55 protein-coding genes and 2 tRNA genes (2 of these 57 only partly in view) are annotated in these 57,671 nt (G+C 36.4%); 51 read left to right on the plus strand and 6 right to left on the minus strand.

Annotation, left to right across the window (positions count from 1 at the left end; genetic code table 11):
- The 26 genes from ACVWM0_RS03745 to ACVWM0_RS03870 all read left to right on the plus strand — a co-directional run.
- Positions 1-91, plus strand: the final stretch of a protein-coding gene (locus ACVWM0_RS03745) for a DUF1146 family protein (RefSeq protein WP_476473293.1). It extends 149 nt beyond the left edge of the window; 91 of the gene's 240 nt are visible here — the last part of the coding sequence; its start codon lies beyond the left edge, outside the window; its stop codon occupies positions 89-91.
- A gap of 107 nt (positions 92-198) precedes the next feature.
- Complete coding sequence (gene murA / locus ACVWM0_RS03750; RefSeq protein WP_476473294.1) at positions 199-1,503, plus strand: UDP-N-acetylglucosamine 1-carboxyvinyltransferase; 1,305 nt, start codon at positions 199-201, stop codon at positions 1,501-1,503.
- An 18-nt stretch (positions 1,504-1,521) separates the two neighbouring features.
- On the plus strand, positions 1,522-1,701 hold the full coding sequence (locus ACVWM0_RS03755) for a DNA-directed RNA polymerase subunit beta (RefSeq protein ID WP_476473295.1): 180 nt from the start codon (positions 1,522-1,524) through the stop codon (positions 1,699-1,701).
- 51 nt (positions 1,702-1,752) lie between these two features.
- Complete coding sequence (yidD, locus tag ACVWM0_RS03760) at positions 1,753-2,043, plus strand: membrane protein insertion efficiency factor YidD (RefSeq protein WP_476473296.1); 291 nt, start codon at positions 1,753-1,755, stop codon at positions 2,041-2,043.
- Positions 2,044-2,160: 117 nt separating this feature from the next.
- Positions 2,161-3,342 carry an ABC transporter substrate-binding protein gene (locus tag ACVWM0_RS03765; RefSeq protein ID WP_476473297.1) on the plus strand — a complete coding sequence of 394 codons (1,182 nt, stop codon included), beginning with the start codon at positions 2,161-2,163 and terminating at the stop codon, positions 3,340-3,342.
- Between the two features lie 27 nt (positions 3,343-3,369).
- The gene (locus tag ACVWM0_RS03770; RefSeq protein WP_476473298.1) at positions 3,370-4,248 is read left to right on the plus strand and encodes a branched-chain amino acid ABC transporter permease; all 879 of its coding nucleotides are present in this window, start codon (positions 3,370-3,372) and stop codon (positions 4,246-4,248) included.
- 8 nt (positions 4,249-4,256) lie between these two features.
- Complete coding sequence (locus ACVWM0_RS03775; protein ID WP_476473299.1) at positions 4,257-5,225, plus strand: branched-chain amino acid ABC transporter permease; 969 nt, start codon at positions 4,257-4,259, stop codon at positions 5,223-5,225.
- Positions 5,203-5,979: an ABC transporter ATP-binding protein gene (locus ACVWM0_RS03780; RefSeq protein WP_476473300.1), complete on the plus strand. Its 777-nt coding sequence runs from the start codon at positions 5,203-5,205 to the stop codon at positions 5,977-5,979. Before ACVWM0_RS03775 ends, ACVWM0_RS03780 begins: the two co-directional genes overlap by 23 nt.
- Positions 5,979-6,683 (plus strand): ABC transporter ATP-binding protein, encoded by a 705-nt coding sequence (locus ACVWM0_RS03785; protein ID WP_476473301.1) that lies wholly within the window; start codon positions 5,979-5,981, stop codon positions 6,681-6,683. Before ACVWM0_RS03780 ends, ACVWM0_RS03785 begins: the two co-directional genes overlap by 1 nt.
- A gap of 2 nt (positions 6,684-6,685) precedes the next feature.
- Positions 6,686-7,336, plus strand: a complete 651-nt coding sequence (locus ACVWM0_RS03790) for a CBS and ACT domain-containing protein (RefSeq protein ID WP_476473302.1) — start codon at positions 6,686-6,688, stop codon at positions 7,334-7,336.
- Between the two features lie 83 nt (positions 7,337-7,419).
- A complete protein-coding gene (locus ACVWM0_RS03795; protein WP_476473303.1) occupies positions 7,420-7,650 on the plus strand; it encodes a DUF2969 family protein in 231 nt (76 codons plus the stop codon).
- Between the two features lie 95 nt (positions 7,651-7,745).
- Positions 7,746-7,826, plus strand: a tRNA-Tyr gene (locus ACVWM0_RS03800).
- Between the two features lie 5 nt (positions 7,827-7,831).
- Positions 7,832-7,903 (plus strand) — tRNA-Gln (locus ACVWM0_RS03805).
- An 81-nt stretch (positions 7,904-7,984) separates the two neighbouring features.
- Positions 7,985-8,164 (plus strand): hypothetical protein, encoded by a 180-nt coding sequence (locus ACVWM0_RS03810; RefSeq protein WP_476473304.1) that lies wholly within the window; start codon positions 7,985-7,987, stop codon positions 8,162-8,164.
- A gap of 121 nt (positions 8,165-8,285) precedes the next feature.
- Positions 8,286-8,993, plus strand: a complete 708-nt coding sequence (locus tag ACVWM0_RS03815; protein WP_476473305.1) for a GntR family transcriptional regulator — start codon at positions 8,286-8,288, stop codon at positions 8,991-8,993.
- 143 nt (positions 8,994-9,136) lie between these two features.
- Positions 9,137-10,450: a peptidoglycan DD-metalloendopeptidase family protein gene (locus ACVWM0_RS03820; RefSeq protein ID WP_476473306.1), complete on the plus strand. Its 1,314-nt coding sequence runs from the start codon at positions 9,137-9,139 to the stop codon at positions 10,448-10,450.
- A gap of 98 nt (positions 10,451-10,548) precedes the next feature.
- A complete protein-coding gene (locus ACVWM0_RS03825) occupies positions 10,549-11,862 on the plus strand; it encodes a hemolysin family protein (protein WP_476473307.1) in 1,314 nt (437 codons plus the stop codon).
- Positions 11,863-11,936: 74 nt separating this feature from the next.
- Positions 11,937-12,653 (plus strand): tRNA (adenosine(37)-N6)-threonylcarbamoyltransferase complex dimerization subunit type 1 TsaB, encoded by a 717-nt coding sequence (gene tsaB / locus ACVWM0_RS03830; RefSeq protein WP_476473308.1) that lies wholly within the window; start codon positions 11,937-11,939, stop codon positions 12,651-12,653.
- Positions 12,616-13,167 (plus strand): ribosomal protein S18-alanine N-acetyltransferase, encoded by a 552-nt coding sequence (gene rimI / locus ACVWM0_RS03835; protein ID WP_476473309.1) that lies wholly within the window; start codon positions 12,616-12,618, stop codon positions 13,165-13,167. The genes tsaB and rimI (ACVWM0_RS03835) overlap by 38 nt, the downstream gene beginning before the upstream one ends.
- A 1-nt stretch (position 13,168) precedes the next feature.
- Positions 13,169-13,618: a ribosomal protein S18-alanine N-acetyltransferase gene (gene rimI / locus ACVWM0_RS03840; protein ID WP_476473310.1), complete on the plus strand. Its 450-nt coding sequence runs from the start codon at positions 13,169-13,171 to the stop codon at positions 13,616-13,618.
- Positions 13,611-14,645: a tRNA (adenosine(37)-N6)-threonylcarbamoyltransferase complex transferase subunit TsaD gene (gene tsaD, locus ACVWM0_RS03845; protein WP_476473311.1), complete on the plus strand. Its 1,035-nt coding sequence runs from the start codon at positions 13,611-13,613 to the stop codon at positions 14,643-14,645. Before rimI (ACVWM0_RS03840) ends, tsaD begins: the two co-directional genes overlap by 8 nt.
- A gap of 164 nt (positions 14,646-14,809) precedes the next feature.
- Complete coding sequence (gene racE, locus ACVWM0_RS03850) at positions 14,810-15,628, plus strand: glutamate racemase (protein WP_476473312.1); 819 nt, start codon at positions 14,810-14,812, stop codon at positions 15,626-15,628.
- Positions 15,625-16,986: a ribonuclease PH gene (gene rph / locus ACVWM0_RS03855; RefSeq protein WP_476473313.1), complete on the plus strand. Its 1,362-nt coding sequence runs from the start codon at positions 15,625-15,627 to the stop codon at positions 16,984-16,986. Before racE ends, rph begins: the two co-directional genes overlap by 4 nt.
- The gene (locus ACVWM0_RS03860) at positions 16,987-17,502 is read left to right on the plus strand and encodes a YfcE family phosphodiesterase (protein WP_476473314.1); all 516 of its coding nucleotides are present in this window, start codon (positions 16,987-16,989) and stop codon (positions 17,500-17,502) included. It abuts the gene before it with no gap.
- Positions 17,503-17,520: 18 nt separating this feature from the next.
- The gene (gene cbpB / locus ACVWM0_RS03865) at positions 17,521-18,009 is read left to right on the plus strand and encodes a cyclic-di-AMP-binding protein CbpB (protein ID WP_476473315.1); all 489 of its coding nucleotides are present in this window, start codon (positions 17,521-17,523) and stop codon (positions 18,007-18,009) included.
- Between the two features lie 35 nt (positions 18,010-18,044).
- Positions 18,045-19,172, plus strand: a complete 1,128-nt coding sequence (locus ACVWM0_RS03870; protein WP_476473652.1) for an N-acetyldiaminopimelate deacetylase — start codon at positions 18,045-18,047, stop codon at positions 19,170-19,172.
- A gap of 34 nt (positions 19,173-19,206) precedes the next feature.
- Here the strand turns inward: ACVWM0_RS03870 and ACVWM0_RS03875 are convergent, their stop codons facing one another.
- The gene (locus tag ACVWM0_RS03875) at positions 19,207-19,986 is read right to left on the minus strand and encodes a mechanosensitive ion channel family protein (RefSeq protein ID WP_476473316.1); all 780 of its coding nucleotides are present in this window, start codon (positions 19,984-19,986) and stop codon (positions 19,207-19,209) included.
- A gap of 234 nt (positions 19,987-20,220) precedes the next feature.
- On the opposite strand from ACVWM0_RS03875, the gene ACVWM0_RS03880 reads away from it, so the two are divergent.
- From ACVWM0_RS03880 to ccpA, 3 genes are all read left to right on the plus strand, one after another.
- The gene (locus ACVWM0_RS03880; RefSeq protein WP_476473317.1) at positions 20,221-20,649 is read left to right on the plus strand and encodes a DUF948 domain-containing protein; all 429 of its coding nucleotides are present in this window, start codon (positions 20,221-20,223) and stop codon (positions 20,647-20,649) included.
- Positions 20,650-20,673: 24 nt separating this feature from the next.
- Positions 20,674-21,123 carry a YtxH domain-containing protein gene (locus ACVWM0_RS03885; protein ID WP_476473318.1) on the plus strand — a complete coding sequence of 150 codons (450 nt, stop codon included), beginning with the start codon at positions 20,674-20,676 and terminating at the stop codon, positions 21,121-21,123.
- A gap of 126 nt (positions 21,124-21,249) precedes the next feature.
- Entirely contained in the window at positions 21,250-22,251 is a 1,002-nt protein-coding gene (gene ccpA, locus ACVWM0_RS03890) for a catabolite control protein A (protein WP_476473319.1), read from the plus strand.
- Between the two features lie 36 nt (positions 22,252-22,287).
- Here ccpA and ACVWM0_RS03895 read toward each other — a convergent pair whose 3' ends face one another.
- A complete protein-coding gene (locus ACVWM0_RS03895) occupies positions 22,288-24,702 on the minus strand; it encodes a transglycosylase domain-containing protein (protein ID WP_476473320.1) in 2,415 nt (804 codons plus the stop codon).
- 161 nt (positions 24,703-24,863) lie between these two features.
- On the opposite strand from ACVWM0_RS03895, the gene tyrS reads away from it, so the two are divergent.
- The 12 genes from tyrS to arcC all read left to right on the plus strand — a co-directional run bounded on the left by tyrS (position 24,864) and on the right by arcC (position 39,257).
- Complete coding sequence (tyrS, locus tag ACVWM0_RS03900; RefSeq protein ID WP_476473321.1) at positions 24,864-26,126, plus strand: tyrosine--tRNA ligase; 1,263 nt, start codon at positions 24,864-24,866, stop codon at positions 26,124-26,126.
- 137 nt (positions 26,127-26,263) lie between these two features.
- Complete coding sequence (locus ACVWM0_RS03905; protein WP_476473322.1) at positions 26,264-26,431, plus strand: nucleoside-diphosphate kinase; 168 nt, start codon at positions 26,264-26,266, stop codon at positions 26,429-26,431.
- A gap of 395 nt (positions 26,432-26,826) precedes the next feature.
- Positions 26,827-28,329 (plus strand): allantoin permease, encoded by a 1,503-nt coding sequence (gene allW, locus ACVWM0_RS03910; protein WP_476473323.1) that lies wholly within the window; start codon positions 26,827-26,829, stop codon positions 28,327-28,329.
- Between the two features lies 1 nt (position 28,330).
- Positions 28,331-29,698 (plus strand): allantoinase AllB, encoded by a 1,368-nt coding sequence (gene allB, locus ACVWM0_RS03915; RefSeq protein ID WP_476473324.1) that lies wholly within the window; start codon positions 28,331-28,333, stop codon positions 29,696-29,698.
- 182 nt (positions 29,699-29,880) lie between these two features.
- Entirely contained in the window at positions 29,881-31,125 is a 1,245-nt protein-coding gene (locus ACVWM0_RS03920) for an MFS transporter (protein ID WP_476473653.1), read from the plus strand.
- Between the two features lie 171 nt (positions 31,126-31,296).
- Positions 31,297-32,526: an allantoate deiminase gene (gene allC / locus ACVWM0_RS03925; RefSeq protein ID WP_476473654.1), complete on the plus strand. Its 1,230-nt coding sequence runs from the start codon at positions 31,297-31,299 to the stop codon at positions 32,524-32,526.
- A 34-nt stretch (positions 32,527-32,560) separates the two neighbouring features.
- A complete protein-coding gene (gene allE / locus ACVWM0_RS03930; protein WP_476473325.1) occupies positions 32,561-33,346 on the plus strand; it encodes a (S)-ureidoglycine aminohydrolase in 786 nt (261 codons plus the stop codon).
- A 22-nt stretch (positions 33,347-33,368) separates the two neighbouring features.
- Positions 33,369-34,436, plus strand: a complete 1,068-nt coding sequence (gene allD, locus ACVWM0_RS03935) for an ureidoglycolate dehydrogenase (RefSeq protein ID WP_476473326.1) — start codon at positions 33,369-33,371, stop codon at positions 34,434-34,436.
- Between the two features lie 25 nt (positions 34,437-34,461).
- Entirely contained in the window at positions 34,462-36,210 is a 1,749-nt protein-coding gene (gene fdrA, locus ACVWM0_RS03940) for an acyl-CoA synthetase FdrA (RefSeq protein ID WP_476473327.1), read from the plus strand.
- Positions 36,211-37,476: a YlbE family protein gene (locus ACVWM0_RS03945; RefSeq protein WP_476473328.1), complete on the plus strand. Its 1,266-nt coding sequence runs from the start codon at positions 36,211-36,213 to the stop codon at positions 37,474-37,476.
- Between the two features lie 73 nt (positions 37,477-37,549).
- The gene (locus ACVWM0_RS03950; protein ID WP_476473329.1) at positions 37,550-38,314 is read left to right on the plus strand and encodes an oxamate carbamoyltransferase subunit AllH family protein; all 765 of its coding nucleotides are present in this window, start codon (positions 37,550-37,552) and stop codon (positions 38,312-38,314) included.
- A 16-nt stretch (positions 38,315-38,330) separates the two neighbouring features.
- The gene (arcC, locus tag ACVWM0_RS03955) at positions 38,331-39,257 is read left to right on the plus strand and encodes a carbamate kinase (RefSeq protein ID WP_476473330.1); all 927 of its coding nucleotides are present in this window, start codon (positions 38,331-38,333) and stop codon (positions 39,255-39,257) included.
- Positions 39,258-39,291: 34 nt separating this feature from the next.
- Here arcC and ACVWM0_RS03960 read toward each other — a convergent pair whose 3' ends face one another.
- Together ACVWM0_RS03960 and ACVWM0_RS03965 are read right to left on the minus strand one after the other, a co-directional pair.
- Positions 39,292-40,134 (minus strand): alpha/beta hydrolase, encoded by an 843-nt coding sequence (locus ACVWM0_RS03960; protein ID WP_476473331.1) that lies wholly within the window; start codon positions 40,132-40,134, stop codon positions 39,292-39,294.
- A 19-nt stretch (positions 40,135-40,153) separates the two neighbouring features.
- The gene (locus ACVWM0_RS03965) at positions 40,154-41,782 is read right to left on the minus strand and encodes a PucR family transcriptional regulator (protein WP_476473332.1); all 1,629 of its coding nucleotides are present in this window, start codon (positions 41,780-41,782) and stop codon (positions 40,154-40,156) included.
- Positions 41,783-41,957: 175 nt separating this feature from the next.
- On the opposite strand from ACVWM0_RS03965, the gene ACVWM0_RS03970 reads away from it, so the two are divergent.
- From ACVWM0_RS03970 to ACVWM0_RS04000, 7 genes are all read left to right on the plus strand, one after another.
- The gene (locus ACVWM0_RS03970; protein WP_476473333.1) at positions 41,958-43,172 is read left to right on the plus strand and encodes a pyridoxal-phosphate-dependent aminotransferase family protein; all 1,215 of its coding nucleotides are present in this window, start codon (positions 41,958-41,960) and stop codon (positions 43,170-43,172) included.
- 111 nt (positions 43,173-43,283) lie between these two features.
- Complete coding sequence (locus ACVWM0_RS03975) at positions 43,284-44,183, plus strand: deoxyribonuclease IV (RefSeq protein ID WP_476473334.1); 900 nt, start codon at positions 43,284-43,286, stop codon at positions 44,181-44,183.
- Positions 44,184-44,271: 88 nt separating this feature from the next.
- Positions 44,272-44,517 carry a YneF family protein gene (locus tag ACVWM0_RS03980; protein WP_476473335.1) on the plus strand — a complete coding sequence of 82 codons (246 nt, stop codon included), beginning with the start codon at positions 44,272-44,274 and terminating at the stop codon, positions 44,515-44,517.
- A 98-nt stretch (positions 44,518-44,615) separates the two neighbouring features.
- Positions 44,616-46,367, plus strand: coding sequence for an ABC transporter ATP-binding protein (locus tag ACVWM0_RS03985; protein WP_476473336.1), 1,752 nt, complete (start codon positions 44,616-44,618; stop codon positions 46,365-46,367).
- A complete protein-coding gene (locus tag ACVWM0_RS03990) occupies positions 46,367-48,148 on the plus strand; it encodes an ABC transporter ATP-binding protein (protein WP_476473337.1) in 1,782 nt (593 codons plus the stop codon). The genes ACVWM0_RS03985 and ACVWM0_RS03990 overlap by 1 nt, the downstream gene beginning before the upstream one ends.
- 143 nt (positions 48,149-48,291) lie before the next feature.
- Entirely contained in the window at positions 48,292-50,628 is a 2,337-nt protein-coding gene (locus ACVWM0_RS03995) for a DNA translocase FtsK (protein WP_476473338.1), read from the plus strand.
- An 83-nt stretch (positions 50,629-50,711) separates the two neighbouring features.
- A complete protein-coding gene (locus tag ACVWM0_RS04000) occupies positions 50,712-51,272 on the plus strand; it encodes a GNAT family N-acetyltransferase (RefSeq protein WP_476473339.1) in 561 nt (186 codons plus the stop codon).
- Positions 51,273-51,293: 21 nt separating this feature from the next.
- On the opposite strand, the gene ACVWM0_RS04005 is transcribed toward ACVWM0_RS04000, so the two are convergent.
- Entirely contained in the window at positions 51,294-53,399 is a 2,106-nt protein-coding gene (locus tag ACVWM0_RS04005) for a Na+/H+ antiporter (protein WP_476473340.1), read from the minus strand.
- A gap of 194 nt (positions 53,400-53,593) precedes the next feature.
- Here ACVWM0_RS04005 and ACVWM0_RS04010 point away from each other — a divergent pair, with 194 nt between their 5' ends.
- Both ACVWM0_RS04010 and ACVWM0_RS04015 read left to right on the plus strand, forming a co-directional pair.
- Positions 53,594-54,334 (plus strand): ABC transporter ATP-binding protein, encoded by a 741-nt coding sequence (locus ACVWM0_RS04010; RefSeq protein WP_476473341.1) that lies wholly within the window; start codon positions 53,594-53,596, stop codon positions 54,332-54,334.
- The gene (locus tag ACVWM0_RS04015; protein WP_476473342.1) at positions 54,334-56,202 is read left to right on the plus strand and encodes an ABC transporter permease; all 1,869 of its coding nucleotides are present in this window, start codon (positions 54,334-54,336) and stop codon (positions 56,200-56,202) included. Before ACVWM0_RS04010 ends, ACVWM0_RS04015 begins: the two co-directional genes overlap by 1 nt.
- A 41-nt stretch (positions 56,203-56,243) precedes the next feature.
- Here the strand turns inward: ACVWM0_RS04015 and proC are convergent, their stop codons facing one another.
- Positions 56,244-57,029 (minus strand): pyrroline-5-carboxylate reductase, encoded by a 786-nt coding sequence (proC, locus tag ACVWM0_RS04020; protein ID WP_476473343.1) that lies wholly within the window; start codon positions 57,027-57,029, stop codon positions 56,244-56,246.
- Between the two features lie 148 nt (positions 57,030-57,177).
- Here proC and ACVWM0_RS04025 point away from each other — a divergent pair, with 148 nt between their 5' ends.
- Positions 57,178-57,671: the 5' portion of an ABC transporter ATP-binding protein gene (locus tag ACVWM0_RS04025; protein WP_476473344.1), read on the plus strand. The gene runs 229 nt beyond the window's last position; the window shows 494 of its 723 coding nt (coding positions 1-494); the start codon lies at positions 57,178-57,180; its stop codon lies off the right edge, out of view.

Genomic DNA, 57,671 nt, shown 5'->3' on the forward strand with positions numbered 1-57,671 from the left:
ATTATTGTCGATTAGTATTGGGTTTGCTGCTAGTAATTTTTTCATGGAAATCATTTTTTTAACGCGTAATTTATTTTTAGGTCTCTTTTAAATTGTATCTATTCTCTTCATAGTAATTTAAAATGTCATTTTAAGACGATACATGGTATAATAATTTAGATTTATCATTTTATACCTAAGTTTTGGAGGGAGAAACACATGGAGTACATGTTAGTTCGAAGTGGTCAACCACTAAGTGGACGTGTCAAAATTGAAGGTGCAAAGAATGCCATATTACCAATATTAGCAGGAACGTTATTAGCTGATAAAGGTGAGAGTGTGCTGAAAAATGTCCCTATTTTATCTGATGTTCTGACGATGAATAATGTAATTAAACATTTAAATACGACAATTGATTTTAAAGAAGAAACAAATGAATTAAAAGTAGATGCAACAAGAGATTTATTGTGTGAAGCACCATTTGAGTATGTGAGCCAAATGAGAGCTTCGATTGTAGTAATGGGTCCTTTATTAGCTAGAACAGGTCATGCAAAGGTAGCGATGCCAGGAGGATGTGCCATAGGTGCTCGTCCAATTGATCTACATTTAAAAGGTTTCCAAGCACTAGGAGCAGAAATTACGCAAACCAATGGTTATATAGAAGCCAAAGCCACAGAATTAAAAGGAGCCCGTATTTATTTGGATTTCCCAAGTGTGGGTGCGACTCAAAATATTATGATGGCCGCTGTTAAGGCTAAAGGCACAACGTATATCGAGAACGTAGCGAGAGAACCTGAGATTGTGGATTTAGCAGTATTCCTTAACAAGATGGGTGCTAAAGTCACAGGAGCAGGAACTGAAACAATTCGTATTGAAGGTGTCACAAGTTTGACTGGGACAACTCATAGCATTGTTCAAGATCGTATTGAAGCAGGAACCTTTATGGTGGCAGCTGCAGCAACAGGCGGTAACGTCTTAGTTGAGCATGCCATTGCAGAGCATAATACCCCTTTAATTTCTAAATTATTAGAAATGGGTGTTGAAGTGGTTGAAGAAAACGAAGGTATCCGAGTAATTGGCCCTAAAGTACTAAAACCAACAGATGTTAAAACATTACCACATCCAGGCTTTCCAACGGACATGCAAGCACAAATGAGTGTACTGATGACGTTAGCAAGTGGTTCAAGTACATTGAATGAATCTGTCTTTGAAAACAGATTCCAACATTTGGATGAAATGAAGCGTATGGGGATTCAGTTTACTGTTTCAGGTAATGTAGCTCATATTGAAGGTGTTCCAGATATTCAAGGGGCTGAAGTGAACGCAACAGACTTAAGAGCAGCAGCGGCTTTAATTATTGCAGGTCTTGTGGCTGAGGGTGAGACAAAAGTGTATCACTTAGAGTATTTGGATAGAGGTTACTACGATTTCCATCACAAATTAATTGCTTTAGGTGCTAACATCGAAAGAGTGAACCCTGATGTCGTTAATAGTGATCAAAGTGTCAAAAGTTTAGCTAACTAGAGTAGGAGTTGAAGTAGAATGAGCACAGCAACGAAAAGAGTAGTGATACAAGTAGTCTTGGTGTTATTGACGCTGATTCTCTTTGTCTCTTTATTCTTTATTGGATTGTATATGGGCTTTGTTTACTTTGGTAAAGGTCATTCGTCAGATGTCTTTGCCCCTGAAACATGGCACCATATCACTGATTTTATTAAGTAGCCATTAGCATGTTCCAATGTTAATGGTTTTTTTATAAGGAAGGAAGACAGGATGTTTAAAAAAATAGTTCTTTTTCCTGTAAGAGTCTATCAACGTTTTATCTCTCCAGCTTTACCAAAAAGTTGTCGATATCATCCCACCTGTTCACAGTATATGGTAGATGCGGTTAATTATCACGGCGTATTCAAAGGCGTTACGATGGGTACGGCTAGAATCTTTAGATGTCATCCGTTTGTTAAAGGTGGTATAGACTATGTGCCACAAACATTTAGAGTGACTAAAAATCCAGATGAAACATATCGAGGCCCTTACACAAAAGAAAATAAAGCTAAGAAACATTGATTTAATCATGTTTCTTTTTTATTTGTTAGAATTGTCAGAATATTCTGTTGACATAAGATTAAATTTAAATTATATTAGTAATCATATTATTAAAAAACGATTAAAGGATGGGTTTATATGAAAAAGGTAATGGGAATGGTTTTAGCGAGTGCTTTTGTATTAACAGCTTGTGGTACTCCAGGTGGGGGAGCCTCTGAAAATAACTCAAAAGAGAAGGAAGCATCGTCACAAGGGGATACGATAAAAATTGGTTTTAACTTAGAATTATCTGGTCCTGTTGCAGCGTATGGGAGTCAAGAAAAAGAAGGCGCTGAACTGGCAGTGAAAGAAATCAATGAGCAAGGCGGCATTGATGGGAAAAAAATTGAAATGGTCATTAAAGACAATAAATCAGATACAGCAGAAGCCGCAGCGATTGCGACGAGTCTGACAACGAAAGAAAATGTTGTTGGTATTATTGGACCAGCAACATCTGGTGCGAGTAAAGCTCAAATTCCAAGTGTCACTAAAGCAGAAGTACCAGCGATCACACCTTCAGGAACAGACGATGAAATTACTATTATGAATGGAACAGTACAAAAATATATCTTTAGAGCAAGTTTCCAAGACTCATTCCAAGGGGTTATCTTAGCTAATTATGCTATGGATAATTTATCAGCGAAGAAGGCCATTATTATTGGCGATGTGTCGAGTGATTATGCTAAAGGCTTAACGAAATCCTTCAAAGAAACTTTTACAGGTGATATCGTTTCTGAAGAGAAATTCAACCAAAAGGACAAAGATTTTAAAGCGATTTTAACGAAAATCAAAGACAAGGATTTTGATTTCATCTATTTACCAGGGTATTACGAAGAAGCAGGGTTAATTATTAAACAAGCTAGAGAGATGGGCATTGAGCAACCTATTTTAGGAGCCGATGGTTTTTCAGATGAAAAACTAGTAGATATTGCAGGACAAAGTAATATGCAAGATATCTTCTATACCGCTCATTTTTCTGAAAAAGCACCTGCATCACCTAAAGTCAAAGAATTTATCGATAGCTTTAAAGAAGAGTACAACAAAGCGCCAAGTTCATTCAGTGCATTGGCTTACGATTCGGTATATATGATGAAAGAAGCTTTAGACAATGCGGGTGAAGTCAGCAGTGCTACTTTGCAAGAAGAATTAGCTAACCTTAAAGATTTTGAAGGGGTAACAGGGACGATGACGATGGATAAAAACCATAATCCAGAAAAAGCAGCCGTAGTTATCGGTGTGAAAGATGGAAAAGAAGAAACAGCGGAAGTGGTTAACCCGTAATAATTTTTATGGAAAGAAAGGATGTTGATGATGTCATTTATTCAACAACTAATAAACGGGTTATCTTTAGGAAGTATTTATGCCTTGCTAGCACTTGGTTATACCATGGTTTATGGGATTATTAAGTTAATTAACTTTGCTCACGGTGAAGTATATATGTTAGGCGCTTTTATCGGTTATTATGTGATTAATACGTTCCATTTTGGATTGTTTGGTACCTTGATAGTCTCGATGGCATTAGGCTCTATTATCGGTATGCTGATTGAGTTTTTTGCTTACCGACCTTTGAGAAAATCAACGAGAATTGCAGCGTTAATCACAGCGATTGGGGTATCTTTTTTAATACAATCTGTGACGATTTATTTTATTGGAGCCGACACAAGACCTTTTCCGCAAATTGTGGATAATACCACCTACACTTTGGGAGGATTAAGCATTAGTAAAATAGAACTCTTAATTATTTTTATTTCGATTGTTTTAATGTTAGTGCTTCAGTTTATTGTAAAGAAAACAAAAATGGGACGTGCTATGCGGGCTGTTAGTGTGGATCCAGCGGCTGCTCAGTTAATGGGGATCAATGTTAACCATACAATATCCTTTACCTTTGCGATTGGTTCAGCACTAGCTGCAGCGGGGGGTGTCCTGATTGGTTTATATTACAACAGTATTGATCCGATGATGGGAGTGGCACCAGGTTTGAAGGCCTTTATTGCTGCTGTATTTGGCGGAATCGGCATTATTCCTGGGGCTGCTTTAGGTGGTTTCATGATAGGTATTATCGAAACTCTTGTGAGTGCTTTAGGTTTCACTGCTTATAGAGATGCTGTTGTTTACGGCATTCTTATCATCATTTTACTTGTAAAACCAACTGGCTTATTAGGTAAAAATACAAAGGAAAAGGTTTAGGTGGTTACATGAGACAAAATAAGAAAGTATCATTCTATTGGTTACTTCTCATGGTCTTGGGATTTGTAGGTATCGCCATTCCTTATAGCTTAGGATTGGTGACACCTGTTGTCGAGATGGCGCTGGTTATGATAGGCATCAATATAATATTAGCTGTAGGATTGAATTTAATTATCGGTTTCTCAGGGCAATTTTCTTTAGGGCATGCTGGATTCATGGCTATTGGAGCTTATGCAACAGCAATTAGCACGTTGAAAAACCCAACCTTCTTAGGTTTTTTGACAGGGTTAGTCATCGGGATTATGTTATCAGGCATTGTGGCACTCCTTGTAGGCATTCCTACGCTACGTTTAACAGGTGATTATCTAGCTATTGCGACATTAGGTGTCGCAGAAATTATTCGAACCATTATTATGAATGCAGACGATGTGACGAACGGACCAGCAGGATTATTTGGTATCCCTCCATTTGTGACTTGGTCAATGGTGTATGTTTTGGTATGTGTTAGTACATTGATCGTAACAAATTACATTCATAGCGCAGCAGGTAGAGCGACTATTGCTATTCGCGAAAATGAAATTGCAGCAGAATCAATGGGGGTCAACACGACAAAATTTAAAGTTATCGCGTTTGTGATAGGTGCCATGCTAGCAGCTTTAGCAGGAGGATTGTATGCGAGTTACATCCAAACGGTAGTACCACAAAACTTTAACTTTATGAAGTCTATTGATGTGTTAATTATTGTTGTCTTCGGTGGTGTAGGAAGTATGACAGGTACCTTTATTGCAGCAATCGTATTAGGCTTTTTGAATATGCTATTACAAGACTTTGGGACAATTCGTATGATCATCTATGCTTTAGCGCTGATTGTTATTATGATTTTCAAACCAACAGGCTTGTTGGGAACGAAAGAGCTCTCTATCAAAAAATTAGTTAAGAAAGGGGATAAAAAGCATGAAACTACTGGAAGTCACTAATCTTACGAAGCATTTCGGTGGCCTAGCAGCTGTGTCGAATGTGACTTTATCTCTGAATAAAAATGAACTTGTGGGACTTATAGGGCCTAATGGTGCTGGGAAAACAACGTTATTCAATTTATTGACAGGAGTGTATGAGCCAACAAGCGGTACAGTTGTATTAAATAAAGAGGAGAAACAGCAAGAATTAAACGGTCTTAAACCTTACAAAATTGCTAACTTAGGAATGAGTCGAACGTTTCAAAATATACGGTTATTCAAAGAGATGTCTGTTCTTGATAACGTGTTAGTAGGAATGAACAGCAAAGAAGAAGAGACTGTGTTACAAGGTATCTTTAGATTTCCTAAATTCAACAGACAAGAAGAAAAGATGAGAGAAAAAGCTTTAGAGTTATTAGAAATATTTGATTTAAAAGAAAAACAAGACATCTTAGCAAGACAATTGTCGTACGGGGAACAGCGTCGATTAGAAATTGTTCGAGCATTAGGGACAGAACCTTCTATTTTATTTCTAGATGAGCCAGCAGCAGGGATGAACCCACAAGAAACAGATGAGTTACGCCATTTAATAAAAAAAATTCAAAAGGAATTTGATCTAACAATCTTACTCATTGAACATGACATGTCCCTTGTTATGGAAATATGCGAACGCATTTATGTATTAGAGTATGGTCAAGTCATTGCTGAAGGGGTACCTGAAGATATTAGAAACCATCCTAAGGTAATTGAAGCATATCTTGGAGGTGAAGGATAATGTTAAAGGTAGAAAACTTAAGTATGAGTTATGGCATGATTCAAGCGGTTAAAAATGTCAGTTTTGAAGTAAAACAAGGTGAGATAGTGAGTTTAATTGGAGCGAACGGCGCCGGTAAAACGACCATCCTTCATGGTATTTCAGGATTGATTAAACCAGATCAAGGACGCATTGTTTTTGAAGGTCAAGAAATTACGAAGGAAACGTCACCCAATATAGTAAAAAGTGGCCTTGTACAAGTACCAGAAGGGCGTCATGTCTTTGCAGGAATGACAGTGTTGGAGAATTTAGAATTGGGAGCCTACTTGTTTAAGAATCGAAAAGAAAGTCAAGATATTCTCACTAGAGTTTTTGAAAGATTTCCTATTTTAGAACAACGTAAAAATCAAGATGCCGCAACGTTATCTGGTGGAGAGCAGCAGATGCTCGCGATGGGGAGAGCGTTGATGACGCGACCTAAGTTATTATTACTAGACGAACCCTCTATGGGATTAGCCCCCATTTTTATTAACGAAATTTTTTCTATTATTCAAGAAATTAATAGTCAAGGAACGACCGTATTACTCATCGAACAAAATGCTCGCATGGCGTTAAAAATAGCTGATAGAGGATATGTATTAGAAACAGGTAAGGTTGTGTTAGAAGGTTCTGGCGAACGTTTATTAACGAGTCCAGATGTTCAGAAAGCATATTTAGGAGGTTAGTGATGTTAGTAAAAGAATATATGTCTACGGATTTAAAAATCATTACACCAGAGACGAAAATTAATGATGCCATTGATATGATGAAGACGTTTGATATTCATCGTTTACCTGTCGTTGCTAATAATAAATTGGTGGGCTTAGTGACAGAGGGAACGATTCATGAAGCGTTACCATCCAAAGCAACCAGTTTAAGTGTCTACGAAGTGAACTATTTATTAAATAAAACCAAAGTAGCAGATATTATGATTAAAAATGTCTCAACTATTTCTGATACGGCGATATTGGAAGAGGCCATACATGTGATGCGTCAAGATAAAATTGGTGTGTTACCTGTTCTAGATAATAAAGGTGAGTTACAAGGTATCATTACAAATAATGATATCTTTGATGCTTTTTTAGAAATTACAGGGTATCAACAAGCAGGTACAAGGGTTGCTATCAGAATTGATAAGGATGAAAAAGGCGTTTTAGCAGAATTAACGCACTTATTTACCGAACATGATATGAACATTGTGCAAATTGTGGTGTATCGTTACGATGAACATCCAATGATTGTCACTCAGTTAACTACGACAAATGTAGGTAAATTAGAAAAGATTCTTTCTGAAAAGCCTTATAACATCATATCTATGACACCTACAGAGAAGAAGTGACGAAAGTTACTTCTTTTTTACTTAACAAATAGAATGAAGTGTGTTATTATCAAATAGTTGCATTATTAGAGGAGGCGATAAACATGAAAAAAAATCAACCAGTTGAAGTGACGATTAAAGAGTCAATGGAAACAATCGGAGACGCACAGGTAGAAGTTCATGAACTGATGATTGGCAAAAATGTTATTGGTAAAGTAGCAAAAGATGATCAATCAAAATTTAAAGTATCGTTATATGATAACTCTACAGCAATCGTTAAAACCTTTGAATCAGGTTATGAAGAGGTTTTAAGAGTATGGAATTTACATAATTAAAAAAACAAAAACTTTTTAAAAAAAGTTCTTGCATTTTGATTGAAAGTTATGTAATATATAGAAGTCGGGTTGAGGAAAACCTGATTGATTGTTTCGGAGGGGTAGCGAAGTGGCTAAACGCGGCGGACTGTAAATCCGCTCCTTTGGGTTCGGCAGTTCGAATCTGCCCCCCTCCATTTATTGGGCTATAGCCAAGCGGTAAGGCAACGGACTTTGACTCCGTCACTCGTTGGTTCGAATCCAGCTAGCCCAGTTTTGAAGCTAACAGTAAATGTTAGCTTTTTTTTTATAATATGTGCTATGCTAAACGTACAATAAACAAAGGAGAGATTGTATGACAAAAATAGGCGATAAAATAACAGAACAGATTATGAATTACAGAGATGTGTTGAAAGAAGTTGACGTGATGGATGGGGTAAAGAAATCCACACAACAAATGGTAGGCAAAACGCCAAAATCATCAGAAGTAGCGAACAAAGAAAATACACGTAAATGGCACGCTAAGTTATATTAAACAATTGGTCTACTTTTATTGCAGAAGTAGACCAATTTTTATATCTCTGAAATTAATGTTGTATCTTGTGTATAGACCAGTTATAATATGACGTAAATGAGCTAAAGGAAGTGACACACGAATGTCATCAAAATTACCTGTATATATTCAAATTCACGATCAAATAAAAAAAGACATCGAGAATGGTGTATGGCACGTAGGAGACCGACTACCTTCGGAACGAGAACTGTCAGAGTTATTTAATGTTAGCCGTATGACCTTAAGACAAGCGATTCAAACATTGGCTGATGAAGGTATTCTAGAAAGAAAAATTGGTTCGGGAACTTACGTAGCTAATAAAAAAGTACAAGAAACAATGCTTGGTACCACAAGTTTTTCTGAAATTATTGAGTCCCAAGGAAGAATTCCTTCTAGCAAAGTCATTTCTTATTTTATTACGAAACCAAGTTCAAGTGAAATGGAAAAATTAAAGATAGATGAGCATACGGATATTTTGAAGATGGAACGTATAAGATATGCTGATGATATTCCCATTTGTTTTGAAGTAGCTAGTATTCCGTATTATTTAATTGAAAACTATGCCAAAAATGAGGTATCTTGTTCTTTATACAAAGTATTGGAAAATAAAGGAAATAAAATAATTGGTAAGTCTGAACAAACCATATCTGCATTAATCGCATCAGAAAAAATCGCTCACTATTTATCTATAAAAAAAGGGGAGCCTGTGCTAAGATTACGCCAAGTATCTTATTTATCTGATAATGTTCCCTTTGAATACGTGAGAAGTCAGTACGCAGGGGAGCGATTTGAGTTTTATTTAGAGAAATAGTTAATGGAATTAGTTCTTTGTTACCTCTTTTTATACATCTAATATAACGAATATATAACAAAATGTAATATAGTTGTAATTAAAAATAGGGCTTAGGTATGATATAGTAGTGACAGAACATAAAAGAAGAGGTAATGACATTCATGAAGATAAATAAAAAGATAATTGTGACAGTAGCAGCAACGTGCTTTATTGGTCTGTCTTGTCCACAATTTTTTAATGCTGAAAGCATCGATAATAAAATAGAATCTCAAGATAAGAAGATTAACGATCTATCAAACCAAAAAAATCAAAGTGAGACGGCTTTGGCTGATTTAGATCACAAAATTAATGTTTTAGCGAGTGAATCTGAAGAATTATTAAATCAAAAAATCTCTTTAGAAAAAGAAATTAGTCAATTAAGTGATGAGATTAAAGAATTAGAAATCGCTATCGAAAAAAGAACAAAAAAAATCGAAGATCAAGCACGATCAACTCAAATTAATCAAGAGGATCAAGATTTATTGAATGTGTTACTTGATTCTGAATCAGTGTCTGATGCAATTGGTAGAACGGTTGCCTACACTAAATTAGTAGGTGCTAATAATGAGATTATGCAAGTACAAAAACACGACCAAGATGAATTAGCAGCTAAAAAAGTATCTGTCGAGAAAAAAGTTGAAGAAGTGATGACTAAGACAGAACAATTGAAAATAAAACAAACAGAAGTTGAAGCATCAAAAGCTGAACAAGTAAAATTAGCTCAAGCAATATTAAAGGAATTAGAAGGAGCTAAAAATAAAAAATCAGAATTTGTTGCTCAAAAGGCTGAAGCTGAGCGTATCGCAGCAGAACAAGCTCGTAAAGAAAAAGAAGCAGCAGAACAAGCTAAAAAAGCTGAAAAAGAAGCAAAAGCTATGGCAAAACAAGTAGCTGAAGCTCAAAAAGCAGATGAAAAGGGATTAGAAATGGAAGGTCCTGTTTCAACGGCTAAACCAACTGGAAAACCAGGACAAAGTGATAACAATAAGCCAGAATCAACACCTTCGACACCAACACCAGCACCAACTCCGTCAGCATCAGGTTTCCAAAACCCGTTAGCTGGAGGATATTCAATTAGTAGTGGGTTTGGTTCTCGTCAAGATCCAACAGGAACAGCAGGAGATTTCCATGAGGGAATTGATATGGCTGCACCAGCAGGAACACCAATTATGGCTTCTGCAAGTGGAACAGTGGTTGAAGCAGGCTTCCAAGGTAGTGCAGGCAATCACGTTATCATCCAACACTCTAATGGGTTGTATTCTTACTACATGCACATGAGCAGCATGGCAGCATCAGTAGGATCAGAAGTATCAGCAGGTGAAGTGATTGGTTATGTTGGAACAACAGGTAATTCAACAGGTAATCATTTACATTTTGGTATTAGTTCTAGCCTTTGGGGTGGATTTATGGATCCAAGTGGTTTTGTCAGTTTATAATTAGACAAGAAATAACATAAGAATAAAGAACAATATTCCTAGAGAGAAGGCATCTTTCTAGGATATTTTTTTAATTAAAGAATAATATGAGGTGTCACATGATAACGGTAAAATTGATATTAATTGCTGTAATGATTTGGATTACAGCATTATTTGTTGCAGCTGAGTTTGCATTAGTAAAAGTTAGGTCTTCTCGTTTAGAACAATTAGAAGCCGAAGGGGTTAAAGGAGCAACTTTAGCCAAACATTTGGTGCATCATCTGGATGATTATTTAAGTGCCTGTCAGCTAGGGATTACTTTAACGACATTAATCATTGGTGGAATTGGTGAAGAAACAGTAAGAGGCTTAATTATGGCAGGGTTCCATAATACATCGATTAGTAAAAGTGTTAGTTTGACCCTGTCTATTTTTCTTTCTTATTTTCTAGTTACCTTTGTAGAAGTAGTGGTTGGGGAGTTGTTACCAAAGTCTTATAGTATTGCCAACCCAGAAAAAGTTGTGCTTGCTATTGCTAAGCCGCTTCATGGTTTCTATAAATTAACGTATTTATTCATTAAATTACTTAATAAATCAGCAAATTTAATTGGTCGCTTATTTGGTATTCAAATGGTGGGAGAAGCTGATGACACGTTATCAGAAGAAGAATTGAAATTAGTAGCAGCTGAAAGCTTTGATAAAGGGGAAATCAACGAAGATGAATTCCAATATTTATCGAATGTGTTTGATTTTGATGAACGACAAGTAAAAGAGATTATGACCAATCGTTTGGACATGTTTGTATTAAAATATGATATGACGATTGAAGAAGCCATTCCAGATATTTTAGAAAAGGGATACAGCCGATTTCCTGTTATTAAGGAATCTAAGGATGAAATATTAGGCTATGTGACACTGGCTCAGTTAGTCAAACAATCCTACATTAATAACCAAGATTTATTGGCAGAGGTTGCAGCAAAGCCTATCTTTGTGATTGAAACAATGCCGATTAAGGGTCTGCTGAGTGTTATGCAAAAGGACCACAAACATATTGCTATGGTAGTAGATGAATATGGTGGAACGGTAGGAATTGTAACGATTGAAGACATCATTGAAGAAATCGTAGGTGATATCCAAGATGAATTAGACACAGAGAAGAAGCTAATTCAAAAAATTGGGGACAATGAATATATCGTTGATGGTAAAGTGGAGTTAGATGAAATAAAAGATTATTTCAAATTAAGAGATTTAGAAGATCCTAATGGAAATGTAACCTTGGGAGGTTACTTTACAAGTATGTACCCAAGTTCTGTGGAAAAAGGCTCATCTGTTGAAGTAGATGGCGTGGAATTTACAGCGTTATTGGTTAGACGAACGGTCATTAAGCGTATTAAAATTATAGACCATAGACAGGAAGATGTGGGAGCTGATTAGTCAGTAAGTGAGGTAAGAGTTTTCCTACAATTTGTGCTACAATAAAGCAGAATAATGAAAAAGGATGAAGAAAAATGACAACATTAGCAATCGATACATCAAATAGCGGCATGAGTCTTGCTTTATACAAAAATAATACGCTAATAGGCGACATGTATATCGGGAATCAAAAAAATCATAGCATAACATTAATGCCAGGGATTGATTTTTTAATGCAATCTAATAACCTTACGCCACAAGATTTGGAGCGAATTGTGGTAGCTGAAGGACCAGGTTCTTACACGGGTTTAAGAATAGGTGTGACGACAGCTAAAACCTTGGCATGGACTTTGGGGATTGAACTGATGTCGGTTTCTAGTTTAGCGGTCATTGCAGCAACCAATTATCAACAAGAGGGTTTGATTGTGCCTATTGTTAATGCACGACGTAATAATGTTTATACAGGAGCCTATGAGTGGAAAGATGGTGTGTTACATCAAGTAATACCTGACTGTCATATTGCTCTATCAGAATGGTTAATCCAATTAAAAGAGACTGATAAGTCGTGTTTTTTTGTCGGAGAAGATCTGTTTATGTTTCCAGAAATCACAGAGCATGATAACTTATTGTATGATTCCAAGTATTGTAATAATCAATTAAGAGGTAGTTCCTTTATTTTATTGGAAGAAGCACTAAAAAAAGTAGAAGATATCGATGCTTTTGTTCCTAAGTACTTAAAAAAAGTAGAAGCAGAAGAAAAATGGATGTTGGAGAATGGCTCGAAGGAGCAAGTTTATGTTGAACGAGTCTGAATTAAAACATACGTTTCAAAGTAATATACCTAGAGTATCTATTAAACAAGAGGAAATAAGATTAGCAACTGCTAAAATATGTGATCTTGTTGCTCTTCAGGGAGTGTTGAAAGCTGTATATGATGGCACATCACCTTGGAGTAACGGGGTTTTTCTGCTTGAATTGAGTGAAAAAAAACGAACGTTGTATGTAAAATGTCTTTTATCAACGAAAATGATTGGTTTTATCGGGATTAGAGTGGTTCAAACGGATGCCCATATTACAAATTTAGCTATTTTACCAGAGTATCAAGGGAATGGATTAGCGCGACTATTAATCAACGAGGCTAAGAAATATGCCCTCTCTAAATCTTGTATGACTGTTAGTTTAGAAGTTAAAACAAATAATGTAGAAGCTATTACCTTGTATTTAAGCGAAGGCTTTCAAGTTGAAGGAATAAAAAATGATTACTACAAAGATACTCATGAGGATGCTGTGGATATGATATTAGATTTAGATAAGGGAGAGCGTTAAGGTGAGAGACACAGAACAACAAGGGATAGAATATAAACAGTTATCTGATAAGAGTTTTCATTCAGGTTCACCTTGGAATGAGGAACAGTTTGTGTCTTTTATTGAAGAGCAAGGCCATGGTGCAATTGAAGTACGGGAACAAGGAGTGTTACAGGGCTTTCTATTGTATTCTTTTGTCTTAGATGAGAGCGAGTTAATACTTATTGGTATCGCACCTGATCAAAAACGTCAAGGCATAGGTACACAGTTGATAGACAAAATGAAAGAACAATTATTAGAGAGAAAAGTGGAGAGGGTTTTGTTGGAAGTCAGAGCCTCAAATCGTGGCGCCCAGTTTTTCTACGAAAATAGGGGTTTTCATTTAATAGGTACACGTAAAAATTATTACCACAGTCCAGTAGAAGATGGGTTGATAATGGAATTATATATAGGAAGTGACGAACATGAGTAATACAGAAAATGAACAAACAAGACATCTGATCTTAGCAATAGAGAGCAGTTGTGATGAGACAAGTGTCGCGGTAGTTGAAGAGGGTCATATCATCTTATCGAACATTGTTGCCTCTCAAGTTAAAAGTCATGAACGTTTTGGAGGCGTGGTGCCAGAAGTCGCAAGTAGACACCATGTCGAACAAATTATTGGTTGCATGGAGGAAGCGTTAGAAGAAGCCAAGGTAACACCAAGGGAGTTGACAGCTGTAGCGACTACTTTTGGCCCTGGTTTAGTTGGAGCGTTACTTATTGGTGTGACCGCAGCGAAAAGTTTTGCTTGGGCAAATGGATTGCCTTTAATTCCTGTGAATCACATGGCAGGTCATATTTATTCAGCTAGAATCGGTCAAGAGTTTCAGTTTCCTTTAATGGCACTTCTTGTGTCAGGTGGACATACAGAACTCGTTTATATGCAAGAACATGGTAGTTATGAAATTATTGGAGAAACAAGAGACGATGCGGCTGGAGAAGCTTATGATAAGGTAGGTCGCGTACTAGGTTTGACGTATCCAAGTGGTAAAGAAATAGATGACATGGCGCATTTAGGAGAAGACACGTATCATTTTCCAAGAGCGATGATAAAAGAAGATAACTATGATTTTAGTTTTAGTGGTCTAAAGAGTGCTTTTATCAATCTGGTTCATAATGCTGAACAAAGAGGAGAAGAGCTTGTCCCCAATGATTTAGCGGCAAGTTTCCAAGAAAGTGTAACGGATGTATTGGTCCATAAAACCCTTAAAGCTTGTGAAGAGTACAAGGTAAAACAGTTAGTAATTGCTGGAGGGGTTGCGGCCAATAAAGGACTTAAAGCTAAGATGACAGAAGCGTTATCAGAGCGTTTGCCAGAGGTAGAGTTATTGATTCCTCCTTTAAGATTATGCGGTGATAATGCTGGGATGATTGGGGCAGCAGGTTATATCGAATGGCAAAAAAATAATAGAGCGTCATGGGATTTGAATGCGAAACCAAGCTTAATATTACAATAAAAGACAAAACCAAGAGGTTATCTTCTTGGTTTTTTATTATAAACTTTATCTAAGATATACGAGATGCCTTTTTTTTATGGCTCAAATAATGGTAGAATGATAACTAGGTATATGGTATTAACTAATGAGACAAAATAAGTAAATAAAAGTAAAGAGGCGTTATAATGAGTAATAATCCGATAGGGTTTTTAGATTCAGGTGTTGGGGGCCTAACGGTTGTCAAAGAAGCATTAAAACAGCTTCCAAATGAAACGATATATTATGTAGGAGATACCGCTCGCTGTCCATATGGTTCAAGACCTGTGGAACAAATCCGAGAATTCACCTGGGATATGGTTAATTTTCTACTGACTAAACATGTAAAAATGATTGTGATTGCTTGTAATACAGCAACAGCAATAGTATTAGATGAAATTAAAGCAGCGTTAGATATTCCTGTAGTAGGTGTGATTAAACCGGGTGCTAGAGCCGCATTAAAGTTAACACAAAATAATAACATTGGCATTATTGGAACAAAAGGGACGGTCAATAGTGAAGAATATGTTCATGCGATTCACGGGAAATGTCCGAATGCTGAGGTAACATCTTTGCCTTGTCCTAAGTTTGTGCCAATTGTTGAAAGCATGCAGTATCAATCTGACATAGCTAGAAAAGTAGTGTCGGAAACCTTGTCTTCATTTAAAGAGACAAACATTGATACCTTAGTGCTAGGATGCACTCATTACCCACTGCTTAAACCAATCATCAGTGATGTTTTAGGCTCAGAGGTTCAATTGATTGATTCAGGTGCTGAGACGGTGAGTGAGGTTAGTATGTTATTAGATTATTATGATATTTCATCTGTACCTACAGGAAGTAAAAAGGATCATCGTTTTTATATGACAGGCTCTAAGTGCATGTTTGATGAGATTACTGACGATTGGTTAGGTGAGGTAGAACATATAAGTGAACGAATTTTATTACCAATGGAGGATGTAAAATGAGACATGATAAACGTAAAGTAAATGAATTAAGACAAGTAAGGTTTGAAACAGATTATTTACTCCATCCAGAAGGCTCTGTTTTAGTCTCGTTTGGTCAAACAAAGGTGATTGTAGCAGCAACGATTGAAGACCATGTGCCTCCTTTTTTAAGAGGAGAAGGAACGGGTTGGGTGACGGCTGAATACAGTATGTTACCAAGAGCAACAAATACAAGGAACCGACGTGAAAGTTCAAAAGGGAAGTTAACAGGACGTACGATGGAGATTCAACGTTTAATTGGTCGCTCTTTAAGGTCTATTGTGGACTTAGAGTTATTAGGAGAACGTTCAATCGTTGTGGACTGCGATGTCATTCAAGCAGATGGTGGTACACGTACGGCGAGTATTACAGGGGCTTATGTTGCCCTACAACTAGCGGTGAATCAGCTATTGCAAGAGGGAATTATTACAGAAAATCCAATGAAAGAGAGTTTAGCAGCGATTAGTGTTGGTGTTCTACCAACGGGTGAAGCTGTTTTGGATTTAGACTATGTTGAGGATGTATCAGCTGAGGTTGATATGAACGTAGTTATGACAGAATCTGGTCGTTTTATTGAAGTGCAAGGAACCGGTGAAGAGGCAACCTTCTCAAGAGATGATTTGAATGCGTTATTAGATTTAGCTGAAGGGGGCATTCAAGAATTGATATTAAAACAAAAAAATGCCCTAGCTTTCGCTAAAAGAGACAACATTGTGTTACCCGAAACAACAACTAAAGACTTACTTATCGCGACAAGAAACAAAGGGAAAGCGGCAGAATTTGAGATGATTTTTGGAGAGTTAGGCTATAATGTAAAAACATTATTGGATTTTCCAGAGGTACCTGATGTAGAAGAAACAGGGAAGACTTTTGAAGAAAATGCGAGATTAAAAGCTGAAACCATTGCCAATTATTTAAACTGTTTAGTTCTAGCAGATGATTCTGGTCTAAAAGTTGATGCTCTCAACGGACAACCTGGAGTTTATTCTGCAAGATATGCAGGGATTGCTAAGAGTGATGCGGCAAACAATGCTAAATTATTGCATGAGTTAACAGGAGTTCCTGAAGAAGAACGTGGTGCGCAATTTCATTGTACTTTAGTTCTAGCAGAACCTAATAAAGAAAGTTTAGTTGTAACAGGAGAAGTATCAGGGAGAATATTAACCATACCAAGGGGAGAGAACGGTTTTGGCTATGACCCGTTGTTTTATGTACCAGAGAAAGATAAAGGGATGGCTGAGTTGTCTTCAGAAGAAAAAAATAGTATTAGCCACAGAGCAGTTGCTATTGATAAGTTAAGAACCGTATTACCTAAATGGTTGAAAGGTGAGGACATCTAAATGAAATACTTAGTAGTCAGTGATAATCATGGGGACAGAGAGATATTAGTCGATATCGTTAAACAAAGAGCCGGAGAAATGGATGTCTTATTTCATTGTGGAGATTCTGAGTTAGAAGCAGATGATCAGTTGTGGGAAACATTTGATGTGGTGAAGGGGAACTGTGATTTTGTCAGGGGCTACGAAAGGGTAAAAGTAATAGATACAGGATGTGACCGTGTCTTTTTAACTCATGGGCATCTATATGATGTGAACATGGGATTAGAAAGGTTAGCTTATGCGGCTCAGGAAGCGGAAGCTACGATTGTCTTATTTGGCCATACGCATTGTTTGGGAGCAGAGTATGTGTCACATCAACTCTTTTTAAATCCAGGAAGTATTTCTCAACCAAGAGGTAAATACAGAGATTTACCGACATATGCTATAATAAATTCTGACGATACAAGATATGAAGTGACTTATTATAATCGTAGTCATTACAAACAAGATGACTTAACGGTGATAATCAATAAATAAGAATGGAGGCACTCCGATATGATAGGGAATGCTGTAAAAGACTTGTTATTAGAAAATGAGACACACTTTTTGATTGATGGAAACAACGTTGCGACATTAACAGATACAAATACGTTAGAACACGCTTTGTTAGTTTTGACTAACATTGGATACAGTCGAATCCCAGTATTGAATAAGGAGCAAGAGTTAGTTGGTTTAATTTCACTCTCTCAGGTAGTAAGCGCCATGTTTGATACAGAAAAGATTGACCCAGAACGACTAGGAGAATTAAAAGTGTCTGATGTGATGTCTAATGAGGTACCAACCATTCAAGAACCATTTAATATTGAGCGCATGTTAAATTTACTGGTAGATGATAACTTTATACCAGTAGTAGATGAGCAACAGTATTTTAAAGGGATTGTGACACGTAAAGAAATCTTGAAATCTGTGAACCATCTTGCTCATACTTTAGAATCTAAATATGATTTAACTAAAATAGAAGAAAGTATTCCCACATTGCCTTAAAGCGGGAGAGAATGAAGGTGTTATAAATGGTGTTGATGAAGGAAGAAAGACGGGTGCAAATCAGACGTGATTTGCATCAAATCCCAGAAATTGGTTTAAAGGAATTTTTAACACATAATTATTTACTAACTTGTATTAATAAATTGCCGCAAGACCGGTTGGAAATTGAAACGCTGGATACAGCTATCATTGTTTTGGTTAAAGGCACTAAGGGAGAAAGAACAATTGCTTGGCGAACTGATATTGATGGCTTACCGATTATAGAAAAGGTCCAAAGTGACTATAAAAGTCAACATCAAGGTCGGATGCATGCCTGTGGTCATGATTTTCATATGACGATTGCTTTAGGATTGATCGAAGAGATGATCTCTTATGAGTTAGAAGACAATCTATTATTTTTCTTTCAACCAGCAGAAGAAAATGAATCTGGGGCTAAAATCTATTATGATAATGGCTTTTTGAGTAAATATACCATTGATGAATTTTATGCGTTACATGTGCATCCTGGTTTGCCAACAGGAATGATAGCGACGAGTCCTAAGGCATTATGTGCAGGAGATTGCACGTTTAAAATAACCTTTACAGGAACGTCTGGTCATGCAGCATTACCACACCAAGGAAATGATATGATTATTGCAGCAACGCAATTCATCCAGCAAGCTCAAACGATTGTGAGTCGTAATATCAACCCTATGGAAGGATCCGTGATTACATTTGGAGAATTTCATGGTGGGACTGCTGATAATATTATTGCTGGCGAAGCGGTTTTAAAAGGGACATTACGTGCTTTATCTCATGAGGTAAATGAATTAGGGCAAAGAAGATTGTTGGACATTGCTACTGGCATTATGCACAGTTTTAATTGTGATGTAGCAGTTGAAATGGAGCAGAAAGGATATATACCAGTTGTAAATAATCCTGAATTAGCACAGTCTTTTATCCAGTATTTTAAAGAGGATAAGGTGGGTTCTTTTAAAGAAGTCCAAGCTGATATGACGGCAGAAGATTTTGGTTATCTTTTAGATAAATATGCTGGCGTGATGTTTTGGTTAGGGGTCGATAGCGAATTTCCTCTTCATCATGGTCAATTTAATCCTGATGAAGCAGCAATTTCGTTAGGTATTTCTCGTGTGACAGACTGGTTACTTAGTAGAGTCAACTAAAAAAACATCCCTTCAAAGGGATGTTTTTTTAGTTTTACATAGTTAAGTTAAGCGGTGTTGCTGGAATTTTAATACCCGCTTGTGTTAGAGCCTCTACATAGGCTGTTGTCATAGCTGTTTTAACTTTAAATTGTGCCCCAGCTTGGGCATAAGCAGAGCAACGAATAGCGAATGTTCCTTGTTGTAAATCCACTAATCCGATGATAACCGGTTCTGAATTCAATTCAACTAAGTCGCTGAATTGATTGGTGTTTACTTCACTTATAATATTCTTAACACGTTCAATGTCTTCATCAGGCTTAATCCTGACGTCAACTGTGACTAATTGGTCACCGCGCGAGAGATTACTTACAATGAGAATTTCTCTGTTTGGAATATAATTCATTGTTCCATTGAAGCTTTTAATTTGGGTTGTACGTAGCCCTACTTGATGAACGACACCTTCGATACTGTCGATAACCACATGATCGCCCACATCTAATTGACGCTCATAAATGATGAAAAAACCGGTTAGAACATCATTTATGAAACCTTGAGCGCCGAGTCCAATTGCAACACCGGCGATACCGGCACCAGCAACAAGGGAACCAACAGGGATACCACAAATCGTTAATATGGAATAGACTGCTACAAAAAATAAGAAATATTGGAAGAAATTGCGTGCCAGAGTATGCATTGTCTGAACGCGACCTTCACTATAGGCTTGTTTTTTACTATAGGATTCGAAGGTGTTAGATAGTAGTTTCAATACTATTTTTCGTATGATGCCTAGTAGAACTAAAACAATAACGATTAAGATGGTTTTAGTAATCATTGTAGAGAATATTTTTTCCCAATCCAGCCCAGTCCAGAATTTTTTGAAGAGACCGACGCCTTTTTCAGCTTGTAAAATGATTTCAGCTTGCGTTGACGTTGTTGTTTCGTTAATAATAAAGTCCTCCTTTTAAATAGTTAACTCCATTCTAACATGTATTTTCTGGTTGAGAAATACGTAGGTTAGTGGTATTCTAAAATTAGTATTTTATTTATAAAATGGGAGGTAGAAAGGATGTCAGGTGTAGAAATTGCAGCGATAATTGCAGCGATAGCTTTTGCTATATTAGTGGTTGTTATTGTCTTTTTCCTATTACAATTGAACAAGAATATGACACAATCTGTAGAAAAAGTGAACAAATTATTAGATAAGACAAATAAAACAGTCACTGTTTTAAGTAAAGATGTGGATGTGTTATTGAGACAAAGTGAAGAACTACTAGTTACAGGAAATGAGCTATTAGACGATGTGACACTAAAAGTAGAAACCATTGATCCTTTATTCCAAGCAGTTGCTGATTTAAGTTTGAGTGTTTCAGAGTTAAATGCATCAAGTAAAACCATGTTAGTCAAAGTTGGAGAAGCTGGTAAAAGTGCTGCTACAGCCACATTGGTTGGTAAAGCTGCTCAAACGGCCTCTGGCTTATTTCGAAAAAAAGGCTAAATAGCCTATAGGAGGAATTGGATTATGTCAAAAAATAACAAAGGGTTCCTATTAGGAGCTATTATTGGTGGGACTGCCGCCGCTGCAGCAGCATTACTGTTAGCACCTAAAAGTGGGAAAGAGATGCGCGAAGAGTTATTAGAACAGTTAGACGATGTGTCTGAAGGTAAGGCAAGCGATTATGTGGATTATGCACAATTCAAAGGATACGAATTATCAGATCTAGCAAAACAAAAAACAGAAGAATATGGTTGGATTAATGATAAAGTAGCGAGTCGCTTTAATACTGCGAAAGAAACATCAAGTGATTTATTACATGATTTTAAAGATAAAGCAGCTGAAGTAACAAGTGAATTCAAATCAGCTTCAGACGACTTAGAGTATGCGATTGAAGATTTAGAAGAAAACATGATTGTGTTAGATGAGAATGATTTAACTGATGATTTATACGAAACTATCGAAAAAAACTCATAATTTGAGTTTTTTTTATTTTATTTCTGTATGTTTTCATGAAAATAGGGGTAAAACGCTTGCATAACTCAAAGTTATTTGATAGTCTAGAGTCAAATATGTGTTTTTAAAATTAAAGGAGAAATTGAGATGGAAAAGCAAACAATTACTATTTACGACGTAGCACGTGAAGCGTCAGTTTCAATGGCAACTGTATCACGTGTTGTAAATGGCAACCCTAATGTAAAACCCGCTACACGAAAAAAAGTGTTAGAGGTCATTGAAAAATTAGATTATCGACCTAACGCTGTAGCGCGTGGTTTAGCGAGTAAAAGAACGACGACAGTTGGGGTAATTATTCCTGATGTTAGTAACGCGTATTTTGCTTCACTAGCTAGAGGTATTGATGATGTGGCGACAATGTATAAGTATAATATCATTTTAGCTAACTCTGATGGTGATGATAAAAAAGAAATCAGTGTATTGAATACATTATTAGCGAAACAAGTAGACGGTGTTATTTTTATGGGACACCATTTAACAGAAGAAATCCGTGGTGAATTTTCACGTTCTAAAACACCAGTTGTATTAGCTGGTTCGATTGATCCTGATGATCAAGTAGGCTCTGTAAACATCGACTATTCAGCAGCAACAAAAGATGCTGTACAAGAACTCATTGCAAGCGGTAATAAAAAAATCGCCTTTTTATCAGGTGCTTTGTTAGATCCCATTAATGGAACGTATCGATTAAGTGGTTATAAAGAAGCCTTAAAAGAAAATGGTCTGAGCTTCAATGAAGGCTTAGTTTTTGAGGCAGAATATAGTTATAAAGCTGGACTGAATATGTTTGACCGTGTTCAAAACAGTGGGGCGACAGCTGCTGTTGTAGCAGATGATGAATTAGCTGTAGGTTTATTAAATAGCCTGACAGATAAAGGGGTTCGTGTTCCTGAGGATTTTGAGATCATTACAAGTAACAACTCACTGTATACAGACATTGCACGTCCTAGTGTGACAAGTATTTCTCAACCGTTATATGATATCGGTGCAGTAGCAATGAGATTGTTAACAAAAATTATGAATAAAGAAGACATTGAAGAAAAAACAGTCGTTTTACCTTATGGCTTAATAAAAAAAGGCTCAACTAAATAAAAAAATAAGATTGCGAGAATCTCGCAATCTTATTTTTTATTCATCCTCAGTTTCTTCTATTTTAGAAGGAACTGATTTTTTTGTGCTTTTTTTAGAAGGTCGTTTTTGTTGTGGCTTTTTCTTTTCTACAGGTCTGTAGAAAGATTGCCAAGCAGATTGGTAATTGGCATCTGATCCGCCAATACCGAATCTAAATTCACTAAATTTAGGATCACCAGTTGCATATAGGCTAGTTGTTGTTTTAGCTCCTGTCATATCAACAGTAAAGTTATCAATTTTCACGCTACTACTTACTTTTTGTCCACTAAATTCAGAGACGGTTTCTTTTTTTACACTCGAATCAAGTTCAAATCGTTCATTCACCCCGAATACTTCAGGGCTACGTTGGAAGACGTAGTTGGTCATGTAAGCCCAATAAATCATATTTTGTTTGTTCCAAGTAGAATACATAGGATAAGGATCATCATATCCTATCCAACTACTCATGGTTACTCGAGGTGTAGAAGCAGTGAACCAGTAGTCTTTTTCAAGTTCTGATGTTCCTGTTTTACCTACCCAGTCTGCATTGGCTAAGGTAGGATTAACACCTTGCATAGCTTCTCTAGCAGCTTGACCTGTTCCTGAGATTAAGACATCTCTCATCATGTCGTTCATGATAGAGGCGGTTGCTGGTTTATAGACCTGAACAGGGTCTGCTTCATGTTCATAGATAACTTTACCTTCGTTATCCGTAATTTTATCAATGGAATAGCCTTCATTGAATTGCCCCTTGTTTGCCAAGGTAGCAAAGGAAGCTGTTTCTTCAAGAACCGTGAAGCCATAATCAGTTCCGCCTAAAGGAATCGACTCTCTGTAATACTCATCAGGATTAAGACCAATTTTCATTTTATCAAAATAAGTTTTAGGATCCGTGTAATTATGAAGTTCAGAGTATAAATTCACCACGGGAATATTGAGTGACCATTTTAAAGATTCTCTTACTGATTTGAACTGGTTACTACCAGAGTCAGCGTAATTAATAATTGGTTGACCACTACTGTAATTTCTAGGGTGATCAGAGAGTTTCGATTCTGAACCAATAAGGCCAACATCAATAGCTGGAGCATAAGCCAGTATTGGTTTAATGGTTGAACCAGGAGAACGTTTCGTCTGGAAGGCATGGTTATTTTGGTTCGTATTGTAATCGCGCCCACCAATAAAGCCATAAATTCGCCCAGTTTGGTTATCCATTAATATACTACCTGTTTCTACGGTTTGTTCCCGGTCATCATCTAAGACGTATCCGTATTGCTGTACGCCTTCTTGCATGGCGTTGTAAATGTCTTTATCAATGGTTGAATGAACCGTGTAGCCGTTTCGTCTAACGTCACGTCTAGCCATATCAAAGTATTTTTTGAACAGCTCATCTGACTCTAAAACTTGTTCCTCTGTTAAGCCATCTTTTTCATAATAAGAAGGCATCAGTACGCGACTGGCTTCATCGTATAAATAGTTATATAAGAAGCTATTGTCTGCATTGGTACGAGGAGAAGGAGCAATAAAGTCTTTCGATAAATCGTATTTTAGGGCTGCTTCATACTCTTTTTTTGATATTTGTTTGTCTCTGTATAAGTTGAACAACACATCGTCTTTTCTGCTTAGACCGGGTTCAAAAGACTCTTTAAATTCGCCAGTATTTGTATAGGGACTGTATTCTATCGGACTTTGCGGAAGACCTGCTAGAAATGCTGCTTGTGGTAAAGTAACGTCACTCGCATGAATACCAAAAATTCCCATAGCAGCTTCTTCAATCCCAGCGATGTTTTCTCCTTTATTGTTCCGACCAAAAGGAGAAACGTTGAGATAAGCATTTAAAACCTCTTTTTTTGAAAAGAACTTTTCTGCCCGTAAAGCTAAAAGAATTTCAGAAGCTTTTCTTTTATAAGACGTTTCATTGGTTAATATTTGTTGCTTAATGAGCTGTTGGGTAATCGTAGAGCCACCAGATGAAGCACCTAGACCTGTCACGTCAGAGACGGTCGCTCTAAAGATAGCTTTTGGTACAACTCCTTGATGCTCATAAAAATATTCATCTTCTGTTGAAACAAGGGCTTGTTTGATAAAGGGTGAAATTTTGTCATCCCCAACGGATGTTCTGACTAAATCGGATTTTATTACCGAGATAAGGTCATCATTAGCATATAATAAGCGAGATTGTTGCTCTACATCCCCTAATTTTTGTTGCATTTCTTCTTTCGAAGGGATGTCTAATTCAGAAACTAAAGCACCGAAAAAGCCGACACCTAATCCAAGTCCTAAGAAACCTAAAGCAGACATGGTAACAACAAGAAATAATCCAATAGCTTTAATTACTCGATAAGTAACGTTTAGACCGAAGAAAACATGTTGTTTATTTGGTGTGTTCTTATTTTTATTCCTTGGATCTTGGGGTAATAAGTTTTGTTGATTCAATGGATCACCTCTACTGCATTTAATGGTTACAATTATACCATCTTATCAAATGAGTGACTAGGATGAAAGAAAATGAAAATAAAGAATTTACTTTTTTAACTTTATTTTAATCTTTGAATACGTTAAGATAGTATTTATATATTAAAGAGGAGGAACATATTATGACGACGAATTTTTTAAGCGAATTAAAGGATCGTGGTCTGATTTATCAGATGACCGATGAAGCAGCACTAGAACAACTATTGAACGAAGAGTCAGTGAAGCTATATATTGGCTTTGACCCAACGGCAGATAGTTTACATATAGGTCATTTGTTACCTGTTTTAACACTAAGAAGATTTCAAGAGAGAGGCCATGTGCCTGTAGCTTTAGTTGGTGGTGGAACTGGAATGATCGGTGACCCATCGTTTAAAGATGCTGAAAGAAGCTTAAACTCAACAGAAACAGTCAAATCATGGGCTAACAGTTTAAAAAATCAATTATCACGTTTTATCGATTTTGAAGATGAAACAAATCCTGCCATTATTTCTAATAATGCAGACTGGTTAAGTGAATTATCGCTAATCGATTTCCTAAGAGATGTTGGTAAAAACTTTACAATCAATTACATGATGAGTAAAGAAAGTGTGAAACGACGTATCGAAACAGGTATTTCATACACTGAATTTGCTTATCAATTACTACAAGCTTATGATTTCCTAAAATTATATGAAACAGAAGGCGTAAAATTACAATTAGGTGGTAGCGATCAATGGGGGAATATTACGTCAGGTATTGAATTGTTACGTCGCGAGAAAAGCGTTCAAGGTTACGGTCTAACTATGCCTTTAATTAAAAAAGCGGATGGAACAAAATTTGGTAAAACAGAAGGAAATGCGATTTGGCTAGATGCTGAAAAAACAACCCCTTATGAATTTTATCAATTTTGGTTAAACACAGATGACCGTGATGCGGTTCAATTCTTAAAATACTTCACATTCTTATCATTAGAAGAAATTGCTACTATCGAAGCATCTTTTGTGGCTGAACCACATAAACGTGATGCTCAAAAAGCATTGGCTAAAGAAGTGACTATTTTGGTTCACGGACAAGAGGCATACGAACAAGCAGTGAAGATTTCTGCTGCTCTTTTCAGTGGTAATATTAAAGAGCTAACAGCTGAAGAAGTGAAACAAGGATTCAAAGACGTACCAAGTTACGAAGTGCAAGCAGAAGATAATCTAAACTTAGTAGAATTACTTGTTACTTCTGGACTGGTAACATCAAAACGTCAAGCACGTGAAGATGTAACAAATGGTGCTATCTACGTGAATGGTGAACGTGTCCAAGATTTAGACTACGTTTTATCAAGCATCGATAAAATTGAAGATCAATTTACGGTTGTGCGTCGCGGTAAGAAAAAATATTTCTTATTAAGTTATTAACTAGAATGACTCTCTATCATCATTGAATGATAGAGAGTTTTTTTATTATAATACAGTTGCTCCTTAAGATTGGTTGTTATATCATAAGAAATAGTTTGAAAAAAGGGTTGGAAATTCAATAAATAAAATCGAGAACAATGACAAGAGGATTAGGGGAAGTTCATTATTTTCACTTAACATCCTTACTGTTCTTTCGAGACATTATTGATGATATGATATCAGGCCCTGTGATTTATCTTATTTTGGAGGGGGAGCAGGTAGTTGAACTAATCAGAAAAATGATAGGAAGAATGAATCAGAGGTAGTACCTGGGACTATTAGAGGAGATTTTTTTATCCACGAGAGAAAAAGTGGTCCACGTGTCAGATTTGGAATAGACCGCAAAGATTGAAATTCACCGTCTTTTTAATAGATAAAAATAAGGACGAGGAGATATAACATGATTGAAGGCCTTTTTTTGGTGATTTTTTTCACAAAATACAAATGTGAACAGCTTATTATAAGGATAAAATTACCCTTCAGTTCATTTATACTTATTTAAATGAACTGATACTGTTGAAAAGTATACTATGTAAGGGCTTTGTTCATACTGCACAATTATTTAATTCTAATTGTATAAGAGTCATAATGTAAACGTTTTAAAGTTTGTGTAATATTAGTTTCAACAGCAGCTGGTAGTATAGTTTTAAAGGAGGACATTATGGGAACGAGTCGAGGAGATGTTGCACACCCTGACAAGGGGATTGCTGTAACAGAAGAAGATGTTAATAGAATTAGATCAAGAGGATACAATGAGGACATTCTTCCAAAGACAGAAGATAAAAGAAACATGGGAGCTAAAAATTATTTCACATTATGGATGGGGTCGGTACATAATATTCCGAACTATACAGCAGTGGGAGGATTCTTATTTTTAGGCTTATCTCCAATCAATATTATGTTAGCGCTTATTCTTAGTAGTTTGACGGTAGCAGGTTTGATGGTGTTAAATGGCAAAGCAGGTTCCAAGTATGGTATCCCATTTGCCATGCATTTGCGTGCAACCTACGGAGATGTAGGAGCCAAACTACCCGGATTCTTACGTGGTGGAGTAGCAGCAATTGCTTGGTTTGGTTTACAAAACTACACAGCGTCACTAGCTTTACTTATTTTAATTGGAAAAATATGGCCGGGATTTTTAACATTGGCTCCGGATTTTAATTTTTTTGGAATTGGTCTGCCGGGATTAATTGCGTTTACTGTTTTTTGGGCGATTAACTTATTAATTGGTTTAGGTGGTGGTGAAGCGCTCAATAAATTCACAGCAGTACTGAACCCGTTAATCTACATCGTGTTTATTGGTATGACAATCTGGGCAATTAATGTCGGAGGGGGGATTGGTAATATTTTATCCTTTGTACCAACAGGCAGTTCTGTTCAAAACAATCCAGGTATCTTAGTTTACTTAATGATTATTAACTCAGTTTTAGCTGTTTGGGCAGGTCCTGGTGCGAGTGTGTCAGATTTTACTCAGAATGCAAAGTCTACCAGAGCACAAGTTATAGGACAAACAGCTAGTTTATTAGTAGGATATATTATCTTTGCTTTTTCTAGTGTCTCTATTTTAATTGGTGGCTCTATTCATTACGGTGTCCAAGAGTGGAACGTATTAAACATCGTTGATAAATGGGATAATTTACCTGCTGCCTTATTGGCAATTGTTGTTTTACTTATGACAACTATTTCTACTAATGCTACAGGAAATATCGTTCCAGCAGCGTATCAGCTATCTGCTTTGTTCCCTAAAAAAATTAATTATAAAAAGGGAGTTCTTTTAGCGGGTATTATCAGTTACTTAATTATGCCTTGGAAACTTATGGAGAATGCAGACAGTATTTTTGCTTTCTTAAATATGATTGGAGCAGTATTAGGTCCGGTCGCGGGTGTGATGTTAGCACAATATTATTTTGTCCACAAGCAACAAATCAATTTAGATGAACTGTATATGGACCCAAATGAAGACAATTCAACTAATCAGTACAAAGGGGTTAATAAGGCGGCGTATATCGCAACGATTATTGCTTTAGTTGTATCAATGTCTGGACAATTTATTCCAAGTTTAAGCATTATATCGAGTTTATCATTTATTGTTGGTGCTGGTTTATCTTTTAGCCTGTATTTAACAATGAAAAAAATAAATAAAAACCATTCAGGGGGAAAATAAAATGAATTTTGACTTAATTATCAAAAATGGATTAGTTATTTTAGACAATGGTGAAGTACTAACAGACGTGGCAGTGAAAGATGGTAAGATTGCTGCGATTGGTTCGGATTTAGGTGACGCTAAAGAAGTAATCGATGCTAAAGGTTTGATAGTTAGTCCCGGTATGGTGGACGCTCATGTCCATATAACAGACCCAGGTGGAGGTTTTCGTGATTTTTGGGAAGGTTATATCACGGGAACAAAAGCATGCGCTAAAGGTGGCGTAACGTCATTTATGGAGATGCCTTTAAATCAAGTACCAGCAACAGTGAACAAGGAATCGTTAGATATTAAGTATGCAGCAGGTGAAAACAAATTAATGTCTGATGTGGGATCATTTGGCGGAGTTGTTCCTTTTAATCTAGATGGCGGTATTCAAGAGTTAGATGAAGGTGGCGCAGCGGCTTACAAATGCTTTATGGCAACGTGTGGAGATCGTACAATTGATGGAGACTTCATGAATGTTGATGACTATTCTTTATACGAAGGAATGAAACAAGTAGCCAAAACAGGAAAAGTATTAGCTATTCATGCTGAGAATGCTGAAATTACTGATAGATTGGGACAAATTGCCTACGAAAAAGGTGAAACAACATTAAAGGCCTATGTAGAAAGTCGTCCTGTCTTTACAGAGGTAGAACCTATCCGTCGCGCTATTTTATTTGCTAAAGAAACAGGATGTCGTATTCATATTTGTCATGTTGCTTGTACTGAAGGGGTAGATGAAGTAACAAAAGCCCGTAACGAAGGAGTAGACGTAACGTGTGAAACATGTACGCATTATCTGTATTTTGAAACCGATGAATTAGATAGTATTGGGCCAGTTGTTAAGTGCTCACCACCTATTCGTGATAAAGAAACACAAAATGGCTTGTGGGAAAAAGTAATGGCTGGTGAAATTGCATTTGTAACATCAGATCATTCACCTTGTACACCAGACTTAAAAGATAAAGAAAATGCTTTTGAAGCGTGGGGAGGTATCTCGGGAGTTCAAAATAACGTGGATGTGCTATTTGATGAAGGTGTGCAAAAACGAGGCATGTCATTAAAACAATTTGCAGATATTATTGCGACGAACCCAGCGGAACGCTTTAACTTAGATACAAAGGGACGTATTACGGTAGGTAAAGATGCTGACTTTGTATTTATCAAGCCAGATGCTCCGTATACGTTACAAGCAGAAGATTTAGAATATTTAAATAAAATCAGTCCATATATTGGTAGGGAAATCGGTGCTCAAGTAGTTAGAACTATTCTTCGTGGTCAAACCATCTATTCTAAAGAAAAGGGTGTTTCTGAAGAAGCTATTGGAATCTTCATCAAGAAATAAAGAGTACTTAAACAAAGAGCCTTTAATTTAAAGGCTCTTTTCCTATAAAAATAACTAAATTTTCGTTCAATGTAGACAAAGAATTCCGTAAATTAGGAAATATGCCTAATGAAATATCACAAATGATTGGCTATACTTTAGATAGTGTAAGTGATAGAACGAATCAGAAAGGTATGGTAAAAATGAGTGATGTTAATAAAAAAGTCGAAAGAGGGATGCAGGAGTACTGGAAACAGATTATCGTTGTATCGACTTTAGGTTGGGTTGTTGTTTGGTTAAATCGTACAGCACTGACCCCTATTTATCCACAATTGAGTGAATACTTTGGCGGAGCGACAGATGCTGAAATTGGCGCGATCTCTAGTTTTTATTTTTTAGGTTACGTGTTAATGCAAATACCTTCTGGATTATTGGTTGATAAGTTTGGTAAAAAAGCAGTATTAATTCCAGGATTCTTATTGTTTGGTGTTGGAACTTTGATTTTAGCGTTATCCACCTCGCTTAATGTAATGTATTTCGGTAATGTTTTAGCAGGTATCGGTAGTGGAACATTTTATGGTGTCGCTTTTTCATTAACAAACGAGTATGTTCCAACACAATATAGGAGTGTTGCCACAGCGGTTGTCAACTGTGGAACGGCCATTGGTAGCGGGATAGGAATGATTGCGTCAAGTTACTTCGTGTCACAAAGAAATATGCCTTGGCAATATATGGAGTATTTATCATTTGCTACAATCTTAATCATGATTGTTATTTTTATGCTTTTTATTAAGAAAGATAGTGGTAGTAAAGAGAATGAAAAGTTAGAGATAGTAACAACAGAAGACAAGCTGAGTATGAAAAAACTGTTCTCGGCTAAAATGATTGGTGCTTATGCGGTTTATTTTGCCACATGCTATGCTTATTACTTAGTAAATACATGGCTGCCTAACTTTTTAGAGACAGAACGAGGATTTGAAGGAGCGACCATTGGTTTGGCGTCATCCTTGATATTTGTGTCTTCTATACCAGGAGCGTTGTTATTTAGTAGGATTGCAGACAAGTTTCAACATAAAAAAATTGAACTTGTTGTGATGTTAGAATTATTAGCAGCAATTAGTTTGTACCTCGCTGTAATGGCTACCAACAAAAACGTTTTGTTACTAGGTTTATTATTGTACGGTTTTTTTGGGAAAGTAGTGGTAGAACCGATTATCATTTCTTGGTTGGGTGATAATATGCCTAAAAAAGGATTAGCAACAACTTTAGGAGTCTTTAACTTCTTAGGAATGAGTTCGTCTGTTATTGCTCCATCTCTAACTGGAAAAATATCAGATGCAACAGGATCTAAAATAAATGCCTTTTACATATCGATTGCGATTTTAATTATAGGTACGAGTATTTTCTACTTAGTAAACCGAAAAAAAACTAAGTTAATCAGTGAATAATAGGGTGATTTACAAAAGGACTATAAAGAGAAGCTATTTTGTAAGCTTTGTGAAATCAGTTGGATATAGTGCACAAAAGCGAAACTTTTTTTGGTGTCTATAGCCAGTGATAAATGGATATAAAAGGCTTACAATTATAAATGAATAGGACATAAGGATGTGAATGATGTGTTGGATTTGTATAAAACAGTAGAAGAACATGTAGAATGGCTATCAAGTATTGGACTGGATCCTAAAGGCGGAACAACTCGCTTACTTTATGATAAGAACTGGGTAGCAGCTCAATCAGGATTGAAACACAAATTTGAAGAAGCAGGACTTGTCGCTCGGTATGACGCTGTGGGTAATTTATTTGGTCGATTAGAAGGGAATAGTTATCCAAATGACACAATTATGACAGGATCTCATGTCGATACCGTAGTAAATGGTGGTGCTCTAGACGGACAATTTGGAATTTTGGCTTCTTACTTAGCTATTAAACATTTAAAAGAAACATACGGTCAGCCGCTTAGAAGTTTAGAAGTAGTCGCTATGGCTGAAGAAGAAGGTAGCCGGTTTCCATATGCCTTTTGGGGAAGTAAGAATATTTTTGGTCTCGCTGATAAACAAGATGTGTTATACGCTAAAGATGCAGATGGTGTTGAATTTGTTACAGCAATGACTGCAGCAGGCTTTGATTTTAGAGATGAAGCGACACCGTTAAGAGAGGACATAAAAGCCTTTGTGGAAATCCATATTGAGCAAGGGAATGTCCTTGAAAGAACAGGAAAGCAAGTGGCTGTTGTTAATAATATTGTTGGTCAAAAGCGTTATAATATCACACTAAAAGGTGAAGCAAATCATGCGGGAACAACACCTATGGGATTTAGACATGACACCGTTTACGCTATGAGTAAAATGATTAGTGAGAGTATTGACCGTGCCAAACTCGTAGGAGACCCTCTTGTTTTAACGTTTGGACATATTGATGTTCAACCCAATACTGTGAATGTTGTACCCGGTAAGACTTTCTTTACGATGGATTGTCGACACACTGATGGAGAGCTCCTAGAACAATTTACAAAAGAGGTTGAGTCATTATTTAGAACAATAGCAACAGAATTAGAGATAGAGATAGACATTGATAATTGGATGGATGAAGCACCGGTTCCAATGTCTAACCACATTGTATCTGTACTAGAAGAAGCATGCCAAGAAGCAGGATTGAACTATACTACGATGCATAGTGGTGCTGGGCATGATTCACAAATATTTGCTTTGCATGTACCGACTGCAATGCTTTTTGTACCAAGTATTAATGGTATCAGCCACAATCCTGCGGAAGCAACCAAAACAGAAGACTTAGTAGAGGGAGTTAAAGCATTAATAGCTTCTCTCTATAAACTAGCTTATGAAGAATAAACTAACAATAAAGATAAGAAAAGGGGAATAAATAATGGGATACAGAACAAATGAATTAGGATACCCAAAAGATATTTTAGAATCAAGAGCAATTGTGGAAAGAGGGAATTTTGCTGTTATACCACCACAAGGATTAGTTAAAAATGTGTTACCTAATTTTGATGGGTGTGAGATGACGATTATGTCAACGCCTAAACTAGGAGCTACTTTTGTTGACTACTTATGTCGTGTATTACCAAAGGGCGGAAATAAAATTGGCTTTGGTGGAAATGGAATCGAAACATTTATTTATGTATTAGAAGGAGAGCTGACAGTAAGTGATGGTGAGAAAAACGTCACTTTAACAGATGGTGGCTATATGTACTGTCCACCGACTAAACAACTAACATTTGAAAATAGTAGCAGTAATCCAACTGAGACCTTCCTTTACAAAAAACGTTACCAGCCAGCAGCAGGATATGAACCTTATACTTTTGTAGGGAATTCAAATGATGTTGAAGCAGAGAACTATGAAGACATGACGGATGTTGCATTTAAAAATTTATTACCAACAGATCTTAATTTTGATATGAATTTCCATATTTTGAGTTTTGCGACAGGTGGAGCGCATGGCTATATTGAAACACATTACCAAGAACATGGTGCATTATTATTGAGTGGGGAAGGTATGTACAATCTAGATAACAACTGGATGCCTGTTAAAAAAGGCGATTACATTTTTATGGGAGCGTATAATTTACAAGCCTGTTACTCAGTAGGACGTAAAGCGCCACTAAGTTATTTATACTCTAAAGATTGCAACCGTGATGTTGAACTATAAAGAATAAGAAGGGACACTCAATATGTCTGAAGAAATTATTTATTTAGAAACTGAAAAATTGCAAGAGTTGATGCAAACCAAGCTTGAAAAAGCTGGTTTGTCATCAGATCATGCTGAAGAAGTAGCAAGACATTTAGCTTATGCAGATTCACGGGGAGTCCATTCTCATGGGGCTGTTAGAGTAGAATATTACGCTGAACGTATCGCTAAAGGCGGAACAACATTAAAACCGGCGTTTAAGTTTGAAAAAACAGGTGCCAGTACAGGCGTCTTTCATGCTGATAATGCTATTGGTCATGTGGCTAGTAAAGAAGCGTTACATTATGCTATTGATATGGCAAAGAATACAGGTGTAGGGATTGTTGGAGTTTCTAGAATGGGACACAGTGGGATGTTATCTTATTATGTTGATTTAGCCGCGCAAGAAGATTTGGTAGCGCTTGCGGTATGTCAATCAGATCCAATGGCAGTACCATTTGGAGGGACAGAACCATTTTTTGGAACGAATCCCATTGCTTTTAGTGCTCCGACTAATAAAGAACGTCCCATTATCTTTGATATGGCAACAACTGTACAAGCCTGGGGTAAGATATTAGATGCACGTAGTAAAAATAAAGAGATACCTGATACATGGGCAGTCGATAGTAGCGGTGAAGCAACAACGGATCCTAACAAAGTTCATGGATTATTACCTATATCCGGACCAAAAGGATATGGTTTGATGATGATGGTTGATATTTTATCAGGTTCCTTATTAGGCTTACCATTTGGAAAACACGTGAGTTCTATGTATGCAGATTTGTCAGAAGGACGTAATCTTGGTCAACTCTTTGTTTTAATTAACCCTAGTTATTTTACTGATTTGTCTGAATTTAAAACAAATCTCTCTGTGATGATTGATGAATTACATGAGAGTCAACCAGCTACAGGAGTAGAACAGGTTTATTATCCAGGAGAGCTATCAGAAATTAGACATCAAGAGCATAAAAAAACAGGGATTCCAGTTGCAAAAAGTATTTATGATTATTTAGTCAGTGATGTGGTTCATCATAACCAATACGATCACGCTGATGCCTTTGCTGAAAAATAAATAAATGGAAATAGGGGAGAAAAATATGCTTCAAACGATTATTATGAAAAACAGTTACCAAGACTCAGTTGTCTTGATGCTTTTAACGAGTAAATTAAATCAGTTAGATGAAGTAACACGTGTGTCTATTATGATGGGAACACCTGCCAATATTGATATTTTTAAAGCAGGTGGTTTTGATACTAAAGAATTAGATGAAGCAACATCTAATGACATGGTTGTTATGCTTGAAGTGGCTTCTGAGGACGATAAAGAACGGGTCCTATCCATGATTAATGAAGAATTAAGCAGCACTAATGATGGTGAAGGTGAAGTAGAAGATAAAATAAATTCTTGGGAAAAAGCATTAAAAAAAGCACCAGATGCGAATGTTGCGTTGATTTCTATCCCAGGTGAATATGCGGCACTTGAAATAGAACAAGCCATTGATCACGGACTACATGCGTTTGTTTTTAGTGATAATATTCCTTTGAAAGAAGAAGCGAGATTGAAACAAAAAGCACACGATAAAGGATTACTTGTGATGGGGCCTGATTGTGGTACAGGAGTCATTCATGATTTGCCATTAGCTTTTACTAATAATAATCGGAAAGGTCGTATAGGTGTTATCGGTGCTTCTGGAACTGGAATTCAAGAAGTGACAACGTTAATCCACCGTTATGGTCAAGGAGTAACAAACGCGATTGGTACAGGAGGGCGAGACTTATCAACAGAAGTAGGTGCCATATCGATGATTGATAGTATTGTTGCATTAAATGAAGACGCAGAGACAGATGTCATTGTGGTCATCTCTAAACCACCAGCAAAAGAAATTGAAACAAAGGTATTAAATGTGTTAAGAAAAGTAGACAAACCAGTAGTAACATTATTCTTAGGGTCAAAACCAGAGGTACATGAAGAAGGATTGTATCATGCTTATACACTAGAAGAAACAGCCCAATTAGCGACAAAATTAATGAATAAGGAAGCAGTAGTTTACACGCCAGCACCAGTTAAAGAGATACCACTGTCAACTACAGCTAAGGGAATTAAAGGATATTATTCAGGTGGTACATTGGCTTATGAAGCAGCCTTTTTATTGCAAGATGCTTTATCATTAGAAGGAAATGACACACCGGAAGGTTATACATTAAAAGCTGGTAGTCATGAAGTCATAGATTTAGGTGATGACATGTATACTAAAGGGAAACCTCATCCTATGATTGATCCAGAAATAAGGATTGAAAAAATAAAATCTGTTATTGAAGATAAAGATACAGCGGTAGTCGTTTTCGATGTTGTATTGGGATATGGTGCTCATGACGATATGGCCACAGCTTTAAAACCTGCGATTGAAAAAGGATTAAAAGAATCTGATATTCGTTTTGTCGCTGTTGTTGTAGGGACAGATGAAGATCATCAAAACATGGCTAATCAAATAGCTATCTTAGAAGACATGGGTGTGACAGTGTGTGAAAACAATGTACAGGCATTACGTACAGCGCTCCAGGTAATCGGTGAAAGTTTAACATTTGATGACAAAAAAGTTGTAGCCAAAAAAGAGAGTACATTAACGAGTTTACCAAAAGTACAAGAAACGTTATCTACTCTAATTAGTGAAACGCCAAAGATTATTAACATTGGTTTAGAAAGCTTTACTCAATCCATTTTTGATAATGGTGGCGAAGTAACTCATTTTGAATGGCGTCCATCAGCAGGTGGGAATGTTCATCTACAAAAGATTCTTTATTTCTTAAATCATTTTGAATTTGATGCTAACCAGGAGGTAAAATAAATGACTTATACAACGATAGAAGATGCTAACCAAGCAGTGATTGACAAGATAGTACAATCAGCACCGTTTTTATTAGATGTTGTTCCAGCGAAAACGGTGATTACTGAATTAAATAATAAAATGTTATTACATGCAGGCCCTCCTATTGCATGGGAAGATATGACAGACCCAATGCAGGGTTCTTGTATTGGCGCCGTTCTTTTTGAAGAATGGGCGACAACAGAAGAAGAAGCGCGTCACATGTTATCATCGGGAGATATTGAATTTGCTCCTTGTCATCATTATGATGCTGTAGGTCCAATGGGTGGAATAACGTCAGGTAACATGCCAGTATTAGTCGTTGAAAATAAAACAGATGGAAATCGTGCGTATTGTACTATGAACGAAGGCATTGGGGCTGTGCTACGCTTTGGAGCTTATTCAGAAGAGGTTATCACGCGCTTGAGGTGGATGCGGGATACCTTAGGTCCGGTACTAAGTAAAGCATTACAGGAGATGAAAGATGGTCTAAATGTGAATGTATTAGTAGCAAAAGCGATTGCTATGGGAGATGAATTCCATCAACGTAATATAGCTGCTTCTTTAGCCTTTTATAAAGAAGTAGGACCTATCATTACAACATTAGATATTTCAGAAAAAGAAAAACAAGAAGTGTCTACCTTCCTAGCCGATACAGATCAATTCTTTTTAAATATTATGATGGCAGCGACGAAAGCAGTCATGGATGGAGCCCGTATGATTCAAGAAGGAACCATCGTTACAGCTATGTGTCGTAATGGTAAAGATTTTGGTATCCGTATTAGTGGCATGGGAGATCAATGGTTTACAGGTCCTGTCAACACACCACAAGGTTTATATTTTGCGGGATACAGTGGTGACGACGCTAACACAGATATTGGTGATTCAGCTATTACTGAAACATTTGGTGTTGGTGGTATGGCAATGATTGCAGCACCTGCAGTGACACGTTTTGTGGGTTCCGGTGGTTTTTATGATGCACTTAATACATCTAATGAAATGGCAGAAATTTGTATGAGCCAAAACCCTAACTTCCCTGTTCCAACATGGGATTTCAAAGGGATTTGTTTAGGTATTGATGCACGCTCTGTTGTTGAAAAAGGGATTACACCTGTTATTAATACAGGAATTGCACATAAAGAAGCTGGTATTGGACAAATTGGTGCCGGAACGGTAAGACCACCGTTGTCTTGTTTTGAAAAAGCGATTACTGCTTATGCAGAAAAACTAGGAATGGCAGCGGAATAAATTACAAGAAACTGAAGGGCGTATTATGTTCTTCAGTTTCTTAATACATAAACAGGCTAAAGGATGAAAGCATATGATACACCCTCTAAGTATAGGTCCTCTGGTACTAGATTATTTAGATACACCTGAAATCATCACAACACATAGTATGTTTCAACATGGTTTGAATATTCAAATCGCAGATTATTTAATTTATTTGGGAGATATGACAAAAGGGACGGTTCCTTTTGGTATTCATTTTAATGTTGCTGACTTTATTGAAATAAAAAGGGTAGTTGAAAGCGACGTACCTATTTATGATTTTGACAATAAAATCCTTTCCATTAACAACATTAAAATTGATTTAAGTCATATACCGATAAAACATAAGGAGCCATTTCCAAAATTTGTTTCTTTAAACAGAGCCTTGTTATCGTTATCTCAATATAGACAAGGTACAGGATATCCATTTGCTGAATTAGAGTGTTTAAAAACAATAAATATAGATACAATACCGAGTCTTGTGGATGAATTAATCGGTAGAGGGAAGGGCCTGACACCATCGGGAGATGATTTTTTAGTAGGGATCATGGCTATTCATCAATTACAGCCTTTTTTACCGCTTGCATTTTTTAGACGGTTAGAAGAATATATTGAAAAAAAAGCCACAACAGATGTTTCAATTAGTTATTTAAATGCAAGCAAATTAGGTTACTTTAGTTCGCCTATAGTAGAGGTACTAAAGAATATTGAATCGCCTGATTTACCAATTTATTTAGAAAAATTAGCTGCATCAGGGAGCACATCTGGTAAAGATACGATAGCAGGAATGATGTGGGCTATTTTAATGCAAAAATGAAGGAGTCGATAATACAATGAAAAAGAGAGTTGTTTTAGCTTTAGGTGGTAATGCCATCTTACAACCTGGTCAAGAAGGAACATACGCTATTCAAAAGAAAAACGTAGAAGATAGTGCGGTAAGTATTGCCAGTGTTATTAATCAAGGCTATGAATTAGTCATTGTCCACGGTAACGGGCCACAAGTGGGACAAATATTAAGACAAAATGAGTTAGCAGAAGGCGAAGTACCTGTTCAACCCTTACCGGCGTGTAGTGCGGAATCTCAAGGATTTATTGGTTATATGATGCAACAAGCTCTCAAAAATCAATTACCAGATAAATCAATCGCGACTGTATTAACAATGACTGAAGTGGACAAAGGAGATCCAGCGTTCAACAACCCAACTAAGCCAATTGGTTCTTTCTTTACAGAGGAAGAAAGTGCAGAACGAGAAACATCTAAGGGATGGGTAATGGGCGAAGATGCAGGTCGTGGTTATAGACGTTTAGTAGCATCCCCAGAACCAAAATCAATTGTTGAAGTAGATGTGATTCGTACCATGTTAGAACAAGGCATTGTTGTTGTTTCTACAGGTGGTGGAGGCATTCCTGTCATTCGTAATGAGAAGAACGAATTAGAAGGAGTAGCTGCTGTTATTGACAAGGATTCATCGGCTTTATGTTTGTCAAAAGATGTGGAAGCAGATGTATTGATGATATTAACCGATGTTCCGAATGTTTACATTAATTATGGTCAACCAAATCAGGAAAAATTGACCGATTTATCCATTGAGAAAGCATTAGAATATTATAATCAAGGACATTTTTCAGATGGTAGTATGGGGCCTAAGATGGCAGCATGCATCGAATTTGCTAAGATGGGTAAAACGGCTATTATCTGTTCTTTATCAGATGCTGCTAAAGCCCTTGAGGGTAAGGCAGGAACAAGAATAATAGGTTAATATTAATAGAGTAAAAAGAAGCTAAGTATCTCACTTAGCTTCTTTTTTGTAACCAATGAATGAGGAGGTTATAGGATTCTTTACCTTCAGGTAGATGGGTATTACTGTCAAAATCGTGGGGTAATCCTGTTAATTGATGAAAGTGATTCTCCGGTATAAAGCGCGCCAAATCTTGCGAACAATGGAAGGGAACATCTTGATCCCCATCGCTTGCCGCGATAAAAGTTGGAGGTAATTGGCGTAACTCTTTTTGACTCAGACTAAAGTCAGAAAGAGTAGCGTGGGGTCCAACTATTTCTTGTGTCCACTTTCCTGTTTGACGATAGGATAAATAAATAGGAAACCTTTGAGCAATAGAGGATGATGCTAAGGGCGATTTTTCAATCAATTGGTGGAGAACCATAAAAGGGATAGCTGGGTATTTTTTATAGTACAAACTGGGTTGCTGTAAAGCTTGATCAGCTAATGAATAGTAGCCATAAAATGAGATTAGTAGAGTCGGATTTGGTAAGGTTGGATCAGATGCTAATAATAGTGATAAATAAGACCCAGCAGACCTTCCAAATAAAATGTAATTATCTGTATCAATAATAGGATGGTCTAAAGCCCATTGTATACCTACTTTTAAAACGGATAAAATATCACGAAGTCTAACTTCTGGAATAAAGGGATAGTCCAAGGTTAGTACGGGATAACCCGCTTGGTTGAACTGTGACATATAAATACTGGGCAAGTCATCCCGATTTCCATATATTAAGCCTCCACCATGTAAATAAATAATCAGTGGTTGTTTCACTGATTTGGTGTCCTGAGGATAGTAGGTAGCTTTTAATTCTAATTGATTGAATAAGTGGTATGTTTCAATATGTGGTACCATCGTGCCGTCCTTTCTGAGGTTATTCTGATAATTCTAAAGCGATTCGAAGATTTAAACTGTTTTCTGACGTAGTAATCGGAAATCCAATAATGTCTTCGCAGTTGTCAATTCTATATTTGACTGTGTTTCGGTGAATAAACAGTTGATTCGCAGTTTTCGTAATTTCACATTGATTATCTAAATATGTTTTTAACGTTTTTCTAAGTTCGATGTGCATATTATCCACGGGATAGGCCAATTCTTTAAGACTATTTTTACAAAAATAAACCATTTCATCCTTATGAATGCTGTCAAATAAATTCATTATTCCTTTTGGTAAATAAAACAGAACTAATTTTGAATGATCTAAAGAAGCGCGTTCCTCCCAAGTCATTTTCGCTTCAATTAAGGACGTTGAGATTTGTTCAATACTTGTGCAAGGTTGCCCACATGAAAAAACAAGATCTACCGGCAAGACAAGTTGTAATAATTTACTTAATTTTGTCAGAATGCGTTCAATTTCTGAAGCCTCTGTTTTTTGTTGTAATAAAATCATAAAATTAGTCGAATTTTTTTCAGGGAAAACCACGGCATGATCGAGATAATCTGTTAATTTATCATCCAGCCAAAGGTAAGCCAATTTCATTTTTTCTTCATTGAGTTTCATAGGATGACTGTTCTTATCTTGATGATTCAAGGATACATATATAATTTGGTAAAATTGAGAGAATTGGATACCAAAATTAGTGTCATATGTCAGCCAATTATTTTGGTCTAGGGCTTTTGATCCCTGTCGTTCTATTAGATTTAAGAAGTAGTCGCTTTTTATTTGTTTTTTTGACTCTTCTAACTTTTCATTTTTTAATAAAACAAAACTTAGAACGAGCAAGGCTTGTTCTATGGCGAATTCGGAGACAGGATAAGGAATTTTATCTGGTGATAGAATAATTAAATAATAAGGAAAAAAATTATTACTCTTAATAGGATAAACCGCAGCTTCAATTTGATTTTTCGCATTGGTTCCGATAAATTTACTTGTGTTTTCGTTTACAGAAGAAAAAGCGTCTTGTTCCATTAATTGCTGGGTAAAATAAGTTAGTGGCTTAGGATACCCAACTAAGTTTTGAGAGAAGGCCACAATTTCTTTAAAGGAATTTAAAAGGATGATAGGACTTTCAACAATGTTGCCAAATTCTAAAATAATCTTAGAAATAGACGCATCATTGATGATAAGATGAGAAAATTGTTTTTGAATATCTAAAGCAAAGCTAATTTGTTCTGTTTTAGATTGGTTGATATAACCAGTTAACTTTTGAAGAAGGCCTCCTAATGGCTGTGTGCTCTGTACCTCAATTAAAGCAAAATTGTTAGTATCTGCGTAGGCAATCACTGCCGGATCTAATTCGGTTATGAACCGTCCAACTTTAATGGCTAAACCTGAAATTTTGATATGAATAAGAGAATCGATTAAAGAAATCAACTCATTTTGTTTTTCCTTATAGTACATAGCAGTTGTAAGTAATAAGGTCTGACTAGATGTATAGTTGGCAATATCAGGCGTTTCTGTAATTTCTACATTTGATACAGTGGTATTTAAATTAACATTGGGAGTTAGTAGTTTTAAATCTGAAAAGCGAGGAACCTGTAATATATTTTCTAGAGTTGTCAAAATCTTTCACCTCATTTACATTATAAACTTATTATAAAGAAAGGTCTGTTCATTTACTATAAATTGTGCGATATATACATAAGAAAAAAATCATTGTGCATGTTGCATAGTGATTTACAGTCTATTTTTATTAGATAATAGAAGAACAAATACAAAGACGTAAGGAGAAAATAATATGATTCAACCATTTAGTACACCGAATAGAACCATTATGACACCAGGACCTGTAGAAGTTCATCCGTCAGTTTTGAGAGTTATGGGAACTCCCGTTGTTGGCCAATTTGACCCTTCCTTTTTAGCTGTAATGAATGATGTTAAAGAGATGATAAAAATTCCTTTTCAAACAAAAAATAAGCAAGCATTTGCTATAGATGGTACAAGTCGCTCTGGTTTAGAAGCAGCATTAATTGCTTTGATAGAGCCAGGAGATAAAGTACTTATTCCAGCTTATGGAAGGTTTGCTTATTTACTTGGAGAAATTGCAGAAAGAGCGCAAGCGGAGATTGTTTACTTAGAAAAAGAGTGGGATAGTGTCTTTTGTCAAGAGGACATCATTGCATCTATTAAAGAACATCAACCTAAGATTGTTGCAATGGTTCATGGAGAAACAGCAAATGGACAGATGCAACCTTTAGATAAAATAGGGGCTTATTGCCAATCTACGAATACTTTTTTTGTAGTTGATACTGTTGCTACTTATGGTGGTGTAGAAATTAAGGTAGATGAATGGGGAATTGATATTGCTATTGCAGGAACACAAAAATGTGTCAGTGTTCCGTCGGGATTATCCTTGATTACTTACAATGATCGTGCCGGAGAGGCAATCAATGCACGCTACCAAAAAGAGCTAGGATTAAGTAAAACGGATCGTAATTCCCGTCACATTAATAATAATTATTTGGACTTAAGTCAGTTAGAGCGGTATTGGAGTGAGGAACGAATCAATCATCATACCGAAGCTACAAGTATGATTTTTGCCTTGCATGAAGGGTTAAGGTTATTATGTAACGAAGGTATCCAGTCTAGTTTTGCTCGTCATAGTCTTAATGATCAGGCTATTCAAGCAGGTGTGACAGCTATGGGATTAGAAATATATGGAGACAGTCAAACAAAAATGCCTACGGTAACTCCTATTTTAGTCCCTAAAGGAATAGAAGCAGAAGCCGTTCGAAGTATGTTATTAGATACATTTGGGGTAGAGATTGCTTCTTCTTTTGGTCCGTTACAAGGTAAAGTATGGCGTATTGGTAACATGGGATTCAGTAGTCGAAGAGAAAATGTATTACAAGTACTGGGAGCGTTAGAGGCTACGCTCTTATTTTATGGTGCTGACATTGTCCCTGGCGCAGGAGTTCAGGCCGCGCTTGCTATCTACGGTGCAAAAAAATAAGACATTTGATTATTATACTCTCATTTCTGTTTTTTTATTTAGGCAGTTAACTTGAGAAACTTCAAAGATAAGGCTACAATTTAAAAGATATGAAATGAAGGAGAGATGGTTATGTTAATAGGTTCTCATGTGAGTATGAGTGGTAAAGAAATGTTATTAGGTTCAGCAAAACTTGCTGCAGGTTATGGTGCTAATACCTTTATGATTTATACAGGAGCTCCTCAAAATACACGTCGTAAACCGATTGAAGAGATGAATTTAGACGCTGGTAAAGCGTTTATGGCAGAACATAATATTGATATGAATAATATTGTGGTCCATGCCCCATATATTATTAATTTAGGAAACACAACAAAACCTCAAAATTTCGGGTTTGCTACTGAATTTTTAAGACAAGAAATTCAACGAGTAGAAGCAATTGGCGCGAAACAAATCACCTTACACCCAGGAGCTCATGTGGGTGCAGGAGCAGATGTTGGTATCAAACAAATAATCAGAGGTTTGAATGAAGTCTTAACATCAGATCAATCACCTCAAATCGCTTTGGAAACAATGGCAGGAAAAGGAACAGAATGTGGTCGTAGTTTCGAAGAGTTAGCTCAAATTATTGAAGGTGTCACACATAATGATAAACTATCCGTTACATTAGATACGTGTCATATTAATGATGCGGGTTATAATGTCAGAGAAGATTTTGATGGTGTTTTAGAAGAATTTGACCGTATTATCGGATTGGATCGATTAAAAGTAATCCATGTCAATGATTCGAAAAACCCACAAGGCTCTCATAAGGACCGTCACGCTAACATTGGTTTTGGAACGATTGGTTTTGATGCGTTGAATTATATTGTTCACCATCCACAATTAGAAACATTGCCTAAAATTTTAGAGACCCCATTTGTTGGAGAAGACAAAAAGAAAGCAAAAGCACCGTACCAATACGAAATTGCTATGCTTAAGAGTCAAACCTTTAACCCTAATCTATTAGAATTAATTGAAAATCAAGGTTAAATGTAAAAAAAGGCTTTCTTTTCTCCAGTATTTTTAGTAAAATTGTATGTTGTAATGAGAATTAACTGGAGGAAGGAGTGTCAGAGTTATGAATACAGGATTAGTTATTTTATTCATCGTTATTGCACTATTATTAGGAGCAGTAGGTGGATTCTTTTTCGCGAAGAAAACGTTTGAAGATCAATTAGAAAAAAATCCTCCCGTTAATGAGGATATGTTACGTATGATGATGGCTCAAATGGGACAAAAACCATCTGAGAAAAAAATTCGTCAAATGATGCAAAACATGAAAAATCAAAACACAAGCGGTAAAGGCAACAAAAAGAAAAAATAGATTTTTCAGTAATTTGTATAAACTAAAAACATAAGCAAACGGGTGCGTTTTTTTCGCGCCCGTTTTTTATTTTTTTAGGACTAGAAGGAGTGGAAGGTTTGGACGTATTTAAAAAATTATCTTGGTTTTTCAAAGAAGAAAAGAAAAACTATATTATTGGGGTAGGAGCTTTAATCCTTGTTGCGATTATTCAGTTACTACCACCAAGGGTCATTGGGATTATCATAGATAATATTGCTGAGGGAACATTAACAAAAGACGTTTTGATCATGTGGATTTCAGTATTAGTTACTTCTGCCATTGTTGTGTATGTCCTACGTTATGTTTGGCGGACACACATTTGGGGAGGAGCAGCTAGATTAGAAAAAAGCATGAGAAAACGTTTGTTCCATCATTTAACTAAAATGGATCAAGTGTTTTACCAAAAATACCGTACGGGAGATTTAATGGCTCATGCAACGAACGATTTAAACGCCATTCAAAACGTTGCCGGTGCAGGGATTTTAACTTTTGCGGATGCCTTTATCACAGGGTTTATAACCATCATTGCTATGATGATATTTGTTGATTGGCGTTTGACATTAATTGCTCTTATTCCATTCCCTTTATTAGCTTTATTATCAAGTAAATTGGGAAACAAACTACATGAAGCATTCAAAGAATCTCAAGCTGCTTTTTCAACGTTAAATGATAAAACACAAGAAACTGTTACAGGAATCAAAGTGATTAAAACATTTGGCCAAGAACAAGAAGAAATACAAGATTTTCAAGACAAAGTAAACGAGTCAATCAAAAAAAGTAACCGTGTTAATTCATTAGATGCATTGTTTGACCCGCTTATTACACTGATTATTGGTATATCTTATGTCATTGCTATATCCCTAGGTGGGTATTTTGTAGTCAATGATGTCATTTCAATCGGTCAGTTGGTTTCTTTCTTCAACTATATAGGGATGTTGGTTTGGCCAATGTTTGCTATTGGACGTTTCTTCAATGTCTTACAACGTGGTAATGCTAGTTACGACAGGGTAGAGAAGTTATTAAATGAAACATCGAGCATTGTAGAGATGACTACAGGTGTATCGACTCCTGCAAAAGGAAATTTATCTTATAAAGTAGATGCTTTTACGTATCATGATGAAGAAGAACCTACCCTTAAAAATATCCATTTTGATATAAAAGAAGGGGATACTCTGGGAATTGTTGGAAAAACAGGAGCAGGGAAAACAAGTATTATCAAGTTACTATTACGGGAATACGACACGTATGACGGACGCATTGAGTACGGTGATTACACTCTTCAGGAGTATACCTTAGATGCTTTACTTCATTCTGTGGGTTATGTTCCTCAAGACCATTTCCTATTTTCTATGACGGTAAGAGACAATATTCGCTTTGGAGCACCCAAAGCAAGTCAAGAAGAAGTAGAGAATATCGCCAGAGAAGCAGCCCTCCATGAAGATATCCTAGGCTTTACTGAGGGATATGATACCATGGTTGGTGAAAGAGGAGTCTCTCTTTCAGGAGGACAAAAACAGCGGATGTCTATTGCAAGAGCCTTGTTGTTACAGCCAGAACTCTTAATATTAGATGATGCGTTATCTGCTGTTGATGCTAAGACAGAAGAAGTTATTCTTACTAATTTAAAAGAAACACGTCAAAATAAAACAACCATCATCAGTACCCATAGATTAAGTAGCGTGAAACATGCGGATGAGATTATTGTAATTGATGATGGAAGAATCATCGAACGCGGAACCCATCAAGAATTAATTGATACTAATGGATGGTACAAAAAAATGTTTGATTATCAACAATTGGAAAATAAAATTGAAGGAGGGACGAGATAATGGAAGAAACAAAGTCAGGCTGGTCTAAGTCCTTCACTGCAAAAGAGCAACGTTCAATTATAAAACGTATGTTAACTTTTGCAAAACCTTTCAAAAAAGAATTCATAGGCTCCTTAATGTTTGCAGTGATTCTTGCCGTAATTAATATTAGTTTACCTAAAATATTACAAACGTTTATGGATAATCATTTGGCAACAAAAGATGCGACAATGTCTGTTATTTTATATTTTGCCGGGTTATATGCCTTAGGTGTTTTGTTCAAGGCAGTGGTATGGTTTGGACAGTGGATTCTTTATTATAGTGGGTCATTAAAGACCTATCAATCCATCAGAGTTCAGTTATTTACTAAATTGCAAACCCTTGGTATGCGTTATTTCGATCAGACTCCAGCGGGATCCATTGTTTCTCGTGTAACGAACGACACAGAAACGCTGTTTGAATTCTGGTTGGTTTTCTTGATGGTTTTATCTGCCATATTTGGGATCATTGCTTCATTTTCAGCGATGTGGTTGATTAATCCACAATTGATGCTCATTTGTCTTATCTTTTTTCCTATTCTATTAGTGATTATTTGGTACTATCAAAAATTTAGTTCCAAAATTTATCGTGGCATGCGTGAAAAATTGAGTCATTTGAATACCAAATTGAATGAATCGATTTCTGGCATGGCAATTGTTCAATATTTTAGACAAGAAGAGCGTTTAGAAGAAGAATTTGAGGAGAACAATCATGACTATTTAGAGTCTAAGTACGCGATGATTAAAACAAACTCTCTGTTATTAGCACCAATTATTAACTTATTGTTTGCTTTAGCAACAGCGCTTATCTTAAGCTTCTTTGGATTTAAATCACTGACTACTCCTTTAGAAGTTGGGTTAATTTATGCGTTTATCTCTTATGTGCAACAATTTTTCAATCCAATGACAAGTATGATGGACTTATTGAGCGTATTTCAAGATGGGATGGTTGCTGGCAGTCGTATCATGACGGTCTTAGATCATGAAGAAGTGGCGCCCCAACAGAATCCTGGAGCAAATGCGACAATTACAGACGCTAAGATTGAATTCCGTGATGTCAGTTTTTCTTATGACGGTCAGCATAACGTCTTAAATCATATTAGTTTTGTGGCAAATCCTGGAGAAACAGTGGCTTTAGTAGGGCATACAGGAAGTGGTAAAAGTTCTATTATTAATGTTCTGATGCGTTTTTACGAATTTTATGAGGGACAAATATTGATTGATGATATAGATATTCGGGATTTTTCTATGGAAGAACTTCGTGAAAAAATGGGACTCGTTCTTCAAGATGCTTTCATGTTTTATGGAGATATCGCTCGAAATATCCGATTACTTAATCATGATATTACGGATCAACAAATTATTGATGCGGCTAAATTTGTTCAAGCTGATAAATTTATTGAGACCCTGCCAGGTCAATACAATGCGAAAGTTATTGAAGGTGGGACAAGTTTTTCAAGTGGACAACGTCAGCTCTTATCTTTTGCTAGAACCATTGTGACTGATCCAAAAATTTTAGTATTGGATGAAGCAACAGCTAACATTGATACTGAAACAGAAACCCTGATTCAAGAAGGACTAAAAAGCATGAGACAAGGTCGTACAACCATTGCGATTGCCCATCGCTTATCAACGATTAAAGATGCTAATCTTATTTTAGTGTTAGAACGGGGACACATCGTTGAGCGTGGTGATCATGAAGCGCTTATTCAACAAGAAGGATTATATTACGATATGTATCGTTTACAAAATAACCAAATTTAACACACAACCTCATCAAGGTATTTCTATTGATGAGGTTTTTTAGTGAGTAAGAGCTAACTATTCAGCTAAATAATGGTATAATCAAATGTATAGTAATTAAAAAATCAAGTATGATGTTGGTTAAATGAATAAGGAGATTGATTATGGCAAAAAAGAAGCAGACGAGAAAGCCGACCAAAAAGGAATTACAACAAAGAGAAAAAGCAACCTACTTTTTAATAGGTGTAACGTTTGTCGTCATCGGTATTGTTGGCGGACTTAAATTAGGATTTTTAGGCTTATTAATGGCCAATGTTTTTAGGATGATAGTAGGAAACACTTACGTCGTGATGGCGATTATGTTAGTACTATATGGCTTATTGCTTGTTTTTATGGGGAAAGACCCTAAATTCAAACGAAAAACCTTGTTAATTGGCATGCTAGTGTTTTATATTAGTTTGTTATTGTTTATTGAAATTGGTTTATTTAAACACATTAGTCGAGATACAAAGATTGTCTCAATGACGTGGTCTAAAATTTATTCTGACATTAAAATTAACCAGGTGACACAATCCGTTGGTGGAGGGATGATTGGTGCGGTTCTTTATAGCATCACTTATTTTTTACTGGCTAAATTCGGTTCTTATGTGATTGCTTTTATTGGTATGACAACAGGTATATTAATGATGGCCAATGTAAAGTTGGATCAAGTGGTCAACTTGGTTCGTCGTATGGGCGGAAAAATAGTTAGTCAATGGAGCACAAAAAAAGAAGATTTAAAAGAGCAACATGAGGAAAAAAAAAAGCAACGATTGATGAATAAAAACGAAAAACTTTCTGAAAATAACGTACGAGAACTCACTCCTGGTGAAAAATTAGCCAAACAACAAGAACCCAAAGAGCCTGAAGGTGAACCTGTACAAGCAACATTAGAGATTGATAGCTATCAAGATAGTTATCATAAGCAACAGCCAAAACCATCAGGGAAAAAGAAAGAGAAAGAAGTAACAGAACCAGAACCACATCTAGAGTTTGAGGTACTGGAAGAAACAGAAAATGTTGATTATTTGTTGCCACAAGTGGACTTACTGAATGAAATCCCCTTAGCGGATCAAAGTCACGAGTATGAACTAGTGGAAAAAAATGTCAAAGTTTTAGAAGAAACCTTTGCAAGTTTTAATGTTGATGCTAAAGTCATTCGTGCTAGCTTAGGCCCATCTGTTACAAAATTTGAAATTCAACCTGCTGTTGGAGTCAAAGTCAGTAAAATCGTCGGATTAACAGACGATTTAGCGTTAGCGTTAGCTGCAAAAGATATCAGGATGGAAGCACCCATTCCAGGAAAGTCTTTGATTGGGATTGAAGTACCTAATCAAACAACCAGTATGGTGTCATTTAGAGACGTTATGGAAGGTCAAGGACAACTGGAGACGGATATTTTAGAAGTACCACTAGGTCGAAGTATTTCAGGGGATATTGTGAGTGCTGATTTAACGAAAATGCCTCACCTACTTATTGCGGGATCAACAGGTAGTGGTAAATCTGTGTGTATTAATGGGATTATTTCAACGATTTTAATGAAAGCTAAACCTCATGAAGTGAAATTGATGATGATTGACCCCAAAATGGTTGAGTTGAATGTCTATAATGGTATTCCACATCTATTAACACCTGTCGTAACAAATCCAAGAAAAGCGGCTCAAGCATTGCAAAAAGTGGTGGAAGAGATGGAGAGACGTTACGAACTTTTCGCAGGTTTTGGTGTGCGTAACATGAATGGTTATAATGACATGGTTCGTAAGAACAATGCTGAAACAGGAGAAGCAAAATCAGTGTTACCTTATGTTGTTGTTATTGTAGATGAGTTAGCGGATTTAATGATGGTGGCAAGTAATGAAGTAGAAGATGCGATTATTCGGCTAGCGCAGATGGCACGTGCTGCTGGGATTCACATGATTCTTGCAACCCAACGACCAAGTGTGGATGTTATTACAGGCATTATTAAAGCCAACGTCCCTTCTAGAATTGCCTTTGCTGTATCTAGTGGGATTGATTCTAGAACAATTATTGATGGCAATGGGGCTGAAAAGCTACTAGGTCGAGGAGATATGTTATTTGTTCCGATGGGTGAAAATAAACCAATCCGTATTCAAGGCGCCTTTATTTCAGATCAAGAAGTTGAAAATCTTGTGGATTTTGTGATGTCCCAACAAGAAGCTGATTATCAAGAGCATATGATGCCAACAGACGAATCCTTAGATAAAAGTAGTGGCACTGAATCTCAAGACGAATATTATGAAGAGGCTAAAGCCTTGATTGTCGAGATGCAAACAGCTAGTATCTCCTTGTTACAGCGTCGATTTAGAGTAGGATATAACCGTGCGGCACGATTAATTGATGAATTAGAAGCGAACGGTGTGATTGGTGCCTCAGAAGGTAGTAAGCCGCGAAAAGTTCTAATAACATCACTAGAAACAGAAACATTTATGGATGAAGAATAATAAGGAAGCACTGCTAGAGCGTTAAAAAGTCTAGTAGTGTTTTTTTGATACAAATAGTTAAAATAAGGAAAGAAGGATGTCATATGTTAGAAAGTGTTTACTTGAAGTCGATTGCAGCGTCAGATGTGAAAGACTTATGGGAGGTTAGTTATGGACCTAAGGCAGACCTTAAATGGATGGCTTTAAATGGACCGTATTTTGAGGATCCGATTATACCTTGGGAAGATTTTTCTAATGGGTTGGGTAAAAATATAACAGACCATCCCATGATTAAAATGATTATGGTTGGGAAGAGAATTGCGGGGCTCGTGACAGGACATTTTGAAGATGGGGAACTGAAGCAGTGGTTAGATATGGGCGTGTTGATTTATGATGAACAGCTGTGGGGGAAAGGTATCGGTAGTATTGCTTTGACTCAATGGATGGATGAGTTATTTAACCTTTTCCCGTACTTACCTCATTTAGGGTTTACAACATGGTCTGGAAATCCAGGCATGCAGAAAGTGGGAGAAAAATGTGGAATGCAAAAAGAAGGGGTTATTAGACAAGTCAGGTATTGGCAAGGGGAATACTATGATTCTGTAAAATATGGTATCTTGAGGACAGAGTATGAAGAGAGAAAACATCAAAAAAAAGAAAGCTAGAGTCATCTCTAGCTTTCTTTTTTAATTAAACGTTCCCTGTAGGAAAGTTGTTTCATTGTAATTGACACTTTGGCGCAATTGATTCGCCATGTTTTGATTAATTTTTCCTTGTTCTAATAATGTTTGAACAACATTGCGTTCTTCATCTAATATTTTTAAGAAATAATCTTGGTATTGCAGTTGATACTCTTCTTGATGTTTTAGTTGGTATAGCTTGATTCGGTTAATTTTCCCTTGATACTCTAAGATGATTTGGCTTAAAATATTTTTCTTTAAAATTAAATGAGAATCATTTGGATCAAGTTCTCGTTGTACTTTTAGTAGGGCTTGAATAGCACAACTCGCACTAGCCGTTTCTAATTTAACCACTTCAATATCGTTCCTATTTTCAGGATGATGCTTTTGTTTGATAAAAGCTCTAACAAGTAATTGCTTGGTTTGTTTTTTAGCACGATAGAAGGACTGTTTTACAACGATAGTAATGTTGGAAGAATGAGCTTTCTTTTTGTATTTTAGCATTTGCAAATACCGTTTTGTCACGCTCTTAGAGAAAGGTTCTTTTGCAGTTAAGGCAATAATTCCTTCATACTCAGCATTAACAGCAATCGAGCGATATTCTACTTCTAAGTCGTGGTAATACTTATTTGAGGTAGTGTCATCATTTAGATAAAGGAAACGCAATTGTTTGTCTAAATCTTTCAATAAGGCATTAAGAATGAGTTTGTTATCTTCCGTCATCTCTGTCATTTCAGCTTTTAAATACTTGATGGCTTGTTTTGTCATCAATTTACGGGCTTCAATTTCAGTTAAATCTGAAATTAAACGTTGCTCTTCTAACTCACTACCAAAAAAGGCGTCGTCTCCAGTTAACACGAGGCGTTTTTTCTCTTTAGTAAGAATTGGTAAAGTAACCACAGCAACTAGAAGGCTCGTTAGAATGACCCCACTAGCTAAGAAGATGATTAAGTAACGTTCTCTAAATAGTTCCCCATTAGGTAGAAAGAAGGGAATAGATAGTACCATCGCCATAGTTACAGCACCACGAACCCCAGTTAACCCTGTTAATAGAGCTGTTGCGAAACGAGGTTTACTATTAGTGATATCGCTTGTTTTGAAATAATTCATCCACATATAACCATAAGACCAGAAAGTTCTAATGGTCAGTAAGACTAACCAAATACCAATAACATAAAGAATTAAAATCCAATTATTAATGGCTGGGTTAATGATTGCTGCTCTCATTGAGAAGGGTAAGGTAGCACCTAACATAACGAAAACTACCCCGTTAAGTAGGTAAATGATAATATCCCACATTTTGGTTGTCACAAGTTTGATTTCTGATAACGGTCCTCTATACAATGAATCTTGTTGCATTGAGATAACGCCACCGACCACAACGGCAATCACGCCAGATGCGTGGAACATTTCTGCCACGATAAAGATGACAAAGGGAGTAATAACTTGTAGTGATGTATGAAGAATAACATCCTGAATGCCTTGGTGTAATAATGTTCGTTGGCAGAAGTAAATGATTTTGGAAATTAAAATTCCAACAATAATTCCAACAACTGACATATAAAGAAAATCTAACGTTGCGTGTTGCAATGAAAATTGACCTGTCAAGAATGCTGCTAGAGCATATTTAAAAGCAATAAGCCCACTAGCGTCGTTAATGAGGCTTTCTCCGTTAATAAGGCTTAGGAGTCGTTTGGGTAACTTGACTTGCTCTGCAATCCCTTGAACGGCTACAGGGTCTGTTGGAGACAAGACCGCAGCTAAGGCAAAGGATAAAGGAAGAGAAATTTCTGCCACGAATTGATTGATTAGTAATCCTCCTGCAACGGTTGTTAGGAGAACCAACCATATCGCGTTAGCAAAGATAGGGGCTCTCAGTTCCCACAAATCTTTTTTTGGAAAGTGTTGCGCATCATTGTATAGAAGAGGAGCAACAAAAAGTAACATAAACCAATCCGTTTCAAGTTCCACGTTTAGTTTTAAAACGATTGCTGCAATAACGCCAATAGCAATTTCGATTAAGGCTGTTGGAATGGACACTAAATAATGACTTAAAACGTTTGAAAAAATAACGAGTATTACGAGTAAAATGATTGCTTCTAGTAACGCCATATATAACCTCCACAAATTTATTCTACTTAATTATAACAAAAATATAGCAAAAACCTACCCTATTTTATTATTTCTTACACAAATTTTTAGTATCTTACAAAAATGTTCGTTCCTTGTTAGGTGCATAAATGTTAAAAAAGACCGATTAGAGGTATGATGACTTCAATGATAAATAACCGAAAGAGGGAAAATAGATGTTAACAATAAATAACGTAACCAAAACATATGGAGAAAAAAATCAATTTCAAGCCTTGAAAGGTATTAGCTTTTCGGTTCAAGATGGCGAATTTGTAGGAATCATGGGGCCTTCAGGAAGTGGAAAATCAACGTTACTCAATCTAATCGGGACAATTGACCAACCAACATCAGGAAGTGTAACCATTGATGAGTATGAACCAGCGAAACTTAATCAAGAGGAGTTAGCAAAGTTTAGGCGAAATCAATTAGGATTTGTCTTTCAAAACTTTAATTTGATGCCAACCTTAACTGTAGAAGAAAACATTGTTTTACCTTTAACGTTAGATGGTGAAAAGGTCAGTGTGATGAAAAAGAAATTATTTGATGTTGCTATAAGGCTAGGGATAGAGAGCCTACTAAAAAAAAGAATCGCGACAATTTCTGGTGGGCAAGCGCAACGTGTTGCTATTGCCAGAGCCATGATTCATGAACCTAAATTATTATTAGCCGATGAGCCTACAGGAAATTTAGATACAAAATCATCTAAAGATGTGATGGGATTATTATCTAGCTTAAACCAAGAGCAAGAATCAAGTATCTTGATGGTAACCCACGATGCATTTGCAGCTAGTTACTGTGAACGTATTATTTTTATTAAAGATGGTGAATTGGTTCGAGAAATCAATAAAACAGGAGATCGACTTTCTTTTTATGATGTGATTCTGGAAAACTTGAGAGAGTTAGAAGGTGTGGAATAATGAGATTTAAAGAATTTGTATTTAAAAACACGTTAAGAAATAAAAACCTATATTTAGCTTACTTTCTAAGCACTCTATCAACCGTTATGTCATTTTTTGCATTTGCTGTGTTTGCTTTTCACCCTAATTTGAGTTCAGGTTTGCATTCGGCAGTTAGAACTGGACTTATGACAGCAGCTGTGATTATTTATTTGTTCTCTTTTTTCTATGTGTTATATTCTATGGATATTTTCTTACAATCTAGAAAAAAAGAATTTGGTTTGTTATTAATTCAAGGAATGTCACCCAAACAATTAAGAAAAATGGTATTCCAAGAGAATTCAATCATTGGTTTCTTAGCAACGATATCGGGTATTATTATTGGCTTTTTCTTTTCCCAAGGCTTGTTATGGGTTAGTAAAGTAACGATGAGGGTCGACTTACCTAGTTATTTACCAATAAAGGCGGCAGTTGTGACCGTTCTGTCATTCATGGTGTTATTTTTACTTATCTCAGTTTTTATTCAATTTAAAATTCCTAAAATGGATGTCCAAACATTATTAAAAAGCAATGATTTAGGAAAAGGAGACGTAAAAGTTTCTAAAATAAAAGCGATCTTGGCTGTTGTTCTTGTTGGCGGTGGTTATGCTGTTGCTTTAACAGTGACAGGGGTACAGGTTGTGATGGCTATGGTACCTGTCATCATTATGGTTATTTTAGGAACCAACTTTTTATTCAATCAGTTGAGTGTGCTAGTGGTTCACCGTTTACAAAAAAACGAAACCCTGTTTTGGAAAAAAACAAACATGCTTGTTTTCTCTGATTTAGGCTTTAGAATGAAAGACAATGCTCGGTCATTCTTCTTGGTAGCAGTTATTACTACCGTTGCTTTTTCAGCGATTGGCTCCTTGGTAGGCTTTAAAGAAATGAGTTTAAAAGGTGTAAATAGTAACCCCTATGATTTTTATGTGATGACTAATATGGATGAGAAAGAAAACTCAGATAAGTTAGTTCAAGATGTCACCCAATCACTGGAAGAACATGACATTAAGAGTTCAAAAGTGATTATTAACAGCGTTAACTATGCGAGTGATGAGGATCAAGTGTCTGGTATCTTTATTAGAGAGTCTAATTATAATGAGGTAGCTACTTTACTTGGCGAAGCAACACTGGACACTAAACAAACTGTCTATGCCTTGGATGAAGTGAGCCGTTTTCAAGAAATAGGTCCCACAAAAGAAGTGCCTAAAACATTAACCATTGAAGGACAAGATACGATTAATGTGGTAGATACCCAGGTTCAAAAGGCAGTCATTTCTACTTTTGGCAATGTGTTTGTCGTGTCAGATACTCTCTATGAAGCCGTGGCATCTAAGGGTGCGCCAGAAGAGACAACGGCTTGGTTAGTAGACAAAGGAAGTTTCGACGATCAAGCTAAGGTAGGCGAAGCATTCAAGGAAAATTATTTATTACAAAGCAAAGCTTATACGACTAAAATGATCACAGAGGCTTTTGCCCCTGTTCTGTTTATCGGCTTTTTCATTGGTTTGATTTTCTTTATTTCAGCTGGTAGCTTTTTATACTTTAGATTGTATAGTGATATGGATGTAGATAAAGAGAAATTTAACATGGTCCATAAACTTGGCTTTAGCCGTAAAGAGATGAAGAAGGTTGTTTACCAACAAGTGGGTATTTTATTCTTTACTCCCGTTATCGTATCATCTATACACGGTATTGTGGCATTGAAAGCTATGTACTCATTGTTTGGTCAACCGCTACAAATGACGGCATTTGTTGTATTAGGAACTTTCTTAGCAGTCCAATTAGTGTATTATCTTATTGCAAGAGTACTGTATTTCAATAAATTATATCGATTGATTACAGAATAATAGGAAAAGAAAAAAACTGGGAGAGCATCTCCCAGTTTTTTTTATGGTGTCATAATGGTATCGATAGCGCTGATTGTTGCATAACGGAACCCATTTTTTTCCATCGCAGTGATGCCTTTAATGGTTGTCCCTCCAGGTGAGGTAACACCATCCTTTAATTCACCTGGATGTTTTCCGGTTTCTAGTAAAAGATTAGCGGCACTACTCACCATGGATGCTGCGACGTGGTAAGCCATGTCTCTATCCATTCCGTGGAGAACAGCACCATCAGCCAAAGCTTCCATAAAGACGTCAACAAAGGCAGGCCCACAACCAGCAAGCGTACCAAATATCCCTAATTGATCTTCATCAATCGTCACAGATTCACCCAATAAACCAAGTGTTTCAGTGAGGACATTTGTTGCACTATCAGTCATGCCAGGAGCTAAGGAAACCCCTGTAATCCCTTGGTTAATCTGAACTGGAGTATTAGGGATAGCTTTAGCTAACGGATAGCTTTCCCCAGTGATAGCTAACATTTCCTCTAGGCTCACACCTGCAGAAACGGAAACGATAGGAATGTGATCCTGGTCCCCAAGACATGTGTAGAGCTCTGTCAATACAGGAAGGATTAATTTTGTGTTAACCGCCAAGTAAATAATGTCACTTTCAAGCATGTCTTCGTAGGAATCGATTAAAGAGAACATCAATTCTTCTTGTAGCTTACTTGCCGTCCCTTTTTTGCCCCCTTTAACTAAGATATCTTGAGGTGAGATGGCATTGGAGCGTACCCACCCTTTAATCATAGCGCCTCCCATATGGCCAGCACCAATAATACTAATTTTCATTTGACAGCTCTCCTTTTTGTACATCTTTCTTTTTTATTATAAATTAAGAGTGACTTATATAGCAAAGAAAACATTTAAGTAGAAACAAATGCTTTTTTTTTATATACTGAAATGAGTCGAAAGGCTGTTTTATTAATAGGAGGAGACTATGGAGTTAAAAATTGAAGGATTGAAAAAATCATTTAAAGAAAAAAACATCTTAAATGATGCCAGTTTTACGTTTGAGAAAGGTAAGATATACGGGTTATTGGGACGAAACGGGGCAGGTAAGACGACCTTGTTCAATTGTATATCAAAAGATTTAGGATACGAATCAGGTAGTATTACCCTAGAGCAAGTGGGAGCTACAGGAGACTACTTAGAAACAGATGTTGGTCTTGTTCATGCTACACCCAACGTGCCAGATTTTATGACCGGTTATGAATTTATCAAATTTTTTATTGAAACAAATGGGGATAGAATGAAACATCTTAGAACACCAGATGCTTATCTCAATAAAGTGGGCATTAAAGAAGAAGATTGTCATCGTTTGATGAAAGATTATTCTCATGGTATGAAAAATAAAGTTCAAATGATTGCGACAATGATGGTGCAACCCCCAATCTTATTGTTAGACGAGCCTTTAACCTCTTTTGATGTGGT

This window comes from Vagococcus sp. 211 (assembly GCF_056322705.1).

What these genes read in the sequence shown, in the direction of transcription:
- ACVWM0_RS03920 (WP_476473653.1), top strand. Translation starts at nt 29,881, where the DNA reads ATGAGTGATGTTAATAAAAAAGTCGAAAGAGGGATGCAGGAGTACTGG.
- arcC (WP_476473330.1), top strand. Translation starts at nt 38,331, where the DNA reads ATGAAAAAGAGAGTTGTTTTAGCTTTAGGTGGTAATGCCATCTTACAA.
- ACVWM0_RS03820 (WP_476473306.1), top strand. Translation starts at nt 9,137, where the DNA reads ATGAAGATAAATAAAAAGATAATTGTGACAGTAGCAGCAACGTGCTTT.
- ccpA (WP_476473319.1), top strand. Translation starts at nt 21,250, where the DNA reads ATGGAAAAGCAAACAATTACTATTTACGACGTAGCACGTGAAGCGTCA.
- ACVWM0_RS03990 (WP_476473337.1), top strand. Translation starts at nt 46,367, where the DNA reads ATGGAAGAAACAAAGTCAGGCTGGTCTAAGTCCTTCACTGCAAAAGAG.
- ACVWM0_RS04005 (WP_476473340.1), bottom strand. Translation starts at nt 53,399, where the DNA reads ATGGCGTTACTAGAAGCAATCATTTTACTCGTAATACTCGTTATTTTT.
- ACVWM0_RS03950 (WP_476473329.1), top strand. Translation starts at nt 37,550, where the DNA reads ATGATACACCCTCTAAGTATAGGTCCTCTGGTACTAGATTATTTAGAT.
- ACVWM0_RS03790 (WP_476473302.1), top strand. Translation starts at nt 6,686, where the DNA reads ATGTTAGTAAAAGAATATATGTCTACGGATTTAAAAATCATTACACCA.
- ACVWM0_RS03815 (WP_476473305.1), top strand. Translation starts at nt 8,286, where the DNA reads ATGTCATCAAAATTACCTGTATATATTCAAATTCACGATCAAATAAAA.
- yidD (WP_476473296.1), top strand. Translation starts at nt 1,753, where the DNA reads ATGTTTAAAAAAATAGTTCTTTTTCCTGTAAGAGTCTATCAACGTTTT.
- ACVWM0_RS03980 (WP_476473335.1), top strand. Translation starts at nt 44,272, where the DNA reads ATGAATACAGGATTAGTTATTTTATTCATCGTTATTGCACTATTATTA.
- proC (WP_476473343.1), bottom strand. Translation starts at nt 57,029, where the DNA reads ATGAAAATTAGTATTATTGGTGCTGGCCATATGGGAGGCGCTATGATT.
- ACVWM0_RS03860 (WP_476473314.1), top strand. Translation starts at nt 16,987, where the DNA reads ATGAAATACTTAGTAGTCAGTGATAATCATGGGGACAGAGAGATATTA.
- rph (WP_476473313.1), top strand. Translation starts at nt 15,625, where the DNA reads ATGAGACATGATAAACGTAAAGTAAATGAATTAAGACAAGTAAGGTTT.
- racE (WP_476473312.1), top strand. Translation starts at nt 14,810, where the DNA reads ATGAGTAATAATCCGATAGGGTTTTTAGATTCAGGTGTTGGGGGCCTA.
- rimI (WP_476473309.1), top strand. Translation starts at nt 12,616, where the DNA reads ATGGCTCGAAGGAGCAAGTTTATGTTGAACGAGTCTGAATTAAAACAT.
- ACVWM0_RS03765 (WP_476473297.1), top strand. Translation starts at nt 2,161, where the DNA reads ATGAAAAAGGTAATGGGAATGGTTTTAGCGAGTGCTTTTGTATTAACA.
- tsaD (WP_476473311.1), top strand. Translation starts at nt 13,611, where the DNA reads ATGAGTAATACAGAAAATGAACAAACAAGACATCTGATCTTAGCAATA.
- ACVWM0_RS03825 (WP_476473307.1), top strand. Translation starts at nt 10,549, where the DNA reads ATGATAACGGTAAAATTGATATTAATTGCTGTAATGATTTGGATTACA.
- tyrS (WP_476473321.1), top strand. Translation starts at nt 24,864, where the DNA reads ATGACGACGAATTTTTTAAGCGAATTAAAGGATCGTGGTCTGATTTAT.
- ACVWM0_RS03880 (WP_476473317.1), top strand. Translation starts at nt 20,221, where the DNA reads ATGTCAGGTGTAGAAATTGCAGCGATAATTGCAGCGATAGCTTTTGCT.
- fdrA (WP_476473327.1), top strand. Translation starts at nt 34,462, where the DNA reads ATGCTTCAAACGATTATTATGAAAAACAGTTACCAAGACTCAGTTGTC.
- ACVWM0_RS03810 (WP_476473304.1), top strand. Translation starts at nt 7,985, where the DNA reads ATGACAAAAATAGGCGATAAAATAACAGAACAGATTATGAATTACAGA.
- ACVWM0_RS03960 (WP_476473331.1), bottom strand. Translation starts at nt 40,134, where the DNA reads ATGGTACCACATATTGAAACATACCACTTATTCAATCAATTAGAATTA.
- ACVWM0_RS03780 (WP_476473300.1), top strand. Translation starts at nt 5,203, where the DNA reads ATGAAACTACTGGAAGTCACTAATCTTACGAAGCATTTCGGTGGCCTA.
- ACVWM0_RS03875 (WP_476473316.1), bottom strand. Translation starts at nt 19,986, where the DNA reads ATGATTACTAAAACCATCTTAATCGTTATTGTTTTAGTTCTACTAGGC.
- ACVWM0_RS03785 (WP_476473301.1), top strand. Translation starts at nt 5,979, where the DNA reads ATGTTAAAGGTAGAAAACTTAAGTATGAGTTATGGCATGATTCAAGCG.
- ACVWM0_RS03905 (WP_476473322.1), top strand. Translation starts at nt 26,264, where the DNA reads ATGACAAGAGGATTAGGGGAAGTTCATTATTTTCACTTAACATCCTTA.
- allB (WP_476473324.1), top strand. Translation starts at nt 28,331, where the DNA reads ATGAATTTTGACTTAATTATCAAAAATGGATTAGTTATTTTAGACAAT.
- ACVWM0_RS03795 (WP_476473303.1), top strand. Translation starts at nt 7,420, where the DNA reads ATGAAAAAAAATCAACCAGTTGAAGTGACGATTAAAGAGTCAATGGAA.
- allE (WP_476473325.1), top strand. Translation starts at nt 32,561, where the DNA reads ATGGGATACAGAACAAATGAATTAGGATACCCAAAAGATATTTTAGAA.
- cbpB (WP_476473315.1), top strand. Translation starts at nt 17,521, where the DNA reads ATGATAGGGAATGCTGTAAAAGACTTGTTATTAGAAAATGAGACACAC.
- ACVWM0_RS04015 (WP_476473342.1), top strand. Translation starts at nt 54,334, where the DNA reads ATGAGATTTAAAGAATTTGTATTTAAAAACACGTTAAGAAATAAAAAC.
- ACVWM0_RS03885 (WP_476473318.1), top strand. Translation starts at nt 20,674, where the DNA reads ATGTCAAAAAATAACAAAGGGTTCCTATTAGGAGCTATTATTGGTGGG.
- ACVWM0_RS03770 (WP_476473298.1), top strand. Translation starts at nt 3,370, where the DNA reads ATGATGTCATTTATTCAACAACTAATAAACGGGTTATCTTTAGGAAGT.
- ACVWM0_RS04010 (WP_476473341.1), top strand. Translation starts at nt 53,594, where the DNA reads ATGTTAACAATAAATAACGTAACCAAAACATATGGAGAAAAAAATCAA.
- ACVWM0_RS03755 (WP_476473295.1), top strand. Translation starts at nt 1,522, where the DNA reads ATGAGCACAGCAACGAAAAGAGTAGTGATACAAGTAGTCTTGGTGTTA.
- ACVWM0_RS03775 (WP_476473299.1), top strand. Translation starts at nt 4,257, where the DNA reads ATGAGACAAAATAAGAAAGTATCATTCTATTGGTTACTTCTCATGGTC.
- ACVWM0_RS03975 (WP_476473334.1), top strand. Translation starts at nt 43,284, where the DNA reads ATGTTAATAGGTTCTCATGTGAGTATGAGTGGTAAAGAAATGTTATTA.
- ACVWM0_RS03970 (WP_476473333.1), top strand. Translation starts at nt 41,958, where the DNA reads ATGATTCAACCATTTAGTACACCGAATAGAACCATTATGACACCAGGA.
- ACVWM0_RS03870 (WP_476473652.1), top strand. Translation starts at nt 18,045, where the DNA reads ATGAAGGAAGAAAGACGGGTGCAAATCAGACGTGATTTGCATCAAATC.
- allD (WP_476473326.1), top strand. Translation starts at nt 33,369, where the DNA reads ATGTCTGAAGAAATTATTTATTTAGAAACTGAAAAATTGCAAGAGTTG.
- murA (WP_476473294.1), top strand. Translation starts at nt 199, where the DNA reads ATGGAGTACATGTTAGTTCGAAGTGGTCAACCACTAAGTGGACGTGTC.
- allW (WP_476473323.1), top strand. Translation starts at nt 26,827, where the DNA reads ATGGGAACGAGTCGAGGAGATGTTGCACACCCTGACAAGGGGATTGCT.
- ACVWM0_RS04000 (WP_476473339.1), top strand. Translation starts at nt 50,712, where the DNA reads ATGTTAGAAAGTGTTTACTTGAAGTCGATTGCAGCGTCAGATGTGAAA.
- ACVWM0_RS03945 (WP_476473328.1), top strand. Translation starts at nt 36,211, where the DNA reads ATGACTTATACAACGATAGAAGATGCTAACCAAGCAGTGATTGACAAG.
- tsaB (WP_476473308.1), top strand. Translation starts at nt 11,937, where the DNA reads ATGACAACATTAGCAATCGATACATCAAATAGCGGCATGAGTCTTGCT.
- ACVWM0_RS03995 (WP_476473338.1), top strand. Translation starts at nt 48,292, where the DNA reads ATGGCAAAAAAGAAGCAGACGAGAAAGCCGACCAAAAAGGAATTACAA.